At 72.6% G+C, this 47351-nt stretch carries 40 protein-coding genes and 1 riboswitch (1 of these 41 only partly in view); of the genes, 11 read left to right on the top strand and 29 right to left on the bottom strand.

The features are described from left to right. Positions 1–255 precede the first annotated feature (255 nt). From ACGF3C_RS23820 to ACGF3C_RS23775, 10 genes are all read right to left on the bottom strand, one after another. Complete coding sequence (locus ACGF3C_RS23820) at positions 256–1188, bottom strand: sporulation protein (protein WP_393225272.1); 933 nt, start codon at positions 1186–1188, stop codon at positions 256–258. 124 nt (positions 1189–1312) lie between these two features. After that, positions 1313–2377 carry a hemolysin family protein gene (locus tag ACGF3C_RS23815; protein ID WP_357231959.1) on the bottom strand — a complete coding sequence of 355 codons (1065 nt, stop codon included), beginning with the start codon at positions 2375–2377 and terminating at the stop codon, positions 1313–1315. Next, positions 2374–3729, bottom strand: coding sequence for a hemolysin family protein (locus tag ACGF3C_RS23810; RefSeq protein ID WP_357231955.1), 1356 nt, complete (start codon positions 3727–3729; stop codon positions 2374–2376). The genes ACGF3C_RS23815 and ACGF3C_RS23810 overlap by 4 nt, the downstream gene beginning before the upstream one ends. A gap of 184 nt (positions 3730–3913) precedes the next feature. Further along, on the bottom strand, positions 3914–4273 hold the full coding sequence (mnhG, locus tag ACGF3C_RS23805) for a monovalent cation/H(+) antiporter subunit G (RefSeq protein WP_357231968.1): 360 nt from the start codon (positions 4271–4273) through the stop codon (positions 3914–3916). Continuing rightward, on the bottom strand, positions 4273–4536 hold the full coding sequence (locus ACGF3C_RS23800) for a monovalent cation/H+ antiporter complex subunit F (protein ID WP_357231952.1): 264 nt from the start codon (positions 4534–4536) through the stop codon (positions 4273–4275). Before ACGF3C_RS23800 ends, mnhG begins: the two co-directional genes overlap by 1 nt. Beyond that, positions 4533–5099, bottom strand: a complete 567-nt coding sequence (locus tag ACGF3C_RS23795; protein WP_357231965.1) for a Na+/H+ antiporter subunit E — start codon at positions 5097–5099, stop codon at positions 4533–4535. Before ACGF3C_RS23795 ends, ACGF3C_RS23800 begins: the two co-directional genes overlap by 4 nt. Before the next feature lie 41 nt (positions 5100–5140). Next, positions 5141–6646, bottom strand: coding sequence for a Na+/H+ antiporter subunit D (locus ACGF3C_RS23790; protein ID WP_357231949.1), 1506 nt, complete (start codon positions 6644–6646; stop codon positions 5141–5143). After that, complete coding sequence (locus tag ACGF3C_RS23785; RefSeq protein ID WP_357231946.1) at positions 6646–7125, bottom strand: Na(+)/H(+) antiporter subunit C; 480 nt, start codon at positions 7123–7125, stop codon at positions 6646–6648. The genes ACGF3C_RS23790 and ACGF3C_RS23785 overlap by 1 nt, the downstream gene beginning before the upstream one ends. Continuing rightward, a complete protein-coding gene (locus tag ACGF3C_RS23780; protein WP_393225267.1) occupies positions 7122–9956 on the bottom strand; it encodes a Na+/H+ antiporter subunit A in 2835 nt (944 codons plus the stop codon). The genes ACGF3C_RS23785 and ACGF3C_RS23780 overlap by 4 nt, the downstream gene beginning before the upstream one ends. 973 nt (positions 9957–10929) lie before the next feature. Further along, on the bottom strand, positions 10930–11316 hold the full coding sequence (locus ACGF3C_RS23775; RefSeq protein ID WP_393225265.1) for a hypothetical protein: 387 nt from the start codon (positions 11314–11316) through the stop codon (positions 10930–10932). A 178-nt stretch (positions 11317–11494) separates the two neighbouring features. Here ACGF3C_RS23775 and ACGF3C_RS23770 point away from each other — a divergent pair, with 178 nt between their 5' ends. Continuing rightward, complete coding sequence (locus tag ACGF3C_RS23770; RefSeq protein WP_393225262.1) at positions 11495–16165, top strand: DEAD/DEAH box helicase; 4671 nt, start codon at positions 11495–11497, stop codon at positions 16163–16165. A 115-nt stretch (positions 16166–16280) separates the two neighbouring features. Here ACGF3C_RS23770 and ACGF3C_RS23765 read toward each other — a convergent pair whose 3' ends face one another. Further along, positions 16281–16835 (bottom strand): hypothetical protein, encoded by a 555-nt coding sequence (locus ACGF3C_RS23765; protein ID WP_355009530.1) that lies wholly within the window; start codon positions 16833–16835, stop codon positions 16281–16283. Between the two features lie 102 nt (positions 16836–16937). Between ACGF3C_RS23765 and ACGF3C_RS23760 the strand changes: the two genes are divergently transcribed. Both ACGF3C_RS23760 and ACGF3C_RS23755 read left to right on the top strand, forming a co-directional pair. Next, positions 16938–17738 carry an S-adenosyl-l-methionine hydroxide adenosyltransferase family protein gene (locus tag ACGF3C_RS23760; RefSeq protein ID WP_393225259.1) on the top strand — a complete coding sequence of 267 codons (801 nt, stop codon included), beginning with the start codon at positions 16938–16940 and terminating at the stop codon, positions 17736–17738. A gap of 25 nt (positions 17739–17763) precedes the next feature. Continuing rightward, positions 17764–18006, top strand: a complete 243-nt coding sequence (locus ACGF3C_RS23755) for a CPCC family cysteine-rich protein (RefSeq protein WP_238671784.1) — start codon at positions 17764–17766, stop codon at positions 18004–18006. A 33-nt stretch (positions 18007–18039) separates the two neighbouring features. Here ACGF3C_RS23755 and ACGF3C_RS23750 read toward each other — a convergent pair whose 3' ends face one another. Next, entirely contained in the window at positions 18040–19299 is a 1260-nt protein-coding gene (locus ACGF3C_RS23750; protein ID WP_393225255.1) for a hypothetical protein, read from the bottom strand. Positions 19300–19408: 109 nt separating this feature from the next. Here ACGF3C_RS23750 and ACGF3C_RS23745 point away from each other — a divergent pair, with 109 nt between their 5' ends. Together ACGF3C_RS23745 and ACGF3C_RS23740 are read left to right on the top strand one after the other, a co-directional pair. Next, on the top strand, positions 19409–20218 hold the full coding sequence (locus tag ACGF3C_RS23745; protein WP_393225252.1) for a DNA-formamidopyrimidine glycosylase family protein: 810 nt from the start codon (positions 19409–19411) through the stop codon (positions 20216–20218). Between the two features lie 165 nt (positions 20219–20383). Further along, entirely contained in the window at positions 20384–23995 is a 3612-nt protein-coding gene (locus ACGF3C_RS23740; RefSeq protein WP_393225249.1) for a hypothetical protein, read from the top strand. 102 nt (positions 23996–24097) lie between these two features. On the opposite strand, the gene ACGF3C_RS23735 is transcribed toward ACGF3C_RS23740, so the two are convergent. From ACGF3C_RS23735 to ACGF3C_RS23705, 7 genes are all read right to left on the bottom strand, one after another. Then, on the bottom strand, positions 24098–24883 hold the full coding sequence (locus tag ACGF3C_RS23735; protein WP_357232661.1) for a hypothetical protein: 786 nt from the start codon (positions 24881–24883) through the stop codon (positions 24098–24100). A gap of 22 nt (positions 24884–24905) precedes the next feature. Next, positions 24906–25778: a PspA/IM30 family protein gene (locus ACGF3C_RS23730; protein WP_357195212.1), complete on the bottom strand. Its 873-nt coding sequence runs from the start codon at positions 25776–25778 to the stop codon at positions 24906–24908. Between the two features lie 196 nt (positions 25779–25974). Next, on the bottom strand, positions 25975–26409 hold the full coding sequence (locus tag ACGF3C_RS23725; RefSeq protein WP_357195216.1) for a helix-turn-helix transcriptional regulator: 435 nt from the start codon (positions 26407–26409) through the stop codon (positions 25975–25977). A gap of 209 nt (positions 26410–26618) precedes the next feature. Beyond that, positions 26619–27128 (bottom strand): CinA family protein, encoded by a 510-nt coding sequence (locus ACGF3C_RS23720; RefSeq protein WP_357232657.1) that lies wholly within the window; start codon positions 27126–27128, stop codon positions 26619–26621. A 210-nt stretch (positions 27129–27338) separates the two neighbouring features. Continuing rightward, positions 27339–27929: a CDP-diacylglycerol--glycerol-3-phosphate 3-phosphatidyltransferase gene (gene pgsA, locus ACGF3C_RS23715; protein ID WP_357232655.1), complete on the bottom strand. Its 591-nt coding sequence runs from the start codon at positions 27927–27929 to the stop codon at positions 27339–27341. A gap of 77 nt (positions 27930–28006) precedes the next feature. Further along, positions 28007–29515 (bottom strand): 30S ribosomal protein S12 methylthiotransferase RimO, encoded by a 1509-nt coding sequence (rimO, locus tag ACGF3C_RS23710; RefSeq protein ID WP_355009598.1) that lies wholly within the window; start codon positions 29513–29515, stop codon positions 28007–28009. A gap of 79 nt (positions 29516–29594) precedes the next feature. Further along, on the bottom strand, positions 29595–30518 hold the full coding sequence (locus ACGF3C_RS23705; protein ID WP_393225244.1) for an ornithine cyclodeaminase family protein: 924 nt from the start codon (positions 30516–30518) through the stop codon (positions 29595–29597). Between the two features lie 91 nt (positions 30519–30609). After that, a riboswitch (guanidine-III (ykkC-III) riboswitch) is annotated at positions 30610–30680 on the top strand. Positions 30681–30741: 61 nt separating this feature from the next. Here ACGF3C_RS23705 and ACGF3C_RS23700 point away from each other — a divergent pair. Both ACGF3C_RS23700 and ACGF3C_RS23695 read left to right on the top strand, forming a co-directional pair. Then, positions 30742–31056, top strand: a complete 315-nt coding sequence (locus ACGF3C_RS23700; protein WP_112586602.1) for a multidrug efflux SMR transporter — start codon at positions 30742–30744, stop codon at positions 31054–31056. 82 nt (positions 31057–31138) lie between these two features. Beyond that, positions 31139–31384 (top strand): hypothetical protein, encoded by a 246-nt coding sequence (locus tag ACGF3C_RS23695; protein WP_238659633.1) that lies wholly within the window; start codon positions 31139–31141, stop codon positions 31382–31384. Positions 31385–31450: 66 nt separating this feature from the next. On the opposite strand, the gene ACGF3C_RS23690 is transcribed toward ACGF3C_RS23695, so the two are convergent. Then, entirely contained in the window at positions 31451–33910 is a 2460-nt protein-coding gene (locus ACGF3C_RS23690; protein ID WP_393225240.1) for a DNA translocase FtsK 4TM domain-containing protein, read from the bottom strand. 113 nt (positions 33911–34023) lie between these two features. On the opposite strand from ACGF3C_RS23690, the gene ACGF3C_RS23685 reads away from it, so the two are divergent. Together ACGF3C_RS23685 and ACGF3C_RS23680 are read left to right on the top strand one after the other, a co-directional pair. Further along, positions 34024–34503 (top strand): YbjN domain-containing protein, encoded by a 480-nt coding sequence (locus ACGF3C_RS23685; RefSeq protein ID WP_393225237.1) that lies wholly within the window; start codon positions 34024–34026, stop codon positions 34501–34503. 86 nt (positions 34504–34589) lie between these two features. After that, positions 34590–36149: a YbjN domain-containing protein gene (locus ACGF3C_RS23680; protein ID WP_393225751.1), complete on the top strand. Its 1560-nt coding sequence runs from the start codon at positions 34590–34592 to the stop codon at positions 36147–36149. A gap of 63 nt (positions 36150–36212) precedes the next feature. On the opposite strand, the gene ACGF3C_RS23675 is transcribed toward ACGF3C_RS23680, so the two are convergent. The 6 genes from ACGF3C_RS23675 to ACGF3C_RS23650 form a co-directional block, all read right to left on the bottom strand. Next, entirely contained in the window at positions 36213–37901 is a 1689-nt protein-coding gene (locus ACGF3C_RS23675) for a ribonuclease J (RefSeq protein ID WP_196921613.1), read from the bottom strand. A 52-nt stretch (positions 37902–37953) separates the two neighbouring features. Then, positions 37954–38880, bottom strand: a complete 927-nt coding sequence (dapA, locus tag ACGF3C_RS23670; protein ID WP_357232090.1) for a 4-hydroxy-tetrahydrodipicolinate synthase — start codon at positions 38878–38880, stop codon at positions 37954–37956. Positions 38881–38927: 47 nt separating this feature from the next. After that, on the bottom strand, positions 38928–39668 hold the full coding sequence (thyX, locus tag ACGF3C_RS23665) for an FAD-dependent thymidylate synthase (protein ID WP_124816891.1): 741 nt from the start codon (positions 39666–39668) through the stop codon (positions 38928–38930). A gap of 872 nt (positions 39669–40540) precedes the next feature. Next, positions 40541–41026: a hypothetical protein gene (locus tag ACGF3C_RS23660; protein WP_393225234.1), complete on the bottom strand. Its 486-nt coding sequence runs from the start codon at positions 41024–41026 to the stop codon at positions 40541–40543. Continuing rightward, on the bottom strand, positions 40963–41676 hold the full coding sequence (locus ACGF3C_RS23655; RefSeq protein WP_393225231.1) for a DUF2752 domain-containing protein: 714 nt from the start codon (positions 41674–41676) through the stop codon (positions 40963–40965). The genes ACGF3C_RS23660 and ACGF3C_RS23655 overlap by 64 nt, the downstream gene beginning before the upstream one ends. After that, on the bottom strand, positions 41666–42895 hold the full coding sequence (locus ACGF3C_RS23650; RefSeq protein WP_357232244.1) for a DNA glycosylase AlkZ-like family protein: 1230 nt from the start codon (positions 42893–42895) through the stop codon (positions 41666–41668). The genes ACGF3C_RS23655 and ACGF3C_RS23650 overlap by 11 nt, the downstream gene beginning before the upstream one ends. Before the next feature lie 79 nt (positions 42896–42974). Here ACGF3C_RS23650 and ACGF3C_RS23645 point away from each other — a divergent pair, with 79 nt between their 5' ends. Further along, a complete protein-coding gene (locus ACGF3C_RS23645; RefSeq protein ID WP_357232241.1) occupies positions 42975–43526 on the top strand; it encodes a GNAT family N-acetyltransferase in 552 nt (183 codons plus the stop codon). Here the strand turns inward: ACGF3C_RS23645 and ACGF3C_RS23640 are convergent. Next, positions 43425–44699 carry a glycosyltransferase 87 family protein gene (locus ACGF3C_RS23640; protein ID WP_357232238.1) on the bottom strand — a complete coding sequence of 425 codons (1275 nt, stop codon included), beginning with the start codon at positions 44697–44699 and terminating at the stop codon, positions 43425–43427. The genes ACGF3C_RS23645 and ACGF3C_RS23640 overlap by 102 nt on opposite strands. 35 nt (positions 44700–44734) lie before the next feature. Between ACGF3C_RS23640 and ACGF3C_RS23635 the strand changes: the two genes are divergently transcribed. Next, on the top strand, positions 44735–45310 hold the full coding sequence (locus tag ACGF3C_RS23635) for a GNAT family N-acetyltransferase (protein ID WP_357195250.1): 576 nt from the start codon (positions 44735–44737) through the stop codon (positions 45308–45310). Positions 45311–45354: 44 nt separating this feature from the next. Here ACGF3C_RS23635 and ACGF3C_RS23630 read toward each other — a convergent pair whose 3' ends face one another. Both ACGF3C_RS23630 and ACGF3C_RS23625 read right to left on the bottom strand, forming a co-directional pair. Continuing rightward, complete coding sequence (locus tag ACGF3C_RS23630) at positions 45355–46242, bottom strand: carbohydrate ABC transporter permease (protein ID WP_357232235.1); 888 nt, start codon at positions 46240–46242, stop codon at positions 45355–45357. Between the two features lies 1 nt (position 46243). Beyond that, on the bottom strand, positions 46244–47351 hold the 3' portion of the coding sequence (locus ACGF3C_RS23625; RefSeq protein ID WP_393225225.1) for a carbohydrate ABC transporter permease. 14 nt of this gene lie beyond the right edge of the window; only the last 1108 of its 1122 coding nucleotides appear in the window; the start codon falls outside the window, past its right edge — the gene reads right to left on this strand; the stop codon is at positions 46244–46246.

Here is a 47351-nt window from a genome sequence, read left to right as displayed (position 1 = left end):
GAGCCTGCGATCTTGCACTTTCGGTTGACGAAACGCGCGCTTTCGACTGATTTGTCGCCGCAGAAAGTGCAAGATCGCGGAGGTCAGCGACGTCGAGCCCTCCGCACGCGTCGATCTTGGAGTTGTGGTGCCTCACGAAAGGCGCGAAACGGGATGTTCATCCCACCACAACTCCATGATCGACCGACCGTAGGGCAGCGCGGGTCGGCGGCTCCGGGGGCGGCGCGGGGGGGCGAGGCAGAGGGCGGGGGGAGTTCACGTGCCGTCGCCGCCGCCGGAGCCGCCGCCTCCTATGCCGGCGCCGCCGGCTGTGCCACCGAGGCCGTAACCCGGTCGGATCGGCTCGTCTGGGTGGCGGCTGACGTGGGCCGATCCCGCGATCTGCGCGGACCAGTCGGCCTGTGCGGCAGCGGCGGCGTGCCGGTTGATCGCCTGGCGGATCCAGCCGTCCACCGTGGCGACCCAGTCCCGCCGGTCGGCGCCCTCGTGCCAGATCCGGAACCGGCTGATGCTCTGGTGGGTGATGCCGGCCAGCGCCAGCCGGCGGTCCATCCAGAGGATCGCCTCCAGACCCGCCGAGTTGGTCACGAAGATCAATTCCAGCTCGGTGATCGGGCCGGCGTAGAGCGGCCCCACCCAGTAGCCCCAGCGCTGGTGCAACGGCAGGGTGTGTTCCACCCCCGGCAACCCGCCCTCCTGCAACCCGGACTGGCGGATCATGAAGCCGAGGGTGTCCAGCGCCGCCAGCACGTGCTGCTGGGTGGGGATCGGGTGCACGAAGACCGGCACCATGGCCCCCTGGTCGAGATCGGGGTCGAGGGACACCTCGGTCCGCAAACCCATCCGCAGGCTCAGCAGCGGCACTCCACCGAAGGTGGTCACCGGGGTCTCCCACGGCAGCGGGAACGCGAAGTCGACAGCCCGTCGCCGACCGGCCGGTACGACGAACCGGCCGGCGATCGGCAGGTCGAAGAACTGCATGAGACGCCGGGGCGCGGACGGGTCGTCCGGCTCGACGGTGGTGACCAGGCCGAGACGGATGTGCCGCACCAGCACGTTGTCCGGGCCGGCCGCGAGGGTCACCCGCCCGGGCAGGCGCAGGCCCGGTCGGGTACTCGGGTTGGGCAGCGTGGTCTGCACGGAAAGCCCGGTCCCACCGGACGCCGGGGACACTCCCGTCAGCCGCACCGCACGCCCCCTCCCCGGAAGGGGCCGTGCCGGCCCCACTCGGCGCGCCTACCCGGTCGGGGTGTACCTCAAGCTTGCCGCGCCGGCCCGGCCGCGCCTCCTCGGCGCGGCCGGGTCGTAGGGGTCAGCGCAACCGCCGCCCGCGGGGCACCGTGTCGGTCTCGTCGTCGAACTCCCCGATGACCTCCTCCAGGAGGTCCTCCAGGGCCACGAAACCGATCGGCCGGGCCGGGCCACCGCCGTTGCGGACCAGCGCGAGTTGTGACTGCCGGGCCCGCATCGCCGCCACCGCCTCGGTGACCGAGGACGTCGCGGGCAGGGTGAACGCGGGGGTCATCAGCTCCCCGGCGCTGGCGACCCGTCCGGTGGTGACCACCCGTACCGCCTCCCGGACGTGCACGAGCCCGCACACGTCACCCGCCTCGTCGAGCACCGCGAGCCGGGATCGGCCGCTGTCCCGGCTGACCTCCTCGATCCGCTCGGCCGGGTCGTCGCGGCGAACGGTGACCATGGTCGCGAACGGTTCCATCACCTGCGCCACCGACGTGCCCTGCAACTCCAGCATGCTGGTCAGCAGTTGGTGCTGCTCGGCACCGAGCAGCCCGTGCTCCCGGGACTGCTCCAGCAGCATCCGCAGCTCGTCCGGGCCGTGCACCTGGGCGAGCTGGTCCTGCTGATTGACGCCGAACAGCCGCAGGATCGCGTTGGCCAGGGCGTTCAGCGCGGAGAGCACCGGCCGGGAAACCCGGGCGAAGGCGCGGAACGGCAACGCGAGCAGCGTCGCCGAGCGCTCCGCGTCGGTGATCGCCCACGACTTCGGCGCCATCTCCCCCACCACCAGGTGCAGGAAGGTCACCACCCCGAGGGCGAAGACCAGGGCGATCAGGTGACTGGCAGCGTCCGGCAGACCCACCGCGTGCAGCAGGGGGCTGAGCAGGTGCTCGATCGCCGGCTCGGCCAGCGCGCCGAGACCCAGGGTGCACAGCGTGATGCCGAGCTGCGCGCCGGCCAGCATCAGCGACAGCTCGCGGACGCCATCCAACGCGGCCCGTGCCGCCCGGCCACCGTTCGCCGCCGCCTGCTCCAGGCGGTAGCGCTTGCTGGCCACCAGGGCGAACTCGGCGGCCACGAAGAACCCGTTCAGCGCCAGCAGGATCACCGAACTGAACAGTGCGATCCCGGGGCTCATGCGGTCACCTCGGGTTTGGTCAGCTGCAACCGCACCGAGTCGGCCACGTGCCGGTCCACGGCCAGCACCTCGACCAGCGCCCGGGGCTCCGCCTCGTTGACCTCGCCGTCCGCGCCCTCGGGTTGCAGGCTGATCTCCAATCGGTCACCGACCTCGGGCACCCGGCCCAGCTCCCGCATCACCAACCCGGACAGGGTGTCGTACTCGGGGGCCTCGGGCAGGGCGATGCCGGTGCTGTCGGCGACCTCGTCGATCCGCCAGCGGGCCGGCACCACCCAGGACCCGTCGTCCTGCCGGGCCGGTGCCCGGTCCGGTGGGTCGTCCTCGTCGCGGATCGGGCCGACCAGTTCCTCGGCGATGTCCTCGAGCGTGATGACGCCGGCGAAGCCGCCGTACTCGTCGACCACGCACGCCATCTGCCGGTGCCCGGCCCGCAGGCGGTCGAGCACTGTGGGCAGGGGCAACGTCTCCGGTACGAGCAGCGGCGGCCCGGCCACCGCGCTCACCGGTGTGGTGGCCCGCTCCCCCGGGGGTACGCCGAGCACGTCGGCGATACCGACGATGCCGAGCACGTCGTCGACGCCCTCCGCACCGCGTACCGGGAAGCGGGAGTGGCCGGTGTCCAGCAGCTCGACCACCCGGCTCACCGGCTCGTGCGCCCGGACGGTGTGCACGTCGACGCGGGGCACCATGGCCTCGCCGGCGGTCAGCTCGCGGAAGTCCAGACCTCGGTCGAGCAGCGTGGACATCTCGGCGTCGAGGCTGCCCTCCTCGCGGGACTCGGCGATGATCTGCTCCAGGTCCGCCGGGGTGGCGCCGCTGGGCAGTTCCTCGATCGGTTCGATGCCGACCCGGCGCAGCAGCCGGATCGACGCCCGGTCGAAGAGCCGGATCAGCGGTCCGGCGACGGCCAGGTAGATGAGGGTGGACCGGCTCAGCGCCCGAGCCAGTTGCTCGGCGCGCGCGATGGCCAGGTTCTTCGGGGCCAGCTCACCGAGGACCATCTGCACGATGGTGGCGATGACCAGGGCCAACGCCACCGACAGCGGCAGACTGACCGCCTCGCTGACGCCGGCCACGCCGAGGAGGTCGGCGAGTCCGCCGCCCAGGTACGGCTCGGCGACGTAACCGACCAGCAGGGCGGTGACGGTGATGCCGAGTTGTGCGCCGGAGAGCATGAAGGAGAGCCGGCTGGTGACGGTCAGGGCCCGGGCGGCGGCCGGATCGCCGTCGTCGGCGAGCTGGCGCAGCTTGCCCCGGTCCACGGCGACATAGCCGAACTCCTGCGCCACGAAGTAGCCGGTGGCGGCAGTGAGAACAATGATCAGAAGGAGACCAACGACGATCAACACGGGTTGCTCAGGGCTCCCGGGGTCGTCGGTACGGGGATATGCCGGGCACGACCCGGCTGGCTACTGCTGCCCTCCTGGGCAGAAGAGTCGATCATGCCGCTATTTTATCGGCGCTGGCTGGGACTCCGCTGGGGGTGGGCCGAAGGAGCGGATCGTCCGGTTCACCGGAACCGCGCGGGGCCGTTCACGCCGGGCCCGCCGATCCACCACCTGATCCGCGTTCGGCCAGCTCATCGGCGTCGAGCAGGCTCCGGTCAAGGCGCCCCGACCGGTACGCGGCCCGCCCGATCATCTGCGCCGCGACCGGCGCGGTGGCCAACTGGAAGATCGCCACCAGCAGGATCATGCCCAGGTCCGCCGGGGACCGCAGCCGCAACGCGATGCCCAGCAGCAACAGGAGCACCCCGAGCACCTGCGGCTTGGTGGCCGCGTGCATCCGGGACAGCGCGTCCGGGAACCGCAGTACGCCGATCCCGGCGGCCAGGGCGAGCAGCGCACCGGCCACCAGACAACCGGCGCCGAGCCAGTCCGCGATCGTCGCGATCACTGCTGCTCCCGGACGGCGAAGCGGACCAGCGACACCGAACCCACGAAGCCGAGCAGGGAGAGCGCCACCAGCACGGGCAGCGTGGTGGCGTGCCGGTTGACCGCCGCCTCGGCGCCCACCCCGGCGACCATCGTGGCGAGCAGCATGTCCGCGGCGATCACCCGGTCGATCAGCGATGGGCCACGGTAGAGGCGGGCCAACGCGAGGAGCGCGGTGACCGACAGCAGTGCGGTGAGGACGACGGCCAGGAAGGTGGTCACGGGCGGGTTCCCCTCTCGGGTGAGGTGACGTCGAGTCGGCGCAGTTCGCTGGTGGAGCCGATCGCGCGGACGATTCGCCGCTCGACGGTGAGCGTGCGGGCCCGGGCCACGTCCAGGTCCCTGGGGCTGTGGGTGTCAAGGACGTGCAGGTAGAGAGTTCCGGAGTCCCGGTCCACTTCGAGGATCAACGTGCCCGGCACCAACGAGACCGCCTCGGCGGTGAGCGCCAGGTTCAGGTCGGTGGCCACCCGCAACCGGACCGCGATGATCGCCCCGTGCGGACGGTAGCCGGGCTGCACGGCGATCCGGGCGATGTGCAGGCTCGCGCTGACCAGCTCGACGGCGAACCGGCCCGCGAACACCAGCAGCGCCCACGGTCGCAACCGGCCACCGAAGCTGACCGCCGGCAGCGGGTAGAACACCAGCACGGCCGCACCCACCAACAGGCCACCGATCAGGTTGGCCCAGTTGACGTCACCCCAGAGCAGGATCCAGACCACCACCAGCCACCCGAGCGCCACCGCCTGGTCCCGCCAGCGCCCGAGCCGGCCCCGCCCCACCATGGCGGGCCCGGGGGTGTCGGGAGCCGGCTCCGGGGGGCCGGTCACGGCACACCGCCCGGCAGCACGGCACGGACGTACGGGGTGCGCAGCCGCAGGTCCGAAGCCGCGTCGGTGGTGACGTCGAAGAGCGGACCGGCCAGCACTGTCAACGCCAGCCCGAGGGCGACCAGGGCCACTGTGGCGCCCACCATCAGCCTCGGCAGCTGGATCACCGGCTCGCTGGTGGCCAGCCGGGGCGCGCGCCAGAAGGCGATGTTCCACACCCGGGACGCCACGTACAGGGTGAGCAGGCTGGTCAGCGTGCCGGCCGCGACCAGCACCCCGGGCAGCGGCCCGCCGGCGGCCACCCCGGCCTGGAGCAGGCCGAGCTTGCCGAGGAAACCGGAGAACGGTGGTACTCCGGCGAGATTCATGGCCGGGATGAAGAAGAGCACACCCAGCAGCGGCGCCACCCGGGCCAACCCGCCGATACGACGCAGGTCGGTGCTGCCGGCACGCTCCTCGACCAGGCCGGCGACGAGGAACAGCGTGGTCTGGATGGTGATGTGGTGCACCACGTAGAAGATCGCGCCGGAGAGGCCGGCGACGGTGCTCAACGCCACCCCGAAGATCATGTAGCCGATGTGACTGACCAGGGTGAACGAGAAGAGGCGCTTCAGGTCGGACTGGGCCACCGCGCCGAGGATGCCGATCACCATGGTCAGCCCGGCGACGACCATGAGCAGGATGTGGGCACGCCCACCCGGAAACAGCAACGTCTCGGTACGGATGATCGCGTAGACGCCCACCTTGGTGAGCAGACCCGCGAAGACGGCCGTGACCGGAGCCGGTGCGGTGGGGTAGCTGTCCGGCAGCCAGGCCGACAGCGGGAAGACCGCCGCCTTGATCGCGAAGGCCAGTAGCAACATCAGCTCCAGGGCCAGTCGGACACCGCCGGGCAGGTCGTCGAGACGCTGGGCGAGCTGGGCGAGATTGAGTGTGCCGGTGGCCGCGTACACCAGACCCACCGACGCCAGGAAGATCATCGAGGAGAGGATGCTGACCACCACGTACGTCGACCCGGTCCGGATCCGGGTTTCCGTTCCCCCCAGGGTGATCAGCACGAAGCTGGCGGCCAGCAGGATCTCGAACCCGACGAAGAGGTTGAACAGGTCACCGGCCAGGAACGCGTTCGTGACACCCGCCGTGAGCACCAGGTACGTCGGGTGGAAGATCGACACCGGGGTCGTCTCGCTCGTCTCGCTGCGCCCCTGGCCCACCGAGTACAGCAACACGCACAGCGTCACCGCCGACGAGACCACAACCATCAGCGCGGCCAGTTGATCGGCCACCAGGACGATGCCGACCGGCGGCGGCCACCCCCCGACCGCCACCACCACCGGCCCGTACCGGTACGCCTGCACCAGCAGCACCACCGCCACCGTGAGCGTGCCGCTCAGACACAGCACGCTGATCGCGCGCTGGATTCGGGGCTTCCCGGCCAGCAGCAGGGTCAGCGCCGCACCGAGCAGCGGCACCACCACCGGCAGCGGCACCAGGGCGCGCATCACGACTCGTCCCCGCGTCGTAGCCGTCGCCGGGCCGGCTCGGGATCGACCTGTTCCGGGTCTCCGTTCGGGCCCTCGCCACCGTGATCGACCGTACCCACCTCGTTGCGTCCGGCCCGGCGGATGATCTGCCTGTCCTCCAGGTCGTCGGGCACCTCGTCGTCCCCGGACAGATACCAACTGCGGTACGCCACAGCGAGCAGGAACGCGGTGAACCCGAAGGTGATCACGATGGAGGTCAACACCATCGCCTGCGGCAGCGGGTCGCTCATCCGCTCCACCGGACCCGTACCGACGATCGGCGCCCCACCCGACCGCCCGCCCAACAGGATCAACAGGTTCACCCCGTTGCCGAGCATGATCACCCCGAGCAGGATCCGGGTCAGGCTGCGCTCCAACAGCAGGATCACCCCGCACCCGACCAGTACCGCGACGGCGAGCACCAGCACCAACGTCGGCCCCGCACCGCTCGCCGTCATGCCCGGTCCCCCTTGTCGACGGCCAACCCGCCGCTGGCCGTTCCAGTGGCCTCGATGTGCCGGTCCACCTCGGCACCGAGGCTGCGCAGGATGTCCAGGACCAACCCGATCACCACCAGGTACACGCCGATGTCGAAGAAGAGCGACGTGACCAGATGGGCGTCGCCGATCAGTGGCAGGGTTCGGTCGACCTTCGCGCTCTCCAGCACCGACCCGCCGAGCAGCAGCGCCACCACGCCACTGCCCACCGCCATTGCCAGCCCGGCGCCGAGAATCGCGCCAGCGCCGATCGGGGCCGCCTCGGTCAGCTCGTACCGGCCTCCGGCCAGGTAGCGCACCACCAGGGCGAGACCCGCCACCAGCCCGCCGGCGAACCCGCCGCCCGGCGCGTTGTGCCCGGAGAAAAGCAGGAACAGCGAGAACAGCACCACGGTGTGGAAGATCAGCCGGATGACCACCTCCAACACGATGGAGCGGCGCTCCTCGTAGAGGGTGGGGCCACCGCGCAGCCACACCGGCCGGCCGCGTCCGCCCTCCTCCTGCTCGGCGCCGGGCCGGCGCGGCCGCGGCCCGGTGCGGGAGCGCTCGAAGATCAGGCTGGCCACCCCGGTCGCGGCCACCACCAGCACCGCCAGCTCGCCCATCGTGTCCCAGGCCCGGATGTCGACAAGGGTCACGTTGACCACGTTGCGGCCGTACCCGTGCACCACCGCCAGATCCGGAAAGGCGGCGGAGATGTCCGGTGCCCGGCGGGCACCGACGGCGGTGAGGGCCAACCCGGCGGCCACCACACCCGCCGCCACCCCGATCACCCGACGGACCCAACGGGTACGGCGCAGCGGGCGGGCCGAGAACCGCTCCGGCAGGCGACGCAGCACCAGCACGAAGACCGCGATCGTCGCGGTTTCCACCAGGAACTGGGTGAGCGCCAGGTCGGGCGCTCCGTGCAGCACGAACAACATCGCCGTGCCGTAGCCGGTCATGCCCACCAGCAGCATCGCGGTCAGCCGGCGACGGGCGCCGACCGCCAGCACCGCCGCCACCGTGATCACCACGACGACCACCGGTTGCAGCGCGCTGTCCCAGAGTGGAATCCGCGCACGCCAAGGGCTGGCGGAAAGCATCGCCGCACCCGGCACCAGAACCAGTGTCACCAGGATGATGCCCAGATACTGCGGCAGTGAGCCACGCTGGGTCGCGCCCGTGACCTCGATGGCCAGCCGGTCGAACCGGCCGACCACCCACTCGTACCCCTGGTTGCCTCCCACCGGTGACCGGAGCCGGGCCAACACCGGGGCGAGCGGCCCGCGCGCGGCGAAGAGCAGACCGCCACCGACGAGCGCCAGCACGGACAGGCCGAGCGCCGGGGTCGGTCCGGCCCAGAGCGCCAGGTGCGCGTCGACACCGCCGAGCAGATCGGCGTACGGGCGCAGCAGGTCGTCCAGCACGCTCGCGGCCGGACCGGCGAGCAGACCGACACCGGCGAGCACCGCGGGCGGGACCAGCAGCGACGCGGCGATCGAACCCTGCGGGACCGGCGCCACACCCGGCCGGTCGGCGAACGCGCCCCAGAGGAAGCGGGCGCTGTACGCGACGGTGAGCACCGTCCCGGCGACCAGGCCGGTGAGGAGCACCGGCTGGTCGGTGAACGCCGCGAACACCGCCTCCTTGGCCACGAAGCCGACCAGCGGCGGCACACCGGCCATCGACGCCGCGGCCAGCACTGCGACCACTAACAGCGGCCGGGACCAGTGCCGCACCCCGGACAGCTCGCGCAGGTCACGGGTGCCGGCACCGTGGTCGATGATGCCGACGACCAGGAACAGCGCCGCCTTGAACAGGGCGTGCGACAGCAGCATCGCGGTGCCGGCCAACGCGGCGTCGGGCGTGCCCGAGCCGGTCACCGCCACCAGCAGGCCGAGCTGGCTGACCGTCCCGTACGCCAGCAGCAGCTTGAGGTCGGTCTGACGCAGCGCGGCCCACCCGCCGAGCAGCATGGTCGCCACGCCGGCGACCTGCACCAGCGGCCGCCACGGGCCGACCGTGGCGAGGACCGGCGCGAGCAGCCCGACCAGATAGACACCGGCCTTGACCATGGCGGCGGCGTGCAGGTAGGCGCTGACCGGAGTGGGTGCCGCCATCGCGACCGGCAGCCACGAGCTGAACGGCAGCACCGCCGACTTGGACAGCGCGCCGGCCAGGATCAGCAGCACGGCGCCCACCAGGTACCCGCCGCCGGGCAGAGGCTGCTCGCTGATCTCCGACCAGCGGTAGGTGCCGGCGTGTTCGCCCAGCATGATGAAGCCGACCAGCATGGCGAGTCCGCCCAGCGTGGTGACTGTCAACGCCTGCGCCGCCGCCCAACGGCTGGACCGCCGTTCGGTGCTGTGCCCGATCAGCAGGTACGAGAAGATCGTGGTCAGCTCCCAGCCGACGTAGAGCAGCAGCAGGTCGTCGGAGAAGACCAGCGCGAGCATCGCGCCCGCGAAGGCGACCAGGACCGCGACGAACCGCGCCAGCCCGCTGGAACCGGCGCCGAAATACCGGGCGCTGTAGACCAGCACCAGCGCGCCGACGCCGCCGATCAGCAGCGTCATCAGCCAGGACAGCGTGGTGAGCCGGAAGGCGATGTCGAGGCCCAACTGCCGGATCCACGGGTAGGTCTCGACCACCGCCCCGCCGTCGGCGACGGCCGGGGTGCGAGCCACCGCCCAGCAGAACGCGGCAGCCGGCGCGAGCGCCAGCGGGTAGCACGCACGCGGACCCCACCGGCGGACGAGCAGGGGCGCGGCGAGAGCCGCCACGAGATGGAGGATGAGCAGTACCAGCACCTGCGCTCCCGATCGACATGGCCGACGCCCGTGGCAGCGGTGGCGCCTAGCAGCGATCAGACGCCAGTTCCTCCCCCGCCGGGCGGTTTTGCCAGAATTCGCCCCCCAAGCCCCAACCCCACCCCACCCCGACCCCACCCCCGACCCCCAGCCCCAACCCCTCAGCCCCAGCCCCAACCCCAGCCCCAGCCCCAGCCCCAGCCCGGCAACCTCCCCCGCTCTCTCCCCGCCCTCCCCCGCTCGCGCCGATCTTGCAGTTTCGGCTGTCGACTCGCGTGGAATGTCCGCTATGCCACGACAGCAAGTGCAAGATCGCGGGGAACGAGCAGCGCACCCCGGTCGATCATGGAGTTGTGGTGCCCGGTTTGGTCTTTCACGGGGCACTTGTCACCCACCACAACTCCTTGATCGACGGGGGTGGGGCGGGGCGCGGGCAGGACGGGGGCACGCCGTGGGGCGCGGACCGCAGCCAGGGGTAGGGGGCGCGGGGCGCAGGCGGGGTGCGGCGCGGGGAGCGAGCGGGGCACGGGGGTGCGGCGGTGGGGCCGTGGGGCGCGAGCGGGGCACGGGGCGCAGGCGGGGTGCGGCGCTGGGGGCGCGGGGCAGGGCACGGGCGCAGGTGGGGCGCAGGGCGCAGGGCGCAGGGCGCAGGTGGGGCGCAGGGCGCAGGGCGCAGGGCGCAGGTGGGGCGCAGGGCGCAGGTGGGGCGCAGGGCGCGGGTGGGGCGCAGGGCGCGGGTGGGGCGCAGGGCGCGGGCGGGGCGCGAGGCGCAGGGCGGGCGCGGGGCGCGAGGCGCAGGGCGCGCGCAGGGCGCGAGGCGCAGGGCGCGCGCAGGGCGCGAGGCGCAGGGCGCGCGCAGGGCGCGAGGCGCAGGGCGCGCGCGAGGCGCGAGGCGCAGGGCGGGCGCGAGGCGCGGGGGTGGGGGTGGGCCGGTGACGCGAACTTTCTGATTGACGGGGGTGGGGTGGGGTTGTCAGGTCAGGAGGGCGTCGTTGAGGGGTTGCGCGTCGTCGGGTGCGGGGCGGTCGCGGCGCAGCTCCGCCAGCAGGTCGGGGCGGCCGAGCTGGCGGGCGACCCGGTCGACCACCCGCTCGGCGGCGGTCAGCGACCGCACCGACAGCAGGCGGCCACGGCTCTCGCGGCGCAGCACGAAGTAGTGCACTGCCACGCGGACCTGACCACGGTCGGCGGCGCTGGCCTGGGCGGTGCAGAGGACCATCTGGCGTAGACAGTGGGCGAGGCGTTCGGCGAGCTCGAGCTCGGGGCCGTGCAGGCCGGCGCGGAGCGCGGCGAGGTGGCTGTCGACCTTGCGAATCAGCACGTCGGTGCCCGGTTCGACGGTGCGCTGCTCGCCGGCCATCACATCCCCTCACCCCGGTTCGCGTTGCGAGTGAAGTTACTTTATGTTGCTCCTTGGAAGCAAGCAGTTAAGTGAGACTTAACGTATTAAGCGCACCTTCCACGCTTTTTGCCTTTTGCTGGTTCATTCCGTCGTGAGGTCGCTCGTGCATGTCGGACCCGCGGGGCACGATGGACCGGTGACCGGGGCAGACGCAGACGCCGGCGCGGTGCTGGCCGGGTTCGGCCCGGCCACCCGCGCCTGGTTCGACAACGCCTTCGCCGCCCCGACCGCCGCGCAGACCGGCGCCTGGCGGTCGGTCGCCGCCGGCCGCAACGCGCTCGTCGTGGCGCCCACCGGCTCGGGCAAGACGCTCGCGGCCTTCCTCTGGTCACTGGACCGACTCGCCAGCGAGCCAGCACCGGCCGAGGCCCGCCAACGGTGCCGCGTGCTCTACGTCAGCCCGCTCAAGGCTCTCGCCGTCGACGTGGAGCGCAACCTGCGCGCTCCGCTGGCCGGCATCCGGCAGGCGGCCACCCGGTTGGGCGTCGCACCGCCCGACATCACCGTCGGCATGCGCACCGGCGACACGCCCGCCGACGAGCGACGCGCCTTCGCCCGCACCCCACCGGACATCCTCATCACCACGCCCGAGTCGCTGTTCCTGCTGCTCACCTCCGCGGCTCGCGACTCGCTGCGCGGCATCCAGACAGTGATCGTGGACGAGGTGCACGCGGTGGCCGGCAGCAAACGCGGCGCCCACCTCGCCCTCTCTCTCGAACGCCTCGACGAGCTGCTGCCCACCCCGGCGCAGCGCATCGGCCTCTCGGCCACCGTCCGGCCGATCGACGCCTGTGCGCAGTTCCTCGGCGGCGCCCGCCCGGTCGACGTGGTGCAGCCGGCCACCCCGAAGACCATCGAGGTCAGCGTCGAGGTCCCGGTGGAGGACATGACCCGCCTGGACGAGCAGGAGCAGCCACCGGAGGACGACCTCGGCGGCCCCGGGCCACGTCGAGCGTCGATCTGGCCGGCCGTGGAGGAACGGGTCTTCACCCTGATCGGGCAGCACCGCTCGACCATCGTCTTCACCAACTCCCGGCGCAGCGCCGAGCGCCTCTGCGCCCGGCTCAACGAGCTGGCCGCCGAGGCGGTGGCCGCGTCCGCGTCGGGCGAGGGCGCGATCGGCGTACCGGAGGGGTTGCCGACCGGCGACGACCCGGCGGGCGACGGTGACCCGACATCCGGCGCGCAGCGCTGGGGCGGTCCCGCCGGTCCGGTGCGCAACCGGCCGCCGGCCGAGGTGATGGCCCAGTCCGGCGCGGCCAGCGGCGCAGCGCCCGTGATCGCCCGCGCCCACCACGGCAGCGTCTCCCGGGAGGAGCGCAAGCACATCGAGGAAGCGCTCAAGTCCGGCCAGCTCCCGGCGGTGGTGGCCACCTCCAGCCTGGAGCTCGGCATCGACATGGGCGCCGTCGACCTGGTGGTGCAGATCGAGGCGCCGCCCAGCGTGGCTGCCGGTCTGCAACGGGTCGGCCGGGCCGGGCACCAGGTGGGCGCGGTCTCGCGGGGGGTGGTCTTCCCCAAGCACCGCGGCGACCTGCTCTCCTGCGCGGTGGTCGCCGAGCGGATGACCGCCGGCGCGATCGAGGAGCTGCACTACCCGCGCAACCCGTTGGACGTGCTGGCCCAGCAGATCGTGGCGATGGTGGCGCTGGAGCCGTGGGCGCTGGGCGACCTGGCCGTGCTGGTCCGCCGGGCCGCGCCCTTCGCCGAGCTGCCCGACTCGGCGCTGCACGCCGTGCTCGACATGCTCTCCGGCCGCTACCCGTCCACGGCGTTCGCCGAGCTGCGCCCCCGGCTCGTCTGGGACCGGGCCACCGATGTGCTCACCGGCCGCCAGGGGGCGCAACGCCTGGCGGTGACCAGCGGCGGAACCATCCCCGACCGGGGTCTGTTCGGGGTCTTCCTGGCCGGCGCCGAACGGGCCGCCCGCGTCGGCGAGCTGGACGAGGAGATGGTCTACGAGTCCCGGGTCGGCGACGTCTTCCTGCTTGGCTCGTCCTCCTGGCGGATCGAGGAGATCACTCCGGATCGGGTGCTGGTCTCGCCCGCCCCGGGGCAGGCCGCCCGCATGCCGTTCTGGAAGGGCGACCAGCTGGGCAGGCCGGTGGAGCTGGGTCGGGCGATCGGCGCCCGGGTCCGCACCCTGCTGCGCCAGACCGACGAGGCGGCAGTGGCCGCGCTGCGCGACGGTGGGCTGGACGACTGGGCCGCCGGCAACCTGATGGCCTACCTGCGCGAGCAGCGGGAGGCCACCCGCTCGCTGCCCGACGACCGCACGGTGGTGGTCGAGCGGTTCCGCGACGAGCTGGGTGACTGGCGGCTGGCCGTGCACAGCGTGCTCGGTGCCCGGGTCAACGGACCCTGGGCCCTCGCGGTGGGCCGCCGGCTGGCCGAGCGGTACGGGGTCGACGCCCAGGTGATGCCCTCCGACGACGGCATCGTGGTGCGTCTTCCGGACACCGCCGACGAGCCGCCCGGCGCCGACGTGGTGGTCTTCGAGCCCGACGAGATCGCCCAGCTCGTGGAGGAGTCGGTAGGCACCTCCGCCCTGTTCGCCGCCCGTTTCCGGGAGTGCGCCGCCCGGTCCCTGCTGCTGCCGCGCCGCGACCCGCGGCGCCGCCAACCGCTCTGGCAGCAACGGCAGCGGGCCGCGCAACTGCTCGACGTCGCTCGCGAGTACGCGGATTTCCCGGTCACCCTGGAGGCTGCCCGGGAGTGCCTCCAGGACGTCTTCGACCAGCCGGCGCTGGCCGGGTTGATGCGCGACCTGGCCACCCGCAAGGTGCGGCTGGTCGAGGTGGAGACCAGCGCGCCGTCGCCGTTCGCGCGGTCGCTGCTGTTCGGCTACGTCGGCGCGTTCCTCTACGAGGGTGACGCCCCGCTGGCCGAGCGCCGCGCCGCCGCACTCGCCCTCGACTCCACGCTCCTCGGCGAGCTGCTCGGCCGTGTCGACCTGCGGGAGTTGCTCGACCCGGCGGTGCTCACCGAGACCGACCGGCAACTGCGGTGGCTGACCGAGCAGCGCCGCCCCCGCGACGCCGAGGACGTCGTCGAGCTGCTGCGGGTGCTCGGTGACCTGAGCGACGCCGAGTTGACCGACCGGGGTGTGCCGGAGACGTGGCTGAGTGAGCTGGAGGCCACCCGCCGGGTGCTGCGGGTCCGGATCGCGGGCGAGCAGCGCTGGGTGGGTGTCGAGGACGCCGCCCGCCTGCGCGACGCCCTCGGCGTGGCGCTGCCGATGGGGGTGGCCGAGGCGTACCTCGCCCCGGTGGCCGATCCGCTTGGTGACCTGGTGGCCCGCTACGCCCGCACCCACGGGCCGTTCGCCGCGGCGAGCTGCGCGGCCCGGTTCGGGCTCGGGGTGTTCGTCGTCGAGCAGGCGCTGCGCCGGCTCGGCGCCACCGGGCGGGTGGTCTCCGGGGAGTTCACACCGGATTCGGCCGGCGCCCAGTGGTGCGACGCCGAGGTGCTGCGGATGCTGCGTCGCCGCTCGCTGGCGGCGCTGCGCCGGGAGATCGAGCCGGTGCCGCCCCGGGCCCTCGCCACGTTCCTGCCGCGCTGGCAGCAGGTCGGCTCGTCCGCACGAGGTGTGGAGGCGCTCGCCGCCACCGTGGAGCAGTTGCAGGGCACTGCGGTTCCGGCGTCAGCGCTGGAGCGGTTGGTACTGCCCGCCCGGGTGGCTGACTACTCCCCCGCCCAGTTGGACGAGTTGTGCGCCAGCGGGGAGGTGCTCTGGGCGGGGTCGGGCGCGATCTCCGGGGGCGACGGCTGGGTCACCCTGGCGTACGCGGACGCCGCACCGCTGCTGCTCCCGCCGCCCGACGAGGCGTTGACCCGTACCCCGCTGCACGACGCGGTGCTCGACGCGCTCGGCGACGGGCAGGCGCTCTTCTTCCGCCCGCTGGCCGACCGGGTCGGGTCGACCGACGATGCCGCGTTGACCGCTGTGATCTGGGACCTGGTCTGGGCGGGATACCTCAGCAACGACACCCTCGCCCCGCTGCGCGCGGTGCTCGGCGCCGGCGGCGCGCACCGCTCCCGGCCGTCCGCGCCCCGCACCCGTTACCGGCGGCCCGGTCGGGTGGCGCTGCCGACCCGGGGCGGCCCGCCGACGGTCGCCGGCCGCTGGTCGCGTCTTCCGGAGCGGGACCTCGACCCGACCCGACGGGCCGCCGCGCTCGCCGATCTGCTGCTGGAGCGGCACGGGGTGGTCACCCGGGGCGCGGTGATGGCCGAGCAGGTGGTCGGTGGGTTCTCGGCGGTCTACCCGGTGCTGTCGGCGCTGGAGGAGCGCGGCGCGGCCCGCCGGGGTTACTTCGTCGAAGGGCTCGGGGCGGCGCAGTTCGCCGTACCCGGTGCTGTGGACCGGCTGCGCGCGCTGGCCGAGCCGACCGACGGCGCCCGGGGTCGGGGCGCGGTGGCGACGGTGCTTGCCGCGACCGACCCGGCCAACCCGTACGGTGCGGCGCTGCCCTGGCCGGAACGGGTGATCGACTCCGGCGACGGCGCCACCCCGGCGACCGGGCACCGGGCCGGTCGCAAGGCGGGCGCCCTGGTGGTGCAGGTCGGCGGTGACCTCGTCCTCTACGTCGAACGCGGCGGCCGAACGCTGCTCTCCTTCACCGACGACACCGACGCGCTCGCCGCGGCCGGCAAGGCGCTCGCCGACGCCGTCCACTCGGGGGCGTTGGGCGCGATGTCGGTGGAGCGGGCCGACGGCGAGGCGGTGCACTCGTCGCCGCTGCGGGACGCGTTGACCGCCGCCGGCTTCCGGGCCACCCCCCGGGGCCTACGCCTGCGCGGCTGACCCGCCGAGGACCCGCCGAGGGCAATTCCGCAGAGAGCTTGATGTCTGTGAGTCATCACGATGACTCACAGACATCACTGTCAAAAGAACAACATGCTCCGGCCACGCTGGCGGCTCAACCCAGCCTGTCGAGGGCCTTCTCGTAGCCGGGGCGGTCGGCGGCCGGGGTCTTCGCCTCCAGGTAGTTCAACACCACCGCGCCGCGCCGGTACGACTGGCCACCCCACGTCTCAGCGATGTCACTGGCGCTGGTCTCGTCCGGAAAGACGTACACCGTTACGGCGTCGGTGGCGATCAGCTCGGAACAGCCAAGGCCGAGGCCGTCCGGCCCGCAGTCGACCGAACGGTCCTTCGGGTGCGGCACCTTCAGACCGGCGGCCCGGAAAGCGTCGACGACCTGCTTCGCGCCGGGCGCGCTGGCCGGGCGCTTGGGCAGCACCACCGGCGGCGGGCTGGCCGGCCGTCGCTGCGTCGTGCCCTGGGCGGCGGGGGGCGGGGTCGCGCCGTCGGCACTGGGTGCGGCCTGGGGCGTCGGCAGGCCGGTCGGGGCCGCCTCGGACGAGACGGACGGGGTCGCGGTCGGGTTGCCGTCGTCGTCACTGCCACAACCGGCGCTGAGGGCGACGGCGACCAGCAGGATTCCGACTGCGGGGAGGTTCCGAGTTGTCACCAGGGCAGTCTGCACAACGTCTTCCCGCGGCGGGAGGGGCCGGTCGGCCACTGCGCTGTCCCGTATCCGCCAGCGCAGCGCGGGTTCCACTAACCTGCGGGCATGTCCGCCGTGCCCTGGATCTCGCTGACCACCGACTACGGCCTCACCGACGGCTTCGTGGCCGCCTGCCACGGGGTCATCGCCCGGATCGCGCCGGCCGCACGGGTGATCGACGTGACCCACCTGGTGCCGCCGGCTGATGTCCGGCGCGGTGCTGCCGTACTGGCGCAGACCGTGTCGCACCTGCCGGTGGGAGTGCACGTGGCGGTGGTCGATCCGGGTGTGGGCACCGCACGGCGGGGGGTCGCGCTGGCCACCCCGGGCGGACTGCTGGTCGGACCGGACAACGGGTTGCTGCTGGACGCGGCCACCGCGCTCGGTGGGGTGACCGACGCGGTCGAGCTGACCGAGCCGCGCTGGCTGGCCGCCCAGGTGTCCGCCACGTTCCACGGCCGGGACGTCTTCGCACCGGCGGCGGCACGGCTGGCGCTCGGCGCACCGCTGGCCGAGGCGGGCCCACCTGTCGACCCCGCCGGGCTGGTGCGACTTCCGGCGCCGACGGTGTCCCGGGACGCCGAGGGCTTCACCGCCGAGGTGCTGACAGTGGACCACTTCGGCAACGTCCAACTTGCCGCGCCGGCCGAGTTGCTCGATCGGCTGCCGGCCACGCTGCGGGTGGGTCCGCCGGGCCCGACGCCGGCCCTCGCTGCGGTGCACGGGCGCACCTTCGGCGACGCCCCGGCCGGAGGCCTGGTGGCTTACGTCGACTCGGCCGGTCTGGTGGCGGTCGCGGTCAACGGCGGGCGGGCCGCGGACCTCCTCGCCGCCTTCCCGGGGGACCTCCTGCGGGTATCGGGCTGATGTTCGACTGTGGAATGCTTCTCCGGTGGGTGAGCATGTGGTTCCTGTGGGCTGTCCCTGCTGTGCATCCCGAACCGGCGGGGGGACCTGCCCCGTCTGTTTCTGGACCGACGACGGCCAGACCGACGCCGACGCCGATGCCGTCCGGGGCGGCCCCAACGGCGACCTGAGCCTGACGCACGCCCGCCTCAACTACGCCGTCTACGGTGCCAGCCACCCGCGCTACCAGGACATGGTGCGCACGGCTCGCCCCGACGAGCGCCCCTGACGTCGACGGAACGCCCGGCGGGGTGAGCGTGGCTCAGCAGACCGGCACGCTGCCGCCGTACACGCTGGAGATGTACGCGTGGCTGACGTACTGGCCACTGGCCAGACGGTTCCAGCGGGTGGTGGTCCGGTAGGGGCCGGCGACCGACTGACCGGTGACGTAGCACTGGATCGGCACGTGGGCCAGCCGGGCGGCGAGGCCTCGCGTCGCGTACGACGTGCTGGCCCCGGTGCGGATGTTGAGCGGCCCGTCACCGACCACACCGCGCGGACCCCCTCCGGTCCACAGGTACGCGACGTCCACCCAGGAGTTGGTGGTCAGTCGCAACCCGTCCCAGAACGTCCCGTCGGCCAGGTCGATGCCGGCCGGGTTGAGCACGGTCCGCCCGAACTGGTCCCGTCCGCCGTTGTAGCCGGACTGGTACGCGGCCTGCGCCTCGGGCCGGCCCTGCGGCAGGTTCTTCCAGTTCTCCCGGACCGACGAGGGATTCCAGTAGTCGTCGCGGGTGTTCCACGGCCCGACGTCCCAGACCGGGGCGTACTCGCATCGGGAGCCGCTGGTGGTGCAGACCCGCACTGTGTAGTCGCCGGTGTTCAACGGTGAGAGCCCTCGCCGCGACGGCAGCGCCGCGAAGTGGTCCCGGGGTTGCACGGTACGGCCGTTGGCGGTCAGCTCACCGACCAGCCCGATGCGGGTGGCGTACACCCGGTAGGTGCGGCCGGGCGTGGCGGCGGAGACTGCGGCGTTCGCGTCGGCGGTGAGCCGCACGCCCCGTACCGTCGCCGTGGCGCCGCCGTCGGGGGCGGTGAGCACCACCCGGGTCTGCACCCTGGTGACCGGCCGGTCGAAGACCGCGCCGGTGGTGGCCGCCCGCCACTCCGTCCAGCCGGCAGCCCGCCAGCCGCGAACCTGCGCCTCCACTGTCGCCCCTGCCGGAACTGCGGCGTTGATCTCAGCGCGGACCCGGGTGGCCGGCCGGGCGAGGGTGCGGGGAGCGGTCACCAGCATCCCCTCGGCGACCGCGCTGTGCGGGCTGCGGGCGCCGCGCCCGTTGGACCGGGCCTCCCGCAGGCGGAGGCCGGCGGCGCTACGCCGGACGTTGACATCGTCGCGGTCGACGATGGTGAGGTCGACGCTCCACCGTTCGTCGCCGGGCGCGGCGGCGACGAGAGTGATCGGAGCGCCGCCGGGTGCGGCCGGGGCAGGGCCGCCGGGCAGCAGCGCTGCGGCGAGCAGGAGTGCGAGGGTGGCGATGAGGGCGACGGATGGGATACGACAAGAGGGTCGCGTCATGGGCATTCTCCTCAGAACCCCCTGACCTTCGCATGTCGGTAGATCATGAGGAACCTGAGTACAAATAGCGACACATGCGAATCTTGCTCGAAAGAGGGAGGATGGCAGGGTGCCCGAAGGCGACACCGTCTGGAACACCGCGCGCGTGCTGCAGCGTGCGCTGGCCGGCGCGCGGATCACCGGCAGTGACTTCCGGGTGCCGCAGCTGGCGACCACGGACCTGACCGACTGGACCGTCCGCGAGTCGGCCAGCCGGGGCAAACTCCTGCTGCTGCGGCTCGACGCCCCGACCGGGGAGCACTGGACCCTGCACTCCCACCTGCGGATGGACGGCGCCTGGCGGGCGTACGCCCCGGGGGAACGCTGGAGCGGACGGCCCGCGCACCTGATCCGGGTGGTGCTGCGTAGCCCTGGCGCTGTCGCGGTCGGCTACCACCTGCACGACCTGACCCTGGTGCCGACCGCCGACGAGGGCCACCTGGTCGGCCACCTCGGCCCCGACCTGCTCGGCGCCGACTGGGACCCGGCCGAGGCGGTCCGTCGGCTCGCCGACCACCCGGAGCAGACCATCGGCGAGGCGCTGCTCGACCAGCGCAACCTGGCCGGTGTGGGAAACCTCTACAAGTGCGAGGTGCTGTTCCTGCGGGGCGTGTCACCGTGGACCCCGGTCGAGAAAGTGCCCGACCTGCCGGGCCTGGTGGCCCTCTCCCAGCGGCTGCTCGCCGCCAACCGGGGCCGATGGACGCAGAGCAGCACCGGCTCACTGCACCGGGGGCAGACCAGCTACGTGTACGGCCGCCGCGCCCAGCCCTGCCGCCGCTGCGGCACCGCCATCCGCAAGGAGGAGCTCGGCGAACGGGTCACCTACTGGTGCCCGGTCTGTCAGCCCGAACTCCCGCGCCCCTCGTCATCCGGCTGACCAGGCTCTCGCCAGACGGGATCCACGGCAGAAACGGACGATTGGGTAATTCCTAACCGGCCGCCAGAGTCGCATGCTGCGTTTGAGCGCTCACCGACCGTCAGCAGAGTGCCGAGGTCCCCCACGCCGGGGTGGCGGACCTCGCGCCCCGAACCGGGGAGAGTCATGGCGATGTTCCGCAGACTCCGCTCCACCTTCTTCGAGCGGACCACCCGCGACACCGACACCGACAGCCGGGCCGCGTCCGTGCCGACTCCGCGTACCGCCGACGAGGCCGTCGTCACGCCGAGCCTGGACCCGGCCGTCGTGCCCCGCTACTTCGGCCCGGTGCCGAACTTCGCCCACAGCCCCCGCCCGACCCGGGGCCCCGACGAGCAGGTGGTGGCCGGGACCGGGCTGCGCAAGTTCGTCGACCCACTGCCCGTCCCGGGCCAGCCCGGCCGCGGCGAGCTCGGCAGCCACCTGCCGGTGGCGGTGCCGGACACCATCAGCTATCCGGGCTGCGACTACTACGAAATCGGCCTGCAGGAGTACGCCCAGCGGCTGCACCGGGACCTGCCGGTCACCCGGCTGCGCGGCTACCGGCAACTCAACCTTGGCACCGACCCGGCCGGACACAACACGGTGGCGCCTCCGGAGCGGCCCTGGCACCTCGGGCCGATGATCCGCGCCCGTCGGGGTCGACCGGTCCGGGTGAAGTTCATCAACCAGCTCCCCACCGGCCGGTCCGGCGAGCTGTTCCTGCCGGTCGACGACACCGTCGAGGGAGCCGGCCTGGGCCCACTGGACGGCCCGGCGCCGTACCCACAGAACCGGGCCGTGCTGCACCTGGCCGGGGCGCAGACCGGCTGGACCAGCGCGGGCAACCCGGGGCAGTGGATCACCCCGGCCGGGGAGATCACCCCGTACCCGACCGGGCCCGGCCTGGCCCACGTGCCGGACATGCCGGCGCCCGGCACCGGGGCCACCACGCTCTACTTCCCGAACGAGCAGAGCGGCCGGCTGCTGTGGTTCCACGACAACACCCTCGGCCTGGCCCGACTCACCGTCTACGGCGGACAGCTCGCGCTCTACCTGATCACCGACCCGGCCGAGGACCAGCTCGTCGCCGACGCGGTACTGCCGGCCGACCAGGTGCCGCTGGTGATCGAGGACAAGACGTTCGTTCCGGACGACACCCAACTCGCCGCCGAGGACCCGACCTGGGACCGGGAACGCTGGGGCGCCCGGGGAAGCCTCTGGCACCCGCACGTCTACCAACCCCGGCAGAACCCGTACCGGTCCGGCGGACGCAACGCCACCGGCCGATGGGACTACGGACCCTGGTCCCGCAATCCCGCCTCCGGCGAGGCCCCCGCCGACGGTTGGGTGCCGAACCCGCACCACGACCCGGTCGGCGCGCCGGACGAGCCGCCGTCGAGCCCCGGCGTACCGCACCCGTCGGCGGTGCCCGAGGCGTACGGCGACACCCCGCTCGTCAACGGCGTCGCCTACCCGTACCTGGAGGTGCGGCCACGCGCGTACCGGTTCCGGATCCTCAATGCCTGCCTGGACCGCAGCCTCAACCTTCAGCTCTACCGCGCCTGCTCCGACGCGGCGATGTGGACGGCCGACGGGGCGCTCGCCGACCCCGACGCCGGTGAGGTGCCGATGGTGCCAGCCGCGCGGGCGGCGGACCGTCCGGCGGGGTGGCCCACCGACGGACGCGACGGCGGTGTGCCGGATCCGCGCGCCGCCGGCCCGGAGTTCATCCAGATCGGCAACGAGGCCGGCCTCCTGCCGGCGCCGGTGGTGCTGCCGAACCAACCGATCGGCTACCGCTACGACCGGCTCGACCCGACCGTGCTGAACGTCGACGGACACACCCTGCTGCTCGCCCCGGGCGAACGGGCCGACGTGCTCGTCGATTTCACCGCCGTGCCACCGGGTAGCACGCTGATCCTCTACAACGACGCTCCGGCCCCACTGCCCGGCTTCGACAGCCGCTACGACCAGCACACCGATGCCCCGGACCGCAGCGCCGAGGGCGGCCCGCCCTCGACCGAACCGGGGTACGGCCCGAACACCCGCACCCTGCTCCAGTTCCGGGTCACCGGGACGCCCGAGCCGCCGTACGACCTGAGCCGGCTGCGCGAACGGCTGCCCCTGGCGTACGCGGCCAGCCAACGCCCGCCGATCGTCCCGCAGCCGGCGTACGACCCGGCGTTCGGCACCCGGACACCGGCGCAGACGACGGTGCCGGTGCACGCCTCCACTGTGACGTTCACGCCGACGGCCGGCACCGGCCCGGTGACCCTGCCGATCGCGGTGAAAGCCGCGCAGCAGATCTTCGAGCCGGACCACGGCCGGTCGGCGGGCCGGCTCGGCGTCGGGCACCCCCACGCCGGGCCGCTCAACCCGACGACGCTGCCGCTCGGTACGACCGACCCGGCCACCGAGGTGCTTTTCGCCACCGACCCCGCCGTGCCGGTGGGCTCCCCCACCGACGGCACGCAGCTCTGGCGGATCAGCGGCAACGTCCGGCAGACCGAGCCGTTGCACGTCGCTGGCTGCGACGTGCAGGTGATCAACCGGGTTGGCTGGGACGGCACGCTGCGACTCCCGCACGGCACGGAGCTGGGCTGGAAGGGGGTCATCCGGGTCAACCCCCGGGAGGACGTGGTGGTGGCGCTGCGCCCGGTCGCGCCGGTGCTGCCGTTCAAACTGGGAGACAGCGTCCGGCTGCTCGACCCCTGTCGTCCGGCCGGAGCGCGGACCGGGTCGACGCCGATCAGTCCGATCGACGGGCGACCGGCCACCGTGGTCAACCAACTGGTCAACCTGGGCTGGGAGTACCGCTGGCACAGTCAACTCGCCGGCCACCGCGACGGCGGGATGAGCCGGCCGCTGGTGCTGCGGGTGGCGCCGAAGGCGCCGACCGGGCTGACCGCCACACCGGTGTCCGGCTCGGCCACCGCGCTACCCGCGATCGCGCTGGCCTGGACCAGCAACGGCGGGCGTCCGCCCGCCACCAGCCACCTGCTGCAACGGGCCACCGACGCGACCTTCGGCGGCGAGGTCACCACGATCACCGTCGCGGCCGCCGCCACCCGCTACACGGACGCGACAGTCACCCCCGGGGTGACCTACCACTACCGGATCCGGGCGGAGAACGCGGTCAGCTACTCGTCCTGGTCGAACGGGGTACCCGCCTCGGTGCACCTGGCCGCGCCGAGCGGTCTGGCCGCGGCGCTCCCGCCGGCCGCCCCGCTGCGGGTGGCGCTGCGCTGGACGAACCGCTCGTTCGCCACCGGCATCGACGTGCAGCGGGCCACCAACCCGACGTTCACCAGCGGCCCGGGCACCACGGCGATCGGGGTCGGCGACAACCACCTGGACGCGACAGTGGCACCGGACACCACGTACTACTACCGGGTGCGCACCACCTACCTGGGCTCCGCCTCCGCGTGGTCGACGGTCGCAACGGTGACCTCGCCGCCCGCGCCGGGAACCCCCACCGGGGTGAGCGCCACCGCCAGCGCACCGGGGCCGGACACCGCGACGGTGATCCTGGCCTGGGAGGCGAGCACACCCGGCGGCCCCGGGTCCGGGTTCATCGTGCAGCGGGCACTCGACCCGGCCTTCGAGCAGGAGACGGCCACCTTCACGGTGACCGGCCGCGGTTTCACCAACACGGGGTTGGCCCGGGGCGTCGCGTACCACTACCGGATCCGGTCGTTCAACGTCGTTGGCACCTCGCCGTACACCGGACCGGTCCTGGTGACGACACCACAGTGACCGGCCCGGGGTCCGCCCGCCGTCTCGGGCGTGCGCCGTCAGCGCGCTGCCTCGCGGAGCGCGTGCGCCGTCAGCGCGCTGTCTCGCGGAGCGCGTGCGCCGTCAGCGCGTCGGCGCGCGCAGCGGGGTGCCGACGGCCCGCAGCTCGGCGAGCGCCCCGGCGACCCCGTGCAGCAGGTCGGTCGCCTCGGTGAGCCGGTCGGCGGCCGGATGGGCGGTCTCCGGTCGGGAGTCCTCGGCCAGGTAGCCGGCGGCGGCGACCACCAGCCGTTCGTACGCCGCCACCCCGCCCTCCAGTTGAGCGGTCAGCGCGGCGTGCGCCTCGGCCAGCGGTGGTCGGGCGTCGGCCGGGGCCAGCCGTAGCGCGCGTTCGACGCTGGCCACCCGAGCGGCCAGGTCGCGCAGCGAGCGGTCGGCGGTGGCAGCCTCCAGCACCGCCGGCTCGGCCAGCCCGGTGAGTCGGGGGGCCATTCCGGCCAGGGTGAGCGCCGCCCGGTCCAGTCGGGCCCACTGCTCTCCGGCGCTGGTGCCGCGCAGCGCGATCCGGGAGCGGACCCGGCGCACCTCGGCCAGTACGCCCGGGCCGACCGGCAGCCGCTCGACGGCGGCGATCAGTCGGGCCCGCGACCGTGCCGCCGCCTCGGCCGGGTCGAGCGCTGGGGGCGCCGGCTGGGCGGCCAGGGCGCGCACGTCGATCCAGCGCCAGGCGGCGAGCGCCACAGCGCTGCCCGCGGCGCCGGCCCAGGCCGCGTCGGGCAGACCAAGGCCGGCGTACGGAGTCAGCACCACCGCCGCGCCGCCGAGCCCACCGGCCAGCACGCTCCACCGTCGGGCCGACCGGCGAAGCCGACCCAGCCTCCGGAAGTACCGGGTCCGCTCGTCTGCCACAGTGCCCCCTCGATCCGGTCGTTCAGCCGGCGGCGGTCGGGTCGCCGGTGCCCCGCTCGCGAGCCATGCTGGCGCGCAGCTCGTCCAGCCGGGCGGCGGCCGTCGGGTCGTTGGCCGGGCCGGTCTTCTCGGCCTGCGGGACGGCCGGTCGCTGGGCCGTGCCGCCGAGCTGCTCCCCCGCCATGCTGGACCGGATCTGCTCCAGCCGGGCGGAGCCGGCCGAGTCGATCGTGGCCTTCTGAATTTCCAACATACGGCCCTCGACGGAGTTGCCGGCCAGTTCGGCGCGACCCATCGCGTTGGCGTACCGCCGCTCGATGCGGTCGCGCACCTCGTCCAGCGACGGGGTGGTGCCCGGCGCGGTCAGCGACGACATCGACTCCAACGAGCGGGCCACCGTCTCCTGCATCTTGGCCTGCTCCAGCTGGCTGAGCAGCTTGGTGCGCTCGGCGAGCTTCTGCTGGAGGATCATCGAGTTGTTCTCGACCGCTCGGCGGGCCTGGGCGGCGGCGCCCAGCGCCTGGTCGTGCAGCGTCTTCAGGTCCTCGGTGGCCTGCTCGGCGGAGACGAGCTGGCTGGCCAGCGTCTGCGCGGACTGCTCGAACCGCACCGCCTCGGCCTCGTCGCCCTTGGCCCGGGCCTGGTCGGAGAGCACCAGGGCCTGGCGGGCGTTGCCCTGCAACCGCTCGACCTCGGTCATCTGCCGAGACAGCTTCATCTCCAGCTGACGCTGGTTGCCGATCACCGCTGCAGCCTGCTGAACCAGCGCCTGGTGCTGCCGCTGGGCATCCTCGATGGCCTGCTGGATCTGCACCTTGGGATCGGCGTGCTCGTCGATCTTCGCACCGAAGAGTGCCATCAGGTAGTTCCAACCCTTGACGAACGGGTTCGCCATCTCCGCGGTATCCCCTCAGTAGCGTCGCTCCACCACCGCCGGCCGGCTGAACCGACCGACCGTTACCGGCCGGTCTCCATCGTCCCAGCCGAACGCCAATGAGGCATCCGTACCGGGCGGTCGACAGCACCGGCGGCTCCTGCGAGCAACCCTACGCGGCCGGGGCCAGCCCGCCCATGGTCAACAAATTCGCGGCTCAGGCCGCGCAGACCACGTCCCGGTCGCGCTCGGTCGGGCGGACCCGGGTGCTGCGCAGGGTGGCCTTGAGCGGCGAGTCCTGGCGGACCGAGACGGCGACCTTGCCGTCGGAGGTGACCTGACGGACACCCCGACTGGTGCTCTTGGCCGCGGCTTCGGCCGGCTCGTCCGGCATCGAGACGAGCACCCCGGGCATCTGCTCGGCGAGCGCCACGGTGTCGCTCACCTCACGCAGCAGTTCGGAGAGGCGGGCACCGAGGGCGTCGCAGATCGCGGCGAGCAGCTCGCTCGACGGCTCCTTGTGCCCGCGCTCGATCTCGGAGAGGTAGCCGAGGCTGACGTTGGCGGCGGTGGAGACCTCACGCAGCGTGCGCTGCTGGCCCTGCCGGCGCGCTCGCAGTGCGTCACCGATCACCCGGCGTAGCAGGATCATCGCACCTCCCCCTGAGGGATACCTCGCGCCCGCCGCTGGGCGGCCGGCTGCGGCGGACCGCGCCGACCCCGAACGTCGGAGCCTTCCCGCAACCGTACCCGTTGCGGGCCCGGGCGACATCCCGCCCCGCCCGTCGGTTCGTCGGGACGGGCCCGCCGCCGCCCGTGTGACGTCGGCTCGGGTGGCTCTGACCGTTTCGGCCCTGGCGGTCACGAGGTTGCGGCGGCCAGCCGCTCGGAGAGCAACCGCAGCGCCTCGACCACCGCCTCCGCTCGGACGTGGTCCCGCCCGCCGCCCAGGTCGAGCTGGCGGACCTGGCTGCCGTCCGGTCCGGCGACCGCGACGTAGACCAGGCCCACGGGTTTCCCGTCCTGCGGCTCCGGGCCGGCGACCCCGGTCGTGGCCAGCCCCCAGTCCGCGCCGCACCGCTGCCGGCCGCCCTCGGCGAGCGCGACCGCCACGTCCGGGTCCACCGGCCCCCGGTCGGACAACAGATCAGCCGGTACGCCAGCCAGCGTCGCCTTCAACTCGGTGGCGTAGACCACGAGACCGCCCCGGTAGACCCCGCTGACCCCGGCGATGTTCACGATCGAAGCGGCGAGCGACCCACCGGTGAGCGATTCGACGGTGGCCAGGGTTTCGTGCCGCTCGGCCAGCCGGTGCACGACCCCCGCCGCCGCACTGCCCACCTCAGCCGAACCCACCTCAGCACCGGTCACGTCAGCACCAGTCACCCCGGAACCACCCGCCCCAGCGCTGTCCTCCGACACTCAAACCCCCGCCCCGGTCGCAGAAAACCAGCCCTTCCCCACCCACAGGCCCCCAACCATCGCCCCCACTTCGCGTTGATCATGAAGTTAGCGTCACGACACGCCGTGCCGACTGACAACAACTTCATGATCAACGGCGGGAGAGCCCGGCCGGGGCTGTCAGCGGGGGCGGCGGAGGCGGAGGGCCTGCGCTACGTAGTCGAAGCCGGTGGCGACCGTGACCAGGACGGCGGCGGCCATGATCCAGGGGCCGACGGCGGCGAGCGCGGCCGGCATCGGCCAGAGGTACCAGGCGATGGCGAGGATCTGGAGCGCGGTCTTGACCTTGCCACCTCGGCTGGCGGCGATGACGCCGTGCCGGATCACCCAGAACCGCAGGCCGGTGATGCCGAGCTCGCGAACGAGAATCAGCGCCGTCACCCACCAGGGCAGTTGGTCGTACCAGGAGAGCAGCACCAGCGCCGCGCCGGTCAGCGCCTTGTCGGCGATCGGGTCGGCCACCTTGCCCACCGAGGTGACCAGCCCGAAGCGGCGGGCGATCCAGCCGTCCACCAGGTCGGTCGCCGAGGCCACCGCGAAGATCAGGCAGGCCGCCATCCGCCAACCGGCGTGGGTCATCCCGGACACGATCACCGAGGCGGCGAAGACCGGCACCAGCAGCAGCCGCAGGGCGGTCAACGCGTTCGCCGCGTTGACGACGGGCACCACGGCCACCACCCGGCCCGGCGTCGACTCCGTCGCCCCGGTCACCGCCGCACTCCGCTCGGGCCGCCGTGGCGTTCCCGGCACCGCACCACCTGGGTCCCCCGCTCCGCTCGGGCCCGCCGTCACCGTGCCGCGCCGGGCGCCGCCGAGATCATCTCATCCGGCACAGCGAGCAGGTCCACCCCTTCGGTGCCGGTCACCGTTGCGCGTACCAGATCGCCCGGGCGCAGCGCGGCCAGGTCGACCCCGCCCTCGACCGGGGCGACGAGGGTGGTGGAACCGTCCACCTCCGGCGCCTGGTGGGCCGCCCGGCCCTCCACCACGCCGTCCTCGATCGAGTCGACAAGCACCTCGACGGTCGAGCCGAGCCGGTCCTCGGCCCGCTGCGAGCAGAGCTCGTCGGCGAGGGCGCTGAGCCGGTCGTAGCGCCGCTTGATCGTCGCGGCGGAGACCTTGCCGGGCAGGCCGGCCGCCTCGGTGCCGTCCTCGTCGCTGTAGTCGAACATGCCGATCGCGTCGAGCCGGGCCTCGGTCAGGAACCGGACCAGCTCGTCGACGTCGCCGCGGGTCTCGCCGGGGAAACCGACGATGAAGTTGCTCCGGGCGCCAGCGTCCGGAGCCAGGGCGCGGGCACTCGCCAGCAGCTCCAGGAACCGGTCGGTGGAGCCGAAACGCCGCATCCGGCGCAGCACCGGCTCGCTGGAGTGCTGGAACGACAGGTCGAAGTACGGTGCCACGCCCGGGGTGGTGGCGATCGCCTCGACCAGCCCGGGCCGGGTCTCGGCCGGCTGAAGGTAGCTGGCCCGCACCCGGACGATGCCGGTCACCGCGGCGAGCTGGGGCAGCAGCTTCTCCAGGGCGCGCGGGTCACCCAGGTCCTTGCCGTACGAGGTGGAGTTCTCGCTGACCAGCACCAGCTCCCGTACGCCGGTCTTGGCCAGCCACTCCGCCTCGGCGAGCAGCTCGTCGGGCGTACGCGAGACGAAGGCCCCCCGGAAGGCCGGGATGGCACAGAACGCGCAGCGGCGGTCGCAGCCGCTGGCCAGCTTCAGCGAGGCCACCGGACCGGTGTCGAGACGTCGACGCAGCACCTGACGCAGGTGTGCCGGGGTGTGCTCGTCGGTGTCGACGACGGTGCGGGTCACCGTGCCGTGGCCGGGAAGCGACACCCCGCTGTCGCGGCGCTGCACCGGGGTCAGCGGCAGCAGCTCGCGCCGGTCCCGTGGGGTGTGCGCGCTGATCTGCTCGCCGGCGACGACGGCGTTCAGCCGGGCGGCGATGTCGGGGTAGTCGTCGAAGCTCAGCACCGCCTGGGCCTCGGGCAGGCTGTCGGCCAACTCACGGCCGTACCGCTCGGCCATGCAGCCTGCGGCGACCACCTTGGCGCCCGTTCCGGCGGCGGCGAGCAGGGTCTGGATCGAGTCCTGCTTGGCCTTCTCCACGAAGCCGCAGGTGTTGACGACCACCACGTCGGCGCCCTCGCCGTCGGTGGTCACCTGCCAGCCGTCGGCGTGCAGGCGGGCGGCCAGCTCCTCGGAGTCGACCTCGTTGCGGGCACAGCCCAGGGTCAGCAGGGCGACGCGACGGCCGTCGGCGTGGTCAGCGGGAGAAGGAGAGGTGGCAGACACCATCCGAGGGTACCGGGCCGGCCGGGTGAGCCCACGCACGCGGGCTGCGGAGACGGTCGACACGGAGGAGAACGTCATTCCGTCAGCGCGCCTCGGCGCCAACCCGGGTCAGCGCGTCGAGCAGGAACACCTCGGTGCCGGCGAGGCCGGTGCAACAGAAGACGGAGATCTGGTCCGCTGTGGTTCGGCCGGGGACCGCGCCGGCCAGGATGCCGCCCAGGTCGCGCAACCTCCCGGAGTACGGGGGTGTGGCCGCGAGCATCGGCGGCTGGTAGTCCGCCGCCTGGGCCGGTGAATCGGTGACCAGCAGCTCGGCGGTGTCCAGCAGGTCGGTGCCGAACTCGCTGCGGTCACGCTGCTTGAAACCGACAGCGTTGACGTGCGTGCCGGGGCTGAGGTCGGCGGCGCAGAGCACCGGGGTCGGGCTGGTGGTCGCCAGCACCACCAGGTCCCGCCCGGTGACGGCCGAGCCCGGATCTGCCACCGCACGGGCCGGCACGCCCAGTTCGACACGGACCCGGGCGGCGAAGGCCTCCCGGCGAGCTGCGGAGCGGCTGTGCACCACCACCTCGCGCAACGGGCGGACCGCGGCGGCGGCCCAGACCTGGGTCCACGCCTGCCGACCGGAGCCGATCACCCCGAGGGTGGCGGCGTCGGGACGGGCCAGCGCGTCGACCGCGAGACCCCCCAACCCTCCGGTACGACGGGAGCCCAACTCCTCGCCCACCGCTACCGCCCGGATCGCCCCGGTCCGGGCGTCGTGCAGCACCACCAACTGCTCGCCCTGCGGGTGACCGAAGGTGTCGTAGGAGCGGAAGCCGTACCACTCGCCGACCAGGTGCCCGGCGGTGAGCACCATCCGCCCGCCGCTCAGCGGTACGGCGGCCCGCGGCGGCGCGATCAGGCGTCCCTCGTACGCGGCCAGGAGGGCGGAGCGCATGGCGGCGACCGTTGTGGCGGCGTCCAGCGCGGCGGCGACCTCGGGGTCGGCGTAGAGCATGGTCATGGTGGCGATACTGCAAGTTGAAGTCAGGTAGAGGTCAACGGATCGTGGTGGCGATCACCGCCCCGCCACCGGGGTCGGTGCTAGCGTCGGCACCGGCGGCCGGAGCTCGTGGCCGCTCCGGACGAGTGGTGGGCGTACCCGGTCAGGCCAAGACGCCCCGCGTGACGTGCAGACTCGACTCGTCCCGGCGCGGCAGCACCGGGCGCTTCCGGTGAGGTGAACGATGGCCTGGCTCGTACTGGTGATCTCGGGACTGTTGGAGACGGCCTGGGCGATCGCCCTGGACCGCAGCGCCGGCTTCAGCCGGCTGGTCCCGTCGGTGGTGTTCGTGGTGACCCTGCTGCTGAGCATGGCCGGGCTGTCGTACGCGCTCCGGGACATCCCCGTCGGCACCGGCTACGCGGTCTGGGTCGGCATCGGCGCGGTCGGCACCGCGCTGGTCGGGATGCTGGCGCTCGGCGAGTCGGCGAGCCTGCCCCGGATCCTCTGTCTCCTCCTGGTGGTCGCCGGCGTGATCGGTCTCAAGATCTTCCACTGAGGTGCCTCGCAGGCAGGCGTGATGGGCGCCCACAGTGGGTAATGATCGATTCGTCACGACAGGCTCTCACCCGGAGGAAGACATGGCCGACATGCCGAGCACCGCCCGTCCCCGCAGCAACGCCGCCCGCATCCTCACCATCGTGGGCTTCGTCTTCGCGGTCCTGGCCCTGCTGCTCAACCCGATCATCTTCGGCGTGCTCGGCGTCATCGCGGGCGTCGTCGGCGCGGTTCTCGGCGACAAGCCGCTGGGTTGGTACGCCGCCGCGGCGAGCGTCGTCGCCGCGATCATCAGCCTGGTGATCATCGGCGCTCTGATCAACAACTGACCACTCTCCTGTCGCGGGCCCGCCGGAATCCGGCGGGCCCGTCGTGCGTCCACCGTCGACAGTCGGTCAGTCCACGTCGCCGCGCAGGCCGGTCAGGACCTCGTCCAGCTCGTCCGGCTTGACCAGCACGTCGCGCGCCTTCGACCCCTCGGACGGCCCGACCACCCCCCGGGTCTCCATCAGGTCCATCAGGCGGCCCGCCTTGGCGAAACCGACCCTCAGCTTGCGTTGCAGCATCGAGGTCGAGCCGAACTGCGAGGTGACCACCAGCTCCACCGCCTGCACCAACAGGTCCAGGTCGTCGCCGATGTCCTCGTCGATCTTCTTCTTGCTCTCCTGCGCCGGGGCCAGCACGTCCTTGCGGAACTCCGGCTCACGCTGGTCCTTGCAGAACTTCACCACGTCGGCGATCTCGCGCTCGGTGACCCAGGCGCCCTGGATCCGGACCGGCTTGGAGGCCCCCATCGGCAGGAAGAGCCCGTCACCTCGGCCGAGCAACTTCTCCGCGCCCGGCTGGTCGAGGATGACCCGAGAGTCCGCGAGGGAGGAGGTGGCGAACGCCAGCCGGGACGGCACGTTCGCCTTGATCAGACCGGTCACCACGTCGACCGAGGGGCGCTGGGTGGCCAGCACCAGGTGAATGCCGGCGGCCCGGGCCAGCTGGGTGATCCGGACGACGGAGTCCTCCACGTCGCGCGGCGCGACCATCATCAGGTCCGCCAGCTCGTCCACGATCACCAACAGGTACGGATACGGACGCATCTCGCGTTCGCTGCCCGGCGGGGCCTTGATCTCGCCGTTGCGGACCTTACGGTTGAAGTCGTCGATGTGCCGGACCCCGTTGGCGGCGAGGTCGTCGTAGCGCATGTCCATCTCGCGGACCACCCAGTCCAGCGAGTCGGCCGCCTTCTTCGCGTTGGTCACGATCGGAGTGACCAGGTGCGGGATGCCCTCGTAACCGGTCATCTCAACCCGCTTCGGGTCGATCAGCAGCAGCCGCACCTCATCCGGGGTGGCCCGGGTGAGGATGGACACCAGCAGGGTGTTGAGACAGCTCGACTTGCCCGCGCCAGTGGCTCCGGCGATCAGGATGTGCGGCATCTTGGCGAGGTTGGCCACCACGTAGCCGCCCTCGATGTCCTTGCCGAGCGCCACGACCATCGGGTGGTGATCGCTGGTCGCCGCGCGCGAACGCAGCACGTCGCCGAGGGCCACGTTCTCCGGGTCGGTGTTCGGGATCTCCACGCCGACGGCGCTCTTGCCCGGGATCGGACTGAGGATCCGTACGTCAGGCGACTTCACCGCGTACGCGATGTTGCGGGACAGCTGGGTGATCCGCTCGACCTTGACGCCGTGCCCCAGCTCCACCTCGTATCGCGTGACGGTCGGGCCACGGGTGAAGCCGGTGACGGCGGCGTCCACGTCGAACTGGTCGAACACGCCGGTCAACGCGGCGATCACCTCGTCGTTGGCCTTGCTGCGGGTCTTCGCTGCGGCCCCGGCACTGAGCATGTTGGCCGGCGGCAGGGTGTAGTCCCCGGAGAGCCCGGTCAACGCCAACTGCTCGGCCCGGGTCGGGGCGGGCGAGTGCTCCGGCGGCTCGACCGACGGCTTGCGGCTCGCCGGCACCTTCGCCGGAGACTTGCGCGGCAGCACCATGGTTTCCTGGAGGTCCGCGCCGTCCAGGTCCTCGAAGTCGTCCGGGTCCAGTGGTGCGGGCATCCGCTTCGCCGGTCGCTTACGCGCCGGCTTGGCGGCCACCTCGTCCGCCTCCTCATCCGCCTCCGGTGCGCCGACCAGCCCACCGGCGAGCAGGCCCAGCCGCTCCGGGATCTTGTTGATCGGCGTCGCGGTCACCACCAGCAGGCCGAAGAGCAGCAGCAGGACGAGCAGCGGCACCGCCACCCAGGCGGTGACCGCCCGCTCCAGCAGCCCACCGACGCCCGCGCCGACCAGACCGCCGGCGAAGTCACGCTCCAGCGGGTCGACCGGATCCTGACCGATCTGGAGCAACGCGGCGGTCGACACCAGCAGCGAACCCCAGCCGATCAACCCACGGCCGCGGTGCTCCGGATCGGCCGGCTGACGCATCAGCCGCCACGCACCGATCATCAGCAGCACCGGTACGACAACCGAGATCGCGCCCAGGAACAGCCGGATCGTGTCGGCCAGTCGCGCGCCGACCGGCCCCGCTCCGGACAACCAGAGCGCAACGGCACTGAGCAGGGCGAGCCCGAACAGGAGCAGCCCGGCACCGTCCCGGCGGTGCTCCGGGTCGAGGTCGCGGGCCGACGCAGCCTGCCGGCCAGCGGCACGCACCGCCCAGCCCATCCCGTGCGCCAGCCCCATCCACAGTGCACCCACCGCACGGCCGACGTAGACCGCCGGGCCGGGCCGGGGCGGCGTGGTGCGACGTCGGACCGGTGCCCGGGTGGTCTTCTTCGCCGGTTGACGGGCACGACTGTTGGTGCCACCGCGCGGCGACGCGCCGCGCCGCCGGCTCGCCTGAGAGGTACGGCCCGCCATAGAGTCACGGTAACGGTGGGGGCGGGCAGATCCCCGCTTTTCCGGGTCGTGTCCGCGCGTCGCAACACGAACCCCACCGCCGGTCGTGATATCCGCCTCAGAAGGGATGCCCCATGGCGTCGCCGGAAATCGAAGGCGATCCGGACGATCCACTGGCCGGGCACCCCGACTTGCTGCGTCCGCTGACCAGTGAACTGGTCGCCGCGGTGCTCGCTGCCCGGGGCCGGTCCGTCGGTCCGACCCCGGACGGCGACCTCGTCGGCCATTTCGACGACAACCTGATCTGGTTCCTCCGCGTCGGCGGGGACGGTGAGCTGCTCCAGATCCGCACCATGGTCGATCCGACCTTCGGCATCGAACGGGTGCCCGACCTGTACGCGTTCTGCAACTCCTGGAACCACGACCGGCTCTGGCCGAAAGCGTTCGTCCACGTCGCCGACGACGGTCGGGCCCGGGTGTACGGCGAGGTGATCACCGATCTGGAACGCGGCGTGACCCCGCACCAGCTCGACCAGCTGCTCGACTGTGGCATCTCCACCGGCTGCCAGCTCGCCGTGGCGGTTCGTCGACTGCCCGGAGCGGTGCCGTCGTGACCGGCCGGGACGAGTTCACCGGCAGCCGCGCCGGCACGCCACCCACCGGTGCCGGTGAGCGGCTCGCGCGGGGCCGCGTACCGGCGCTGGAGGCCGCGCTCGCCGAGGCTCGGGACCTTCCCGACAGCCCGGCCCGGCAGGTGGCCCTGGAACGGCTCGCCGAGCGCGCCGACGCGGCCGGCGACGTCCGGTCCGGGATGGACGCGCGGTTCGCGTTGATCGAGGCGTACCTGCTGCACGGGGAGCGGTGGCGTCTGGTCGAGCCGGTCCGGCGCTGCCGGGCCGCCGCCGACCACCGGCCCGACGTGCTCACCGAGACGGAGACCGGGCTGCTGCTGCGTTACCAGCGGTACGCGGTGGAGGCGCTGCTCGGCACTCCCCGGGTCGGGCTGGACCAGACCCGGTCCCTGCTGCACGACCTGGCCCACCGCGTCGGCACGGATGGTCCGGACACACCAACCGTCGCGGAGCTGCACTGCCGGATCGCCGATCATCTGGGCGACGAGCCCACCGCCCGGCACTGGTACGAGCGATGGTCCGGTAAACGGCCGGGCCCGGCCGGCGGCTGCCCGGGCTGCGCCTCGGCCAGGCGTGCCGAGCTGCTGGCCGGCTGGGGCGAGTGGAATGCCGCGGTCACCGAGCTCGGGAAAACCGACGGCGACCCGCAGGCCTGCACCGACCAGCCCGAGCGGGATCTGGTCGCCGGTCTGCTGCCGGCACTGCGCACCGGTGGGCCGGAACGGGCGGCGGCAGCGCACGTGCGGGCGTACCGCCGGCACCGGCGGGAGCGCGCGGCGTTCCCGCACCTCGCCGCACACCTCCGATTCTGCGCGCTGGCCGGGCACCTGGAGCGCGGGCTGGCCATCCTGGCCGAGCAGCTGCCCCGGTTGGACCGGCCGACCGACGATCTCGCCGCCATGGAGTTCGCCGCCGCCGGGGCACTGCTCTGCGGGCTGGCGGCCGACGCAGGGCTGGGCGGGCGGACGATGCCCCGGCCCGCGTACGGCGAGCGGACGGCCACCGAGTTGGACGTCGCCACGCTCGGGGCGCTGCTGCTCGGGGTGGCGAACGAGTTGGCCGGCAGCTTCGACGCGCGCAACGGCACGGGGCACCACTCCGGACGGATGGCCGCCTGGCTGGCCGAGCGCCCGCTCGCGGCGCCGGTCCCGCTGCCCACCGACGACGAAGCTGACGAGCCCGACGACGACCGGTCCGACGTCGAGGCCGAGCTGGGCGAACGCGAATTGTCGGCACTCTCCCTCGGCATGATCACCGGGATCCTGGACGGGCGCGGCGACCGGTACCTGGTGGACGAGGGCGAGACGGTGGTCGGCCACTGGGAGGGGACGGTGATCCAGTTCCGGCGGGCCGGTGAACGCGGCGAGGTGCTGCACGCCCGAGCCATGGCCAACCGCCGGTTGCCGGCCGCCCGCCGCGCCGAGGCGTACGCCTTCTGCAACGCGTGGAACCACGACCGGCTGCTGCCCAAGGCGTACGCGCACGATCTCGGCGACGAATTGGTGCTGGCCGGCGACGTGGCCACCGACCTGGCGCACGGGGTAGCCCCGGCGCAGCTACGGGTCCTCATGGACGCCGCCATCGCCACCGGCATCGCGTACGCCGAGGCCGTCGCCGCGCTGCCCTGATCTCCCGGGAACGGCTGACGCCGGCCCACCCCGTTCAGGTGGACCGGCGTCAGCGGGAGTCGCTCAGACCTCGACGACGGTGGGCACGATCATCGGCCGACGACGGTACTTGTCGTTGACCCACCGCCCCACGGTCCGCCGGACGATCTGCTGAAGCTGGTGCGGGTCGGTGATGCCGTCCGCCGCGGCCCGGTTGAGCGCCTCGGTGACCAGCGGCACCACCGGGTTGAACGCCTCCGGGTCCTCGGAGAAGCCCTTCGCGGAGAGCGTCGGGCCGGCGACCACCTTGCCGGTGACCGAGTCGACGACCACCGTGGTGGCGATGAACCCGCCGTCACCGAGGATCCGCCGTTCGGTGAGCAGCGACTCGCTGACGTCACCGACGGCGAGGCCGTCCACGTAGACGTACCGGCTCTTCACGTGCCCGACCAGGCTGGCGCGGCCCTCGACCAGGTCGACCACGTCGCCGTCCTCGCAGAGCACCACCCGGTCGGCGGCAACCCCGGACTCGATGCCGAGCCGGGCGTGGGCGCGCAGGTGACGCCACTCGCCGTGCACGGGCATCAGGTTGCTGGGCCGGACCACGTTGAGCAGATAGAGCAGTTCCCCGGCGGGGGCGTGCCCGGAGACGTGCACCTTGGCCACGTCCTTGTGCACGACCACCGCGCCGGCCCGCGCGAGCCGGTTGATCACCCGGTAGACCGAGGTCTCGTTGCCGGGCACCAGTGAGGAGGCCAGCACGACCGTGTCACCGGGTGCGATGGTGATGTGCCGGTGGTCGCCGCTGGCCATCCGGCCCAGCGCGCTCATCGGCTCACCCTGGGAACCTGTCGACATCAGCACGATCTCGTCCGGCGGCAGCGTGGTCGCCTCGTCGATGCTGATGACCAGGCCGGCCGGGATGTTGAGCAGGCCGAGGTCCCGGGCGATGCCCATGTTGCGGACCATGGACCGGCCGATCAGCGCGACCTTGCGGCCGTGCTCGGCGGCGGAGTCGAAGACCTGCTGCACGCGGTGCACGTGCGAGGCGAACGACGCCACGATGATCCGGCCCTTGGCCTTCGCGAAGATCGAGTCGAGCACCGGGCCGATCTCCCGCTCCGGCGTCACGAAACCGGGGATCTCCGCGTTGGTGGAGTCGGACAGCAGCAGGTCGACGCCTTCGGCGCCGAGCCGGGCGAAACCGGCCAGGTCGGTGATCCGGCCGTCCAGCGGCAACTGGTCCATCTTGAAGTCGCCGGTGTGCAGCACCAGACCGGCGGGGGTGCGGATGGCCACCGCGAGGGCGTCCGGGATCGAGTGGTTGACAGCGAAGAACTCACACTCGAACGGGCCGAGCCGCTCGCGGCCGCCCTCCCGCACGGTCAGCGTGTACGGCTGGATCCGCCGCTCGGCCAACTTCGCCTCGACCAGGGCGAGGGTGAACTGTGAGCCGACCAGCGGGATGTCGGGCTTGTGGGCGAGCAGGTACGGCACCGCGCCGATGTGGTCTTCGTGACCGTGCGTCAGCACGATCGCCTGGACGTCGGCCAGCCGGTCCAGGATCGGACCGAAGTCGGGCAGGATCAGATCCACACCCGGCTGCTCGACGTCGGGGAACAGCACGCCGCAGTCGACGATCAGCAACTTGCCGTCGTACTCGAAGACGGTCATGTTCCGACCGATGGCGCCGAGCCCGCCGAGCGGGATGATCCGCAGGCCACCTTCCGGCAGCGGCGGGGGTAGCTCCGCCTCGATGTGCGCCTCGGTCACGCGTCCACCTCATTCTGCGACGCCGTTACTCGACGTCCATCGTGTCGTTCGTTCATTCGGGCAGCTCCAGGCCCGCTGCCGCGAAGTCCGCGCGCAGCTGGGCAATCTCGTCGTCGGTGGCGTCCACCAGCGGGGGTCGCACCGGGCCGGCCGGCAGGCCCTGCGCTGCCAGGCCTGCCTTCACCAGGATCGCGCCCTGGGTGCGGAAGATGCCGGTGAACAGCGGCAGCAGCCGCCGGTGCAGCGCCAGCGCGGTCGGCATGTCCCCCGCGTCGTACGCATCGATCAGTTGTGCGGTCAGCGCCCCGGTGAAGTGCGTGGAGGTGCCGACCACGCCCACCGAACCGACGGCCAGCGCCGGCAGGGTGAGAGCGTCCTCGCCGCTGTAGAAGGCGAGGGCGGTCCGGCTGGTCACCCAGCTGGTTTCGGTCAGGTCGCCCTTGGCGTCCTTGACCGCGACGATCCGGCCGTGCTCGCCGAGCCGCACCAGCGTCTCGGTCTCGATCGGCACACCGGAACGGTGCGGGATGTCGTACAGCATCACCGGCAGGCCGGTGGCGTCGGCGACGGCCGTGAAGTGCCGGACCAACCCCGCCTGCGGCGGCTTGTTGTAGTACGGGGTGACCACCAGCAGGCCATGCGCACCCGCCTTCTCGGCGGCTGCGGCCAGCTCGATGGTGTGCCGCGTGTCGTTGGTGCCAACGCCCGCGACCACCTTGGCCCGGTCACCGACAGCCTCCACCACGGCCCGGATCAGCTGCTCCTTCTCCGCTTCCGTGGTGGTCGGCGACTCGCCGGTGGTGCCGTTGACCACCAGCGCGTCGTTGCCCTGCTCGTCGACCAGGTGGCTCGCAAGCCGGGCGACGCCGTCGAGATCGAGGGAACCGTCGGGGGTGAACGGGGTCACCATGGCTGTGATCAGCCGGCCGAAGGGGCGGGACGCCGGTCGGGCCGCGGCATCGAGGTGGTCGTGCGTCATACCCTCCAACCTAGCGGACGACCAGCCGGGGCCCGCCGGGGAAGGGCTCAGGACGCCTCGTGCGGGCTGGCCGCCACCTCGGTGCCGTCCGGCAGCGTGGAGATCACGAAGTCGGCGAACACGTTGGGGGCGACACCCTGCAGCTGGCGCAGGCACTCGACGGCCAGCTCACGGATCTCCACGTCGGCGTGCTCGGTGGCCCGCATCGCGATGAAGTGCCGCCAGGCCCGGTAGTTGCCGGAGACCACGATCCGGGTCTCGGTGGCGTTGGGCAGCACCGCGCGGGCCGCCTGCCGGGCCTGCTTGCGGCGCAGCGTCGGGTTAGGTTCGTCGGAGAAGCGCTGCTCCAGGCCCTCCAACAACTCGGTGTACGCCCGAACACTCGCCTCGGCGGCCTCCACGAACTTCTTGTGCAGCTCCGGGTCGTCGGCGATGACGGCCGGCTCAACCATTGCCGCGTCCCGCTCCGGGACGTAGCGCTGCGACAACTGGGAGTACGAGAAGTGCCGGTGCCGAATCAACTCGTGGGTGAAGGAGCGGGACACCCCGGTGAAGTAGAAGGTGACCGACCCGTGCTCCAGCACACTCAGGTGCCCAACCTCGAGGATGTGCGCCAGGTAGCCGGCATTGGTGGCGGTCGCCGGGTTCGGCTTCTTCCACGACTGGTAGCAGGCCCGACCGGCGAACTCGGCGAGCGCCTGGCCGCCCTCCGCGTCGGTCGACCACGGCACGTCGTCCGGGGCCGCGAATTGGGTCCACGCGATCAACTTGACCTGGGGCTGCACCATGTCCGGCATTCCTGGGACTTTAGTGGTGGGGTGCCGCCCGACCCAACTCAGGCGCGCCCCGTGCAATGTCGATCACTCAGAGAGCGGCGCACCACCGACGTCCCCGACTCTTGGGCCGGGCCGGGCCGGGACCACGGGGCCGGGCCGGGCCGGGACCACGGGGCCGGGCCGGGCCGGGACCACGGGGCCGGGGGCGGGCCGGGACCACGGGGCCGGGGGCGGGGGCGGGAGCCAGGGCCGAGCCGGGAGCCAGGGCCGAGCCGGGAGCCAGGGCCGGGAGCCGGGAGCCAGGGCCGGGAGCCGGGAGCCAGGGCCGGGAGCCGGGAGCGGGGGCGGGAGCCGGGGGCGGGAGCCGGGAGCGGGGGGCGGGAGCCGGGGGCGGGGGCGGGGGGCGGGAGCCGGGGGCGGGGCAGGGGCAGGGGCAGGCGCAGGGGCAGGGCATCGTCGTCGAGGCCCTGGCGAACAGTTTCGTCGGCGTCCTTTGGAGCTGAATCGTTGGCGACATCAGCCCCGGCGGATGGATGGGCCGCCCAAGCCGACAACCGAGACCGGGCGCCGCGCTCAGACGCACAAGCGACCCGAACAAGTTGAGCAGTTCGGCAGCGGCTTCCGCTCGCAAGATCGCGCAACATCCTGGATGTAGTGGCATCTGTCACGCCCGACCCCACTACATCCAGGATCGAGCGCGATCTTGGGGCGAGGCGCATCGGCTGCCGTGCGCCGCAACGCGGGTATGCGGGTGCCGACTAGGGTGATCGACTCGGGTTCCCGGAAGTCGGGGCATCCGGGTCAGGTGGATGGCCCGATTTCCTGAATGCCGAGTCGATCATGGGTGTTCGGCGCAGGAGGAGACCCGTGATGTCGTAAACGAGTCAACTCCAAAGGACGTCCGGACAATGCATGCCGGCCGAGCCCGCATCCGCCCGCCGGCCGCATCCGGGCACCGGCCCGTCGGGCGACGGCCCATCGGGCGGCGGCAGGTCGGGCGGCGGCAGGTCGGGCGGCGGCAGGTCGGGCGGCGGCAGGTCGGGCGGCGGCAGGTCGGGCGACGGCAGGTCGGGCCCCGGCGCGTCAGACGGCAGCCCCGCAGGCAGCAACGCGGCCGGTAGCAGCCCGGCCGGCAGCAGCGCGGCGAGCAGTACGGCCGGCAGCAACGCGGTCCGTAGCAGTACGGCCGGCAGCAACGCGGTTGGTAGCGGTGCGGCCGGTGGCAGCCCGCCGGGCAGCGGCAGCGGCAGCCGCAGCGGACGCCCGTGCAGGGAGGCCAGCCGCAGCCCGGCCGGTAGCAGCGCGGTCAGACGTAGAGCGAGGTGAACGGCGCCCAGGGCAGGTTGCGGAGCACCGAGAAGGCCAGCCACGCGGCCAGGAAGCCGCCGATGACCTTCGAGCTGATCCGCAGCTCGGGTAGGCGCCAACCGAACGCCTGGTTTCCCGCCCAGGCCACGAAGAGGTACGCGAGGAACGGCAGCGCGAAGACGAACAGGAAGTGGTGCCGGGCGGCGGCCGGCAGGTCGCCGTGCAGCACGTACCAGAGTGCTCGGGTGCCACCACAGCCCGGGCAGTCCAGCCCGGTGGTCAACTTGAGCAGGCAGGTGGGCGCGGCATCCGGGTCGGCGTAGGTCGGGTTGCTGAGCAGCGCGTAGCTCATGCCGATCGCGACGCAGCCGACCGCGGCCAGCGGCACTGCCCAGCGCGGGGAGCGTTCGTAGAGCCGCAACACGAATCGGGTGAGCCGGTCCGGCTCAGGCGCCGGGTAGCCACCTGGCGGGGTGGTCGGCCAACCCTCCGGACCCGAGCCGCCGGGACCAAAGCCGACGGGACCAAAGCCGACGGGACCGAAGCCGCCGGGACCAGAGCCGCCGGGACCAGAGCCAGCGGGACCAGAGCCAGCGGAATCGAAGCCGCCGGGACCCGTGCCACCGTCGGTCGGCGCCGTGTGGACCGCGCCGGGGGCTGGGTGCGGCTGGTCGACCGGTCCGGGAGCGCTCGTCACGCGCTCACGGTACACCGGACACGCCGGCCAACGCGGCGCTGAGCGGACCAGCCAGATCACCGGCCGCTGGCGGGGCCACGGCATCCAGGCCGAGCCAGCCAGCCAGGCGGTACAGCTCTGCGGCGAGCGCGACGGCGGTCTCCCCTGGGTCGGCGCCGGGTTCGAGCCAGGCGGCCGGCACGAGCAGCACCCCGGCCTTCCGATCGGCCTTCAGGTCGACCCGGGCGGTGAACCGGTCGCCCTGCAGGAACGGCAACACGTAGTAGCCGTAGACCCGCTGTGGCGCCGGAACGTAGATCTCGATCCGGTAGGTGAAGTCGAACAGCCGCTCGGTGCGGGCGCGTTCCCAGATCAGCGGATCGAAGGGGCTGACGAGTGTGTTGCCCCGCACCCAGCGCGGCAACCGGGCGGACGCGTGCAGCCAAGCTGGCTGTCGCCAGCCCGCCACGGTGACCGGCACCAGCTCACCGGCCTCGGCCAGTTCGGCGACGGCCTGCCGGGCGCCGGCCAGCGGCAACCGGAAGTAGTCGCGCAGCTCCGGCTCGGCGGCGACCCCGAGGGACCGCGCGGCCAGCGAAACCAGCGTCCGGTACGCCTCGGCGTCGGTCGGGGTGGGCGCGGCCAGCACCGCCGCTGGCAGCACCCGCTCGGGCAGGTCGTAGCGGCGGGCGAAGGAGGTGCTGCGCTCGGCGGCGGTCACCTCGCCGGCCCAGAACAGGAACTCCAACGCGCGCTTGACCGCCGACCAGTTCCACCCCCAGTTGCCGGTCTCGCGGGGGGCGTCGTGCTCGATCTCCGCGGCGGTCAGCGGCCCTCGGGCGGCCACCTCGTCCCGGACCCAGGCGACCAGCTCCGGCTGCTCCTGGGCGATCCGCCGCATGCCGCCCCAGGATTCGCTGTGCGCCCGGGCCATTCGCCAGCGCAGCATCGGGTGCAGCTCCACCGGGACCAGCGACGCCTCATGCCCCCAGTATTCGAACAGGTCACGCGGGCGTCGGTAGGCGGCCTGGTCGAGCAACGTGGTCGGATAGGGCCCGAGCCGGCTGTAGAGCGGCAGGTAGTGCGCGCGTTGCAGCACGTTGACCGAGTCCATCTGGATCAGCCCGACCCGGCCCAGCACGCGACGCAGGTGCCGGCGGGTGGGCGTGCCCGTCGGCGCCGGGTCGGCGAAGCCCTGGGCGGCGAGCGCCACACGGCGGGCCTGGGCGAGAGAGAGTGATTCCGGCGCGGTCATCGTCGGCGACCTTAATTCATCGGTACGACGTCGGTGCGGGAAGCTGGACGTGACGACCAACGGGGCATAGAACGGTGCAATGCTGACCATCCGTCGGGAGGAGCCGGACGACGCCGAGGCGGTCGCCCGGGTACACGTGCACGGCTGGCAGGCGGGCTACGCCGGATTCATGCCGGACGAGGTGCTCGGGCGGCTCAACGTGGTGGCCTGGGCGCAGCGTCGTCGCGACGTCGGCACCGCCGACCCGGAACACCCGTTCATCACCCTGCTCGGCGAGGTGGACGGGTCGGTGGTGGGCTTCACCACCTTCGGTCCGTACCGCCGCAACCAGGACCGGGACGACCTGGACCCGACGGTCGGCGAGGTGGTGGCGCTCTACGTGGAGCCGGCCCACTGGGGTGACGGGACCGCGGCGGCGTTGCTGGACGCCGCCCGGTTCGGGCTCACCGAGCGGGGCTGGGCCGACTACCGGGCGTGGGTGTTGGCGGACAACCGGCGGGCCCGGCGGTTCTGCGAACGCGCCGGCCTGTCACCGGACGGTGAGCGGTCGACCTACCAGGTGCCGCTGGCCGGTGGGGGCCCGCCGGTCGGGTTGGTCGAGCTGCGGTACGCCGGACGCCTCGACGGTTGACCCGTTCGGGGTCAGCCACCGGCGGATCGGCAGGAAGGCCAACAGCGCCAGACTGATCCACACGTAGGCGTTGCTGCCCAGGAAGCCGTCGACGCCGGTGAAGTCCTTTTCCCAAACCCAGACGGTCCGGCTGATCAGCAGCGCGTACCCGATGGTCGTGGCGACCAGCAGGACCCGCCGTCGGCGGCCGGCCGGCGCGGCCATCGCGTTGTCGACGAGCAGGATCAACGCGGGCAGCAGCCAGACCAGGTGGTGCACCCAGGTGACCGGGCTGACCAGGCACATCACCGCGCCGGTGAGCGCCAGGCCGGTCGCCTCGTCGCCGGCCGCGACGGCGGCCCGGGACCGCCAGGCCCAGAGCGCCAGGGTGCCGAGCACCAGCAGCAGCCACAGCAGTGTGCTCGGGTGTTCCGGGTCGAGCCGGGCGACCACCCCGCGCAGCGACTGGTTGGAGACGAAGGCCAACTCGCCCACCCGTCCGGTGTTCCACAGGGCCTCGGTCCAGAACTCCCGGGACGCGTCCGGGAAGAGCGCGGCAGCCAGCAACGACACCCCGGCGGCGGTGCCGCTGGCGGTGAGCGCCGCCCGCCACCGCCCGGTCACCAGCAGGTAGACGATGAACACGCCGGGGGTCAGTTTGATCGCCGTGGCGAGGCCGATGCCCACCCCGGTCCACCGGTTGCCGGCCGGCATCAGCCGCAGCAGGTCCATCGCCACCAGGAAGAGCAGCAGCGTGTTGACCTGGCCGAAGTTGACGGTCTCCCGCATCGGTTCGAACGCGGCGGCCAGGCACAGCGCCACGGCGAGGGCGAACCACCGGGTCCACCCGGCGCGGCGGGCGATCGGGTCGACGAGCCACCAGATCAGCACAGTGGTGGTGGCCACGCTGGCGAGGACGCTCACCACGATCGCGGCCGTCCACGGCAGGTACGCCATCGGCAGCATGACCAGGGCGGCGAACGGCGGGTAGGTGAAGCCGTACTGGGTGTTCGGCTTGAGGTAGTCGTAGATCTCCCCGCCGTCGTGCACCCACCACGTCAACGCGCCGTAGTAGACCTTCAGGTCGAAGAAGCCGTGCCGCACGGCAGCGACGGCGAGGAACCCGGTGACCGCCGCGGCGAGCACCACCACCCCGACGACCTGCGCGGTCGTCCTGTTGGCACCCTGCGCCACCGTCGTCTCCCCCGCCCTGCGTAGGCTTCCGTCCCATGGCTCTCGGGTACGTCCGCCCGGCGCGTCCCGAGGACGCCGGCGAGATCGCACGCATCCAGCTCGCGACCTGGCGGGTCGCGTACCGCCGGATCCTCCCTCGGCATGTGCTCGACAACCTGGACGAGGCGTTCCTCGCCCGGCGGTGGAGCGCCGCCGTGCTGGAGCCGCCCTCGGGCGCGCACCGGGTGCTGGTCGCCGTCGAACAGGCCGAGCAATCGTATCTGGTGGGGTTCGCCGCCTCCGGCCCGGCCGACGGCGAGGCTCTCGCCCCCGGTGAGCCGGCCGACGCGCTCGGCCCGGATGTGGCCGCGGTGACCGACCTGCTGGTGGAGCCGCGGTGGGGTCGGCGTGGGCACGGTAGTCGGCTGCTCGCCGCCGCCGTCGACCTGTGGCGGGAGGACGGCATGAGTCGGGCGGTGGCCTGGGCGTTCGACGGTGACGAGGCGACCCGGAAGTTCCTCACCAGCACCGGCTGGGAGCCCGACGGCGCGGCCCGGGCGCTTGACGTCGACGACATGCTGGTGCCTCAGGTGCGCCTGCACGTGGCCGTTCCGGCCGACAAGGTCGAGTGACCGAAGCGGCGGCCCCACGGTCGGGGCCGCCGCACCGAACCGGGTCAGCCCTTGTCGGAGCCGTCGTTGGCGTCGCGGACGAAGTACCGCTGGAACACCACGAAGATGATCGCCACCGGGATGGTGGCCAGTAACGCGGCGCCGAGCTTGAGCGGGTACTGGGTGCCCTTGCCGAGGGACCCGCTGACCAGGTCGGCCAGTCCGCGCGGCAGGGTGAACAGGTCCGGGTCCTGCACCGACACCAGGCTGTGTGGGAACTCGTTCCAGGATCCCTGGAACGACAGGATGGTCAGGGTGATCAGCGCCGGTTTCGCCATCGGCAGCACCACCGACCAGAAGGTACGGAAGATGCTCGCCCCGTCGATCCGGGCGGCCTCCTCGACACTCACCGGGATCGACTCGAAGAACTGTTTCATAATGAACACGCCCGCCGCGTCGGCCAGCAGCGGCACCACCAGACCGGCGTAGCTGTTGTAGAGGCCGAGCTGGTTGAGCACCAGGAACTTCGGGATGAGCAGCACCACCCCGGGCACCGCCATCACCGCGATGACTGCGGCGAACAGCCCGCCGCGGCCCCGGAACCGCAGCCGGGCCAGCGCGTACCCGGCGAGCGAGTCGAAGAACACCCGGCCGAGGGTGACCAGCACCGTCACCAGCAGCGAGTTGCCCAGCCACAGCGGGAAGTTGGTGCCGGCGAAGATCCGTTCGAAGCCGGCCAGTGTGAGCGGGTCCGGGAACGGTGACAGCGGGTTCGCCGCCGCGTCGGGCTCGGTCTTGAGCGAGTTGCCGAGCTGGATGACGAACGGGTAGAGGAACACCAGCCCGAAGAAGACGAGTGTGGCGTACCCCAGGAAGCGGGTGGCGAGGGTGCGGGCCGCGCGCTGCTGACGCCGCGCGGGCGCCGCCGCCGGGCGGTCGGTGAGCACTGCCATCTCAGGACCTCTCCGGTACGCGTCGACGCCGCCAGCCGCGTCGCGGCCGGTCGGTGTCCCGCTCGGCCAGCGCCCGGCGCTGGATCAGGGTGAGCACGATGATGATCAGGAACAGGACGAACGAGATCGCCGCGCCGGAGCCGTAGTCGAAGTCCCGGAAGGCGGTCCGGTACGACAGGTACGCCGGGGTGAGCGTGGTCTTGGCCGGGTCGCCCTGGCTCATCACGTACACCTGGTCGAAGACCTGCCAGGAGCCGATCATGCCCAGGGTGAGCACCAGGAAGGTGGTGGGTCTGATCATCGGCAGGGTGACGTACCGGAAGCGCTGCCACCGGGACGCGCCGTCGAGGGTGCTGGCCTCGTCAAGCGTCACCGGCACGTTCTGCAGCCCGGCGAGGAACATCAGCATGAAGGTGCCGGAGGTGGTCCAGATGACCAACGTGATGATCGACATCATCGCCACGCTCGGGCCGGCCAACCAGTCCCACCAGCTCAGCCCGAACGGGCCGCCGTCGGTCAGTGCCGCCGGTGGCGAGTCCACGCCGACCGCGCCGAACAGCAGGTGCAGCACGCCCCGGGAGTCGGCGAACCACTCCGGGCCGTCGATGCCGAAGAAGCCGAGCAGCGCGTTCACCGCGCCGGAGTTGGCGAAGAGGAACAGGAACACCACGCTGATCGCGACCGAGCTGGTGACCGAGGGGAAGTAGAAGGCGCTGCGGAAGAAGCTCTTGCCCTTGAGCATCCGGTTGTTGACGACCAACGCCAGTCCGAGCGCGAGCACCGTCTGCGCCGGCACCACGATCGCCACGTAGTAGATGTTGTTGCGGATGCTCGTCATGAAGTCGCGGCGGGCCAGCCCGTCCTCGGTGAACAACTGGGTGTAGTTGTGGCCGCCGACGAACGGGACGTCGCCGGTGAACGGGCTGCCCTGGCCGTTCCAGTCGGTGAGGCTGACCCAGAGCGCCATCAGGATCGGCAGCAGCAGGAACAGCCCCAGGATGACGATCACCGGCGCGACGAAGAGCCAGCCGGCGAGGTTCTCGTTGCTGCGGATGCCGCCCCTGCGCCGGCGGGGGCTCGACCCGGGCGCGGTCGCCGCGGCGGTCAGT

It is taken from the genome of Micromonospora sp. NPDC047762 (assembly GCF_043204655.1).
Lineage (GTDB): Bacteria > Actinomycetota > Actinomycetes > Mycobacteriales > Micromonosporaceae > Micromonospora.
This window is presented reverse-complemented; position numbering and strand designations above follow the sequence as displayed.

Bases quoted from the DNA above. Each gene is read 5' to 3' on its own strand.
- ACGF3C_RS23815 (WP_357231959.1), bottom strand. From the start codon at position 2,377: ATGAGCCCCGGGATCGCACTGTTCAGTTCGGTGATCCTGCTGGCGCTG.
- ACGF3C_RS23795 (WP_357231965.1), bottom strand. From the start codon at position 5,099: ATGGTGGGGCGGGGCCGGCTCGGGCGCTGGCGGGACCAGGCGGTGGCG.
- ACGF3C_RS23790 (WP_357231949.1), bottom strand. From the start codon at position 6,646: ATGCGCGCCCTGGTGCCGCTGCCGGTGGTGGTGCCGCTGCTCGGTGCG.
- ACGF3C_RS23785 (WP_357231946.1), bottom strand. From the start codon at position 7,125: ATGACGGCGAGCGGTGCGGGGCCGACGTTGGTGCTGGTGCTCGCCGTC.
- ACGF3C_RS23775 (WP_393225265.1), bottom strand. From the start codon at position 11,316: ATGGCCGGCGAGCAGCGCACCGTCGAACCGGGCACCGACGTGCTGATT.
- ACGF3C_RS23760 (WP_393225259.1), top strand. From the start codon at position 16,938: ATGTCCGCCGTGCCCTGGATCTCGCTGACCACCGACTACGGCCTCACC.
- ACGF3C_RS23750 (WP_393225255.1), bottom strand. From the start codon at position 19,299: ATGACGCGACCCTCTTGTCGTATCCCATCCGTCGCCCTCATCGCCACC.
- ACGF3C_RS23740 (WP_393225249.1), top strand. From the start codon at position 20,384: ATGGCGATGTTCCGCAGACTCCGCTCCACCTTCTTCGAGCGGACCACC.
- ACGF3C_RS23730 (WP_357195212.1), bottom strand. From the start codon at position 25,778: ATGGCGAACCCGTTCGTCAAGGGTTGGAACTACCTGATGGCACTCTTC.
- ACGF3C_RS23725 (WP_357195216.1), bottom strand. From the start codon at position 26,409: ATGATCCTGCTACGCCGGGTGATCGGTGACGCACTGCGAGCGCGCCGG.
- rimO (WP_355009598.1), bottom strand. From the start codon at position 29,515: ATGGTGTCTGCCACCTCTCCTTCTCCCGCTGACCACGCCGACGGCCGT.
- ACGF3C_RS23705 (WP_393225244.1), bottom strand. From the start codon at position 30,518: ATGACCATGCTCTACGCCGACCCCGAGGTCGCCGCCGCGCTGGACGCC.
- ACGF3C_RS23700 (WP_112586602.1), top strand. From the start codon at position 30,742: ATGGCCTGGCTCGTACTGGTGATCTCGGGACTGTTGGAGACGGCCTGG.
- ACGF3C_RS23695 (WP_238659633.1), top strand. From the start codon at position 31,139: ATGGCCGACATGCCGAGCACCGCCCGTCCCCGCAGCAACGCCGCCCGC.
- ACGF3C_RS23690 (WP_393225240.1), bottom strand. From the start codon at position 33,910: ATGGCGGGCCGTACCTCTCAGGCGAGCCGGCGGCGCGGCGCGTCGCCG.
- ACGF3C_RS23685 (WP_393225237.1), top strand. From the start codon at position 34,024: ATGGCGTCGCCGGAAATCGAAGGCGATCCGGACGATCCACTGGCCGGG.
- dapA (WP_357232090.1), bottom strand. From the start codon at position 38,880: ATGACGCACGACCACCTCGATGCCGCGGCCCGACCGGCGTCCCGCCCC.
- thyX (WP_124816891.1), bottom strand. From the start codon at position 39,668: ATGGTGCAGCCCCAGGTCAAGTTGATCGCGTGGACCCAATTCGCGGCC.
- ACGF3C_RS23650 (WP_357232244.1), bottom strand. From the start codon at position 42,895: ATGACCGCGCCGGAATCACTCTCTCTCGCCCAGGCCCGCCGTGTGGCG.
- ACGF3C_RS23645 (WP_357232241.1), top strand. From the start codon at position 42,975: ATGCTGACCATCCGTCGGGAGGAGCCGGACGACGCCGAGGCGGTCGCC.
- ACGF3C_RS23635 (WP_357195250.1), top strand. From the start codon at position 44,735: ATGGCTCTCGGGTACGTCCGCCCGGCGCGTCCCGAGGACGCCGGCGAG.
- ACGF3C_RS23630 (WP_357232235.1), bottom strand. From the start codon at position 46,242: ATGGCAGTGCTCACCGACCGCCCGGCGGCGGCGCCCGCGCGGCGTCAG.